Genomic DNA, 53686 nt, shown 5'->3' on the forward strand with positions numbered 1-53686 from the left:
GAGGTCTCCCGCCATGTCGGTCATGTCGCTGCCACGCCGACGGTGGACGAGGACGGCAATGGCGAAGCCCATGGCCATCTCGAGCGTCATCACGGCTAGGACGACGAGCAGGAGCACCTCGCCGGTGGGCTTCGGCGCGAGGAAGAGCCACATCGCCCCGGCGGCAAGGACGAGGGCGTTAAGCATGAGCTCCAGGCCCATCATGACCATGACGACGACCTGCTGGGAGAGCGCGCCGTAGAGCCCGACGCAGAAGAGCGCCGCGGCGACGACGAGCACGAGCTGGAGGGTCATCGCCCCACCCCGCCGGGCGTCGGGTCCTGCACGGGGTGGTCGAGGTCGTCGCCGAAGCGGTCGTAGCGGGTGCGGCCGGAGGCGAGCACGACGCCGGCGACGATGGTGGCGAACATGATCGGGCTCACCGACATCATCACGAGCATCTTGCTGCCCATGAGGGTGTGTCCCAGCGCCGCGATCTCGGCGGGGGGCGCCGAGGCTGAGCCCGGCCACGGGGCAAGGAGGATGCCGACGACGAGCAGGGCGAAGAGCCCGACCGACACCACCAGGGCGGGCCGCTTCCCGTGCACCATGTCCATCGGCATGAGCGCGGGGTTCATCCCCATGAACATGATCATGTAGACAGCCATGATCGCCATCTCCATCACCATCATAAGGATCGTGATGACCCCGAGGTAGGTCAGCCCGAAGGTCAGCAGGGCGACGGCGACCGCGACGAAGGACAGGGCCAGCGCATAGGTCGCCCGCGCCATCGAGTCGACGACGAAGACCAAGGCCCCGGTGACGATCGAGACTGACGCCAGGACGAGGAAGATCACGAGCACGGGCGCACCCCACTCAGGCGGATGGACAGCCAACGGACGGACGTCACGACGCCACGACCAGCGAGACGACGAGCAGCTGCACGAGCGTGGCCGGCAGCAGCACGAGCCAGCCGACCTCCAGGAAGCGGTCGGGCCGCAGCAGGGCGACGCGGTCGCGGACGGCCACGAGCGCCACGACAACAACGAGGGTCTTGAGGCTCATCCAGAGCCAGCCCGGGAGCAGCGGCCCCTGGCTGCCGCCGAGGAACAACGTTGCGGTGAAAGCGGATCCGGCGACGAGCAGCAGGTAGCGGCCCGCGCTCGCGAGCAGCCGATCGGGGCCCGAGAGCTCGGCCAGCACACCACCGGCGAGATCGGGTGCTGCAGCCGGCGACAGCGGCCCCCAGACCGAGGAGCCGACCACGCCGATCAGGGTGACGGCAAAGGCGACCGGCATCCACACGACATACCAAAGCCCCTGTTGCCCGGCGACGACGTCGCTGACGCGCAGGCTCCCGGCGGCGACCGCGGGCGCGGTGAGGGCGAACATCAACGGCAGCTCGTAGGCCAGGGCAGAGGCGAGGAAGCGAAAGGCGCCGACGAGGGCATACGCCGAGTTGGCCCCCCACCCGAGCAGCCAGACCAGGGCCCAGACCATGACGTCGGTGGCGTTGAACCACACGATGCCGACCGGGGAGTCGAGCACAGCGTCCGGCCCGAGCGGGACGACCGAGACCATGAGCAGCGGTACGAGCGCCAGCCCGGCCCCGGCCACCCGCCAGAGCGGGGTGTCGGCGGCGAGCAGGGTGCGGCGCTCCTGGCGCAGCAACCGCGCCGTCTCGCTCACCGGCAGGAGGGCGCCGGCCCGTATCGGAGCGCCGACCGAGCGGGCGGCAAGGACGCCGCGCACGGAGGCCGCCAGCGTGGCGGCGACGACGAGGACGACGAGGGTCCACAGCACGGGGGAGACGGTCATGACGGGTGACCGACCAGGCTCGCCACGGTCAGGCGGACGGCAGCGATCTCGGAGCCCCCGAGAAGGTCGGGCAGGGCGGTCGCGAGAGTGCCGAGTCCCGTTGCGGCAGAGCCGGGCTCGGTACGGGCCTCGATGAGCCACAGGAGGCGGTCGTGTGCGTCCCCGACCCATGCTGAGGGCCATCCGTGGCCGTCGGCCTGCTGGCCACTGACGGTCCCCACGCGGCGCAGCGACCAGCGCAGCGCACCCGAACGACCCACCCGACGCCTCAGGTCGTCGAGGTCGGGTGTCTTGTCGTCGAGGACGTGGTCACGCTCGCTGCGAGCCCGAGCCGCGAGGGTCACCGCTCCGGCGAGGTCCAGCAACCGGGCAGCGGCGTCGAGCCGGTAGGCCGTCCCGTCCGGGGTCGGCGTGGCGTTGGTGTCGTCGGGGATGACGTCGACCGCGACGCTGGAGACGACGTCGCCGGTGAGCGTGCAGGTCACGACGAGCCCGGCCGGCCACGACGACAGGACCGGTCCGAGCGGAACGTGCAGGACGTCCATCTCGAGGCCGTCACGCTCGTCGTCGAAGCCGGAGGCCAGCGCGATCCCGCCCGGCCCGGACATGTCCATCTCCATGGCCCCCATGTCATGCGCTCCGTCCATGTCCCCCATGTCATGCATGTCGGCCATGTCGTCCGGGTGGTGCTGCTCGGGCTCCGGTCGGGGCTCGTCCTCCGCAGACCACCGGCGGTAGGCATCGGCGAGGGCGTCGAGCGTGGTGTCGACCCGGTCGACCTCAAGCAGCCCACCCCGGCTCCTGGGCCCGGGGACCTGGGCCCAGACCCGGCAGACGGCGGTGGTCAGCCGCTCGTCGTCGCTTGCCCCGCACTCGAGCAGGACGTCGGCGTCGGCCGGTGAGGTGGCCAGCACCCAGCCGCGGGTCGTGCAGGCCCGCTCGGCCCGAGCCCGGAGCAGGAAGGCCCCCGGGTGTTCGACGACGAGCACGTGCAGGCGCCGGGAGGCGAGCCGCGCGAGCACCCTGCTCAGGCCCACCGCAGGGCCCCTTCGCGCCAGGCCCAGAGCACGCCGACGAGGAGCACGGCGAGGAACCCGAACATCTCGACGACCGACCCGAGGCCCTCGCTCGCGACCACGACGGCCCAGGGGTACATGAAGAGCATCTCGACGTCGAAGGCGAGGAAGATCAGGGCCGCGACGTACCACCGGGCGTGGAATCGCGAGAGGGCGTGCTCGGGCGGCAGCGCGCCAGACAGGAACGGCAGTTCCGGCGCGGGCGGGGCGTGGTGGGTGAGCCGGTGGCCGCTGTACAGCGCGGCGACGCCAAGCAGACCGGCACCGAGCAGGAGGAGCAGGCTGAGGTAGGCCATGCGGTCAGGACCGCACGAGTCGACCGATGGCGGCGGAGGCCTCGGCGAGCTTCTCCTCGGCCGCCGGTCCGCCCTGGCTGACAGCGTCGATGACGCAGCGCCGCAGGTGGTCGTCGAGCAGGCCGAGCGAGAGGGCCTGCAGGGCCTTGGTCATTGCTCATACCTGAGTGAGGATGTCGATGCAGCCGGTGTCCTCCTCGACCATCCGCTGCAGCCCGCGGGCCTGGCCCTCGATCCGCCGCAGGCGGCGAGGTAGGCGTCCTTGTCGCCGATGTAGCCGTGCGGGTCGTCGTGCTCGCCGCCGACGGCGCGGAGCGTCGAGCCGGCGAGGGTGGGGTCGGTCATCGGTCAGCCCTTCTGGGGTCGGTGTCGGACGTGCCGTCGTATCCGGTGAAGCGTCGCACCCGCAGGTTGTTGCCGACGTTGAAGGGGGACGAGAGGGCCATCGCCCCCCCCGCCAGCATTGGGTTTGAGCAGCCCCGCCGCAGCCAGAGGTAGCCCGGCGGGGCTGTAGCGAACGCCCAGCGCAGGTTACTCCGAATGATGCCGAGCGTGCGCCGTGACAGGCGGATCGCGTCGCCGGCCGAGCGCGGTCTCTCCGCGAGGGTGAGATCGGAGGCCTCGATGGCCACGTCGGACCGGTGCCCATCGCGAGGCGGAGGTCGGCCTGGGCGACGGCGGCGGCGGCGTTGACCCCGTCGCCGACCATCGCGACCACCCGCCTCTGCTCCTGGAAGCGACAGACGACGCCGACCTTGCCCTGGGGCACGACGACAGCGACGACCTCTTCGATGCCGACCTGGCGGCCACGCTGCGGGCGACGGACTCATGGTCACCGGTGAGCAGCACGGGAGTGAGCCCCAGCTCGCGCAGCTCGCGCACGCCCAGGGCGCCGGACCATCACTCCCCGCGCGAACTGCGCGGCAAGCAACTGCTCGGTCCGCTGGTCGGCAGCCGCCTCGGGTTGGTGGGCATCGGCCCGGGGTTTGGTGAGCCGCGAGGCGCCCGACTGCTTCACCCGACCGTTGCGCCCGGACCGGACCACCCCGACGCCAAGGACCACCACGACAGCCCAAAAGAGCGGCTTGACGACCATCGTCTCCACCAACGTCCCGGCACCGCTCTGTCCGCCTCCCCACCACATCATCATGACCGACCCCTCTCCGCCTCGGCCCGAGTGATCATTGGGCTTCGGCTCCAGCATCGGCCTCGGGCCCCTGGGGAGGGTCGACGTCCCGTTGTCCGGCTGGCCGGTGGAAGGCGGACTTCCTCAAAGCCGGCATGCAGGGCCTGCTCGCGGACAGGTCCGAGCCGTCGACGCGCGAGCGGCAGCTCGAGGCCGAGATCGTCGACCTGACCCAGGCGCTGGTTGAGGCGGCCGTGGAGATCCGGGTGTGGAAGAGCGCGCAAGGGCCGGCAGCGCCCAGCTCATAAGGCATCCCGAGACGGACCACCGGCTCACCGCCGGGCCCTCGGGAACGGATCAGGCAGGGTAACAACGCAGGCATTTCAAACCCTCCAAGTCCAGAGGCAAGCAGCCGAGGCGAGCTGTTCAAAATGTCCTGTCAAAATGTCCTGCAAGATCAGGTGCATAACAAGCATGAGGGGCGGTCACGGAGCCGGATGAAATGCGTGAGAGTGGGCGGGTTGTAGCCCCTTAAGGTCAGGCCCTATCTGGGCGAAGTGGGGCGCCGCCCACCGTGAGGGCGAGAAGACGCACCTCGCCGTCCGGCTCGACGGTGCGGTTAACGTGCTCGCCCCGCTGTCCCATGGAGCACATTACTTCCCCCGCGCTTCCCCCATGCGAGCATTCCTACGACCAGAGAGAACAGGTCAATCACCAGTTTCAAGCGGCTGACCTGCGTAAACGTGGGTGGAGCCAAGGGGACTCGAACCCCTAACCCCCTGCTTGCAAAGTCAGTCACGGCGCTCCCCAGATGGCGCTTCCGACCTTCTCGGCCGCCTCCACGCGCATGGTGTCCATGACGTGTTGGTAGCGGGTCAATAGCACCGCTTGACTCCATCCCATGAGGTCCATTACGACGCGACCGTCGACGCCTTGAGCGAGCAGAAGGGTCGCGGCAGTGTGCCGGGCGTCGTGCAATCGGGCGTCTCGGACCCCGGCGGCTGCCAGCAACGCCTTCCATTGGCTGTGGTCGGCTCTCGGGTCGGCGGGGGTGCCGTCCGATTTGGGGAACACGAGGCCCAAGTCGTTCCATGCGGGGCCAGCGGCGAGCCGAGCCTGAGCCTGGGACCTGCGGTGTTCGAGGAGTTGGGGGAGCATTTGCGGTGGGATCGCTAGGAGGCGACGCCCGGCACCGGTCTTCGTGTCGTCGAAGCGCAAGCCGCCGCTGTGGCGACATGGGCATTGGGCGGGCCGGTGGTCCGGCTCTGCTTGACCGCATCCGTGTTCCCATGGCTGTCGTTGCAGTTGGCGGCGGACGGTCAGGGTCCCTTCGTCGAGGTTGACATCGCCCCACTGCAGGCCGAGGGCTTCCCCTTGGCGGAGCCCGAGGGCGAGGGCCACCGACCACCTGGCGGCGTTGCGCTGGCTTGCTGCGGCAGCCAGGACGCGCCGGACGTCGCGGACGGTGAGGGGTTCGATCTCAACGTGAAGCGTTCGCGGGACGGTCGCGTGCTGGCATGGATTGGAGGGTATGAGCCCGCGTCGGACGGCGGTGGAGAAGGCTGCACGGAGGGTCCGGTGAAGGTTGCCCGCCGACGTGGGACTTACCGTCGTGGCGACTCGGTCGAGTAGGTCGTCGATCTGACGGACGGTGACTTCGTGCAACTTGGTGTTCCGCAGTTGCTGGCAGTGGGTACGGGTGAGCGCATCGTAGGTAGTGAAGGTTCGTGGCTTGCGGCTGCGCTTGATGTGGAGAAGCCATTCATCGAGCCAGTCCCCGAGGGTTTGCCGCGCGTTGATCGCAGCGTGCTGCGCGGAGCGGGCGCGTTGTATCTCAAGGCCCGTGACTCGTTCGGTAACGGCGCCCTTGGTGCGACCGCGAACGTGCCGTCGCACCGCCTTGCCCGTCACGTCGCGGCCCATGGTGACAAAGCCATGCCATGTTCCGCCCGCGTCCCGGTAGATAGAGGAACGCCCGTTGGCGGATCGGCTCGGGCTCATGAGGCGACCAGCCGCGCGGCGTAGCTTCGCAAGTCGTTGGGGCGGAAAAGGGTGCGCTTGCCGACCTTGATGTGGTGAAGGTCGGGGTCGCTGCGCAGTAGGCGGAACAGCGTGGCTCGGGAGACCCCGAGCCACTGCGCGGCGGCGGTGACGTCCATGAGACGGTCATCGGCTGGGGTCGCGGTCATCGAGGCTAGGGCCTCGAGGTCGGCCCGGATGGCTGCCTCATGCTCGCCGATGGAGCGCAGTCGCTGGTCGATGCGGTCCGCGATCGAACGGATGTCAGCGGTTGTCATCTCGGTCACATCCACCTAAGGCGGGCGCCGTCGGTCTGGTGCTCACGACGAGGGACGGGAATGAGCCCCAGCGACCGTCTGAGACCGGCTGAGTCGCCAAGACCGGATGAGCGGGTCTGTGACGCGCTGAGGCGCGCAACTGCACCGCAAACTGCACCAACTGTGGTCTCGAACGGGCCATGGGATCTCTCTCTTTCTGGCCGAGAGAGGGTCTGACCTGCGGTGACGTTGTGTGGGCCCCGTGGGACTCGAACCCACAACCTACGGATTAAAAGTCCGCAGCTCTGCCAATTGAGCTAGAGGCCCGGGACGCCTGAAGGTGAGGCAGGGGAACCATGGGGAGCGCTCCCACGTGGTTCGCCGGGTCGCAGGCGTCGCGATAGGCCAGTATGCCGCAGGCCCCGGCGTGGTCAGTCTCACCGAGGTGGCGACCTCCGCTCTCGACCCCAGGCTCGGAGCCCCGTGCCGACCAATACAGCGCCCGGGCCGGGCAGAGCCGGGTCGGATGCCACCCAGCTCGGGGTCGACGTGGGGGGCCAGCATCACCGGATAGCCCCACTCGTCAGGGCTGATCGCCTCCGGCAGGAGGCAGACGCAGACGCCGTGTCCGGTGCAGGCAACCCGGTCGACCGCCATCGCCTGTGGTTGCCGGTCCTCTCGCAGGGGCCGGTCTCTGCGGTTGTCGAGCGCTGACACGGGTCCTCCTCGAGGGACTGGGGGTGGTGCACCGACCTGCGGCATGGGCCTCGACCTCCGGGGCGAATGCGCGAAGGGCACTGCGTGCGTAACCGGCCACTCCGTCGGGGAACCAACAGGCACCGCGCCCGGGCAAGGGCCCCAGTCGGTTCCGGAGACGGGGGAGTGTCGTCGGATCGTGGTCGCTGGTCGCGAGCGCCCGCACGTCGTCGGCGACCGCCGGCACCCCGAACATGCACGGACCGCATTGCCCCGCGGACTCGCCCGCCGCGCGGTCGAGGACGGCACTGACGTGGGCCAGGGGGCAGTGCTCGCCGCCGAGCACGTGGACGACGCCCAGTCCGAGTGACAGCTGGTATGCCGCGAGGCCCGCTCGTGACCACGTCGCCACGTCGGCCGCGGCAGGCGTGAGGCGCCGCACCTCCCGGGCGGGTTGGGGCGACCTGCCTTCCGGCGCCGTCGTCGTGGAGGAGGACGCGACGTTGCTCGTCATCGACGACGCCGTCGTCCCGTGGACACGGCGCGGTTACGAAACGCGCCGACGACGGCCGGCATCCGGGTCGGTCGACCTGCTCACGCCGGGGTCCAGCGTTCTCGCGCTGCTCGGCGGATACCGCCCACAGCTCGACGCCGGCGTCGCCGATTGCTGAGTTGGCTCAGGGTCGGGTCAGGGTCGTCTCAGGGACGTTCCGCACTGTGCAGACCCGGTCCGGGGGCGGATCGTAGGACTCATGACCACAACACCGAAGCCCACACCCGCCCCAGCCCTCGACCGGTTCTTCACCACCGTGCGCCGCAGCCCGGTGACCCGCTCGCGACAGCGCATCCTGGGCGGCGTCTGCGCCGGCCTCGCCGAACGGCTCGGCGTCTCCACCGCGATCGTCCGCGTCGCGACAGTCGTGCTCGCGCTCCTCGGCCCCGCACTGGTGATCTACCTCGCCGCCTGGCTCCTGCTCCCGGACAGTGAAGGCGGCATCCGGCTCGAGCGTGCGGTCCGGGGCGGGGAGGCCTCGTCGATCGTGCTGCTCGTCGTGACCGCCGTCGCAATCCTGCCGGATGCGGGGATGCACGCCCGGTTGGGCTTCCTGCCCCTGGTCCTCGTTGGGGTGCTCGCCTGGGCCATCTGGCGCAGCTCTCACCGGGGCGCGACGTCCGGCCAGTCGGCCCCCGCATCGCCCCAGACTCCCGCGCCGTCGGCCGCTCCGGATCACGGACCCCAGGACTCGCCGCGCTGATGGCGCGAGCACCGGGGTGACCCGGCGTCTTGGTCACCCGGTGTGCTCCGACGGGGTGAAGCCGACCTCAATGAGGTGTCAGCCGTCACGGGTCAGCATCCGGCCCCGGCCGGGCACCGCTGGTACGGCTCGCATCTGGCCGATGAGGGCGCCCTCTGGAGGGTCACCGCTGAGGAGGATGCCCGGATCGGCGAGCTCCCTCATGGCCGTGACGATGGTGTCGTCGAGGCGGCCGGCGCCGCCGCTTCGACGGGCGATGACGACGTGCAGGCCGATGTCGACCGCGCGCGAGCAGGGGCAGCAGCGGCCCGAGCGGATTGCCGGTCGCGGAGGAACTGCGCGAGCCCGGTCGCGAGGGAGTGGGCCGTCTCGGCGTTGGTCGCGTCGTCGGCGCCCCACTCGTCGGAGAACTCGCCGAGGTTGGTGCGGCGGTGGTCCACGGCGAACATCTGCGCCGTCGCGGGGGTGTGCAACCTGGTCACTTCCTGGAGGTAGCTGCGCAGGAGGGTGGACTTGCCCGACCGGCCGTCCCCGAAGATCAGCAGGTGCGGGTCACGATCGACGTCGACGTGGACGTCGAGGCCGACGGGCACCAGGGCCTTCTCGTTGACACCGAGGAGCAGCTGCGTGGACCCGGGAGCCAGCTCGCGGACCCGGTCGAGGGTAATCCGGGTCGGCAGGGGGGCGGGGTCGCCGTCGATCCGGGGGAGGGCGCCGAGGAAGTGGTACGTCGCCGCCATTGACCTCTCGTCCGAGCTGCGCACTCTCCCGGAGTGGGGCGAGGGCACGGCCTCCCGCGGGGAGTACGACGCCCTCAAGAGGCGCGTCGACAGCCTCATTCTCGAAATTTTTCGATGCCGTGGCCCGGATGCCGCCGGTCGTCCAGCAGGCCGCAGCCCAGGCTCAGGCCACCGAGAACCGCAACAGCGGCAGGTGGGCGGGCTGACCCCGGGTGCCACGGCCGTGGCGCCGCGGTCACGGCCGTGGCGCCCGGCGGAGCGTCGGATAGGGTCCATGGGGAGTTGTGTCAACCGTCAGGGGAGCAGGGAGTTGACGACGAACACCCAGTCAGCGGATCTCGTGCGGCTGAGCGTTTTCGCGAGGGAGCTGACAACCGCTCTCGTCCCGCCCTCCCGCCTGCCGCTGGCCGAGATCCCTCCTGAGGTCGCCTACGACGGCTACACCCTCGTCGGGACCGACGGGCGGGCCCTCGACGCCGACTCGAGCCTCCCCGCGCGGGGCGTGCACGACGGTGTCGTCCTCACGCTCGTGACCGGGGCGGACGCACCGGAGCAGAAGGTCTACGACGACATCGTCAAGGCGGTCGCGGACTCCGTCGAGGGCACCGGCGCCGAGTGGACCGAACAGAGCTCCCGGATGACGACGCCGGAGATCTCGGGGCTGTTGTTGCTGCTGGGCGCTGTCACCCTGTTCCTCCAGCTCGACAGCGGCCCCGTCGTGTCGATGGTCGCGGGCGCGGCGTCAGCGCTCCTCCTGCTGGCCGGCGCCGTGTTCGCGCTGGTCAGGTCGAACGACGCGGCGGCGGTGGTCGTGCTCGTCGGCGCCGGCCTGGATGCCGTGGTCGCCGGCCTCAGCACCTCGTCCGGCGCCGTCCTCGGGACGCTGCTGCTCGTGGGCGGGCTGGCCCTCGCCGGCGTCGGCGGGGTGAGCGTGCTCCCCATGCCCGCGCGGAGCTGGGCCTTCCTGCCCCTCCTCGTGGTTGGGGGCGCGGCCGAAGCGGTCGGCGGCCTGCTCCTGGCGACGGCCGTCCAGTCCGGCCAGGGCGGCGGCCGGTGAACCGCCGGCAGCGCTGCGCGTGTGCCCGCTCACGCGGGGGCGTGGCATGAGCGAGCACACCGGGCGCGAGCACCCGCGCCGGCCGGCGATGTTCAGCCCCGCCGCGATGGAGGCGCATGCGGGCTCGTTCGACCCGATGCAACAGATCGAGGCGGCCCACGAGACCGCCGCGGTGCTCGTGCACACGGGTCGTGCCGCCCACGATCCTGACCTGACGGCGCGGCTCGTCGCGCTCGTCGAGGAGCTCGGTCTCTCGACGCTCGCCGACCTCTGGGCGCACCGGCCCGCGCGCAGCCTGCCCGGCGTCCTCTGGCGGCTGTATGCCCTGCGCGAGTGGGTGCGTCACGCGCCGCCCGAGGCGAGTGCCGACTACGCCGCGGGCATCCGCTTCACGGACGTCAACCACGCCGTCGCAGGGGTCGCCGAACCCCCCGGGCCGGAGGAGCTGTCAGCCCTGACCGACGCGATCCTCGCGGGTGTCTTCGAGGGGGACTTCGCGGTCGCGCTGGATCGTGCCGCCGCGTTCTGCCGGGTCGTGGCGGCGGGGCGCGCCGACCGCTCCGACGGTGAGCAGGCCGCGAACCGGGCGGCGCAGCTGCTGCTGACTGCCGACGACCTGGCGGCAGGGGCCGAGCTCTGGAGGGCGGGCCGGCTGGCCTGACCGGTCACGCGGCGGCGTCGCCGTCCTCGGCGGCAGGCAGTCCGAGGGGAAGTGACGCGGATTCGGGTCAAGGGGGATATTCTCTGGGGAGTGCGTCGGGCCGCGGTAGCCCCGGGTCCCAAAATGAGCCGCTTCGAGCGGCCTCGCGCCGTGAGGCGCTCCCGGCCCGACGTCACTCTCTTGCAACCAGGGCTCGAGGCCGGCGCCGTCCGCGTGGACCTCGCCCTGGTGACGCAGCTGGCCCCGGCCGGCGGTGTCTCGCGCGCGGCGGGCCGGCCCGGTCCAGGCACATTCCGGACAGGCCGCGTGGGCGAACGATCCGCGTTCGTGGATCGCGGGGGCGTGGCCCGCGGGCGGCTCCCACGACGCCCTCTGCCCCACGGGGACGGACGGGGCGACCCATGTGACCAAGATGACGCCACGGCCGAGCGGGCGCCCGGCCGGTCCGGGGGCGCGGGGGGCGTCGCTCGCTGTCCTGCGCCGTGGAGCGTCGCGGATCACGGCATTTCGCCTCCGTGGTGGCCGATGGACACCTAGTGTTGAGGTCATGACCCACGACGGTTCCCCGGGGGACCAACTGCGCGACGCAGCCCTCCACGAGGAGATCGAGCTGGTCGGTGACCTCGTCGTCGCCGCCACCTCGGCCGACGGACGGCTGAGCCAGACCGAGATCGACAAACTGCTCCGGGTCACGCCCGACGACACCCCTGAGCGCGGCTGAGAAGCCCGCTTCGCCCGTGGCCGTCGGCTCCTCCGGTCGGTTCCTACCCGAACCGCCCGGAGATGTAGTCCTCGGTCGCCCGCTGGGTGGGGTTGTTGAAGATCGTGGTCGTGTTGCCGACCTCGACGAGCTTGCCGGGCTTGCCGGTGGCGGCGAGGTTGAAGAAGGCGGTCTTGTCCGAGACCCGGGCCGCCTGCTGCATGTTGTGGGTCACGATGACGATCGTGTAGTCGGCCTTCAGCTCGTTGATCAGGTCCTCGATCGCCAGTGTCGAGATCGGGTCGAGGGCTGAGCACGGCTCGTCCATGAGGAGCACCTGCGGCCGCACGGCGATCGCCCGGGCGATGCAGAGGCGTTGCTGCTGGCCGCCGGACAGGCTGGCGCCAGGCTTCTTGAGCCGGTCCTTGACCTCGGTCCAGAGGTTCGCTCCCTGCAGCGACTTCTCCGCAGCCTCGTCGAGCGCCTTGCGGTTCTTGAGCCCGTTGAGCCGCAGCCCGGCGACGACGTTGTCGTAGATCGACATCGTCGGGAAGGGGTTCGGCCGTTGGAAGACCATCCCCACGGTGCGCCGCACCGACACGGGGTCGACCCCCGGGGCATACAGGTCCTTGTCGTCGAGCATGACCGTGCCCTCCACCCGGCCGCCTGGGATGACCTCGTGCATGCGGTTGAGCGTCCGCAGGAGTGTCGACTTGCCGCACCCGGACGGCCCGATGAAGGCCGTCACGGACCGGGGCTCGACGGTGATCGACACGCCCTCGACGGCCTTGAAGTCGCCGTAGTAGACGCTGAGGTCCTTGACGTCGATGCGCTTTGCCATGGTGTCGGTAGGGTCGCTCTCTGGGTCGGTGCGTGGGGTCGTCGTCAGCGCTGGACCGCGCCGAGCCGCGCGATGAGGCGGCCCGCCACGTTGAGCAGGAGCACGAGGAGGATGAGGGTGAGGGCGGTGGCCCACATCCGCTCCACCGCGGGCGCGATGCCAAGTTCGGTGCGGTCCTGGTTGATCATCGTCGGCAGCGTCGGCATGAAGCCCGAGAAGAGGTTGGTCGCGATGTTCTTGGTGTACGGGCCCAGGATGAGCAGCGGTGCGGTCTCACCCATGATCCGGGCCAGGCCGAGCAGCACGCCCGTGACGATGCCCGAGAAGGCGGTCGGGAGGACGATCCTGGTGATGGTGACCCACTTCGGCACCCCGAGGGCGTAGGACGCCTCGCGCAGCTCGTTGGGCACGAGTTTGAGCATCTCCTCGGTGGAGCGCACGACGACGGGGATCATCAGCAGGACCAGCGACAGGCAGACGGCGAAGGCGACGCGGTCGAAGCCGAAGGTGGTGACCCAGACGGCGTAGACGAAGAGGGCCGCCACGATGGAGGGGATCCCCGTGAGGATGTCGACCATGAAGGACACGGCCCGCGCGAACCGACCCCGGCCGTACTCGACGAGGTAGACCGCGGTGAGGATGCCGATCGGGACGGCGATGACGGCGGTGACCCCGGCCTGGATCAGGGTGCCCTGGATGGCGTGAATCGCCCCCCCACCGATGTCGGTGGCGTTGATGTTGCGCTGCGAGTTGGTCCACCAGTCAGCCCGCAGGAGCAGCCCGATGCCCTTGGACACGACGGTGTAGAGGATCCAGGCCAGGGGGATGACCGCCAGTCCGAAGGACGCCCACATGACGACCTGTGCGACGACGTCCTTGATGCGGCGACCGGACGACTGGTGGCCCAGGTCGAGGCCGTCACCGTTGCCGCTCTCGGCCGACCGCACCGGCCTCGCACTCGTTCTGGCCCCGTGGGCGGAGACGGCCGCGTCGGCAGAGTTCGTCGTCATTCGCTGAAGGCCTTCCTGCGCTCGATGACGACGCGCGCGATGGCGTTGACGACGAAGGTGAGCAGGAACAGGACCAGGCCCGCGGCGATGTAGGCGCCGGTCTTCTGCGGCGAGTCGAACTCCGAGGCGTTGTTGGCGATCCGCGAGGCAAAGGTCTCGCCGCCGTTGAACAGTGACCAGGTCCAGGGCGTGCCCTGCGCGAGGGTGGAGACGATGAACGTGACGGCGATCGTCTCCCCAAGGGCCCGCCCCAGGGCGAGCATCGACGCCGAGATGACCCCGGGCTGGCCGAAGGGGAGCACGGTGGTGCGGATCATCTCCCAGCGCGTCGCGCCCAGGGCCAGGGCGGCCTCCTTGTGGGTCGCCGGGGTCTGGTCGAACACCTCACGGGAGATGGCCGTGACGATCGGCAGGATCATGATCGACAGGACGATGCCGATGAAGAAGATCGTCCCCCCGGTCAGCCCCGTCCGGGCGAACAGCGGGAACCAGCCGAGGTGCTCCACCACCCAGCTCTCGAGCGGCGCCACCACGGGACGGAAGACGATCAGGCCCCAGAGTCCGTAGACGATCGAGGGCACCGCTGCCAGGAGATCCACCAGCGACGCCGCCGGCCTGCTCAGCCACCTCGGGGCGTACTGCGTGATGAACAACGCGACTGCCACGCCGACCGGGACGGCGATGGCCATCCCCACGACGGAGGCGGCAACCGTGGTCCACAGGAGCTCGGTGATCCCGAAGCGCGGGGCATCGCCCCCGACCGTCCACTCCTTGGTGGTGAGGAAGTTGGCTTGGTTGTTGAGCAGGGCGGGGACGGCCTGCGAGACGAGGAACAGCCCGACGAGGGTGACGAGGAGCACCACGACGAGACCGGCGCCGCGCGCTGCCCCTCCGAAGAGGCGGTCGCCGAGCCGCCCCGTCGAGGCGGTGTCCCCGAGCAACGGGGCACGACCCCCGGGCCCGGGGAGCCCGTCGGCAGCCGAGACGCCGGTCACTGATGACACGTCACACCTTCCTCATGCATCGTCGTGGTGCCCGGTGTGGCGCGGTGGTCACCCGATGGCAGAGATCGCCGTGTTGACCTTCGCGGCGATGTCAGTCGGGAGGGGGGCGTAACCGATCTCCTGGATGGATTTCTGGGTGCTGTCGGAGGCGAAGCCCTTGAGGAAGGCCTTCACGGACTCGGCCTTCTTCGGGTCGCTGTACTTCGAGCACACGATCTCATAGGTCACGAGGATGATGGGGTACGCACCGGCCGCCTTGGTGGCGTAGTCCAGCTTGAGCGAGAGGTCGTTGCCCGTGCCGACCTGCTTGGCGGTCGACACCGACGTGCCGACCGTCTCGGCCGTGAGCGTGACCGGCCCGGAGCCGGTGTCGATCTGGGCGAGACCGAGCTTGTTCTGCTGGATGTAGGACCACTCGAGGTAGGAGATGGATCCCTCCTGGCCCTTGGTCGCGCTGCCCACGCCAGCGTTCTGGGGCTTGCCCTCGCCGACGGGACCGAGCCACTTCTTGCCCGCGTCCAGGCCCCACGTCCCGGTGGCCGCGGCCTTGAGGTACTTCTGGAAGTTGTCGGTCGTCCCGGACTCGTCCGAGCGGAAGAACACCGTGATGTCCTTGTCGGGAAGGCTCGCCCCGGCATTGAGGGCAGCGATGGCGGGGTCGTTCCACTTCTTGATCTTGCCGGTGAAGATGCTTGCCGTGACGTCGGCGTTGAGGACGAGCTTGTCGACACCGGGGAGGTTGTAGGCAACGCCCACGGGCCCGGTCACCATGGGGATGTTCCAGGCGGGCGAGCCGCACTTCTGTGCGGCGGTCTTGGCCTCGTCGGCGCTGAGCGCGGAGTCGGAGCCGGCGAAGTCGACCTGGCCCGCGAGGAACTGCTTGACGCCGGCGCCGGACCCAGAGGCGTTGTAGTTGATCGTCGCGTCGGCGCAGGAGCCCTGGAAGGACTTGATGGCGGACTCGATGGCGTTCTTCTGGGCCGAGGAGCCCTCACCCTTCAGGGTGCCGGTGAAGCAGGCCCCGGCGGCGGCGGACGTCGAGCCGGAGGTGGCGCCGGAGCCGCTGCCGGCGCTGCCGGTGTTGTTGTCGCTGCCGCAGGCGGACAGGGCGAGGGCGCCGGTCAGGGCAACGGCGCTGAGGGCGCTGGTACGAAGGAGTCGCACGGGGTCTTCTCTCTCGAGACGTCGGGTGGCTGGTCGGGCGGGCAGGGCGTCATGGCCGAGCCCCGTCCCGTGAGCGAACCTAGGTGGCCCGGATGACGGAACATCCATGCTGGGTTAACGGGGGGTGAACGCCGGACGACGGTCTGGGGTGCTGCGGTTGGCTCCGGGGCGGACAGCAGTCCCCCTTCTGGTATGCCGGGCAGCCCACCTCCGTCGCGGCAGCGGGCTCCACGGGTCAGCTGCGGTGACCCTCCACCGCGACGATCCGGGCTGCGTCGCCGGTGCCGGCGACGTGGCAGACGATGACCTCGCCCTTGGCCAGCGATCGGTCAGCGGCGTCGCGGAGCAGAGCATCTGCGGCGGGACCACCGTCGCCGGTGACGTCGACGAGGTCGCGCAGGGCCTCGAGCAGGCTCGGCAGGACGGGACCGTGGGTGCACAGAGCCGTGGAGGCCCCCCGCTCGACGGCCCGGCGCAGGTGGTGGACGGCACGCTCGGGGTCGAGGGTGAACCCCTCCTCGGACAGGCCGTCCTTGAGCCGCAGCGACAGACCCCTCGCGGCGGCATACGGGCGGAGGGTGCCGGAGCAGCGGCACGCGGTGGAGGAGAGCAGGCGCGAGACGCCGAAGGCGGCCAGGAGCGGCACCAGTGCCCCGGCCTGCGCCAGGCCACGACTGTCCAGCGGCCGGAGCTGGTCCTCGTTGGGCCACGACGAGCGCGAGCGGGCCTTGCCGTGCCGGACGAGGACGAGCGGCCAGGTCGTCAGCGCGCCCGCGGTGTCGGCCCGCACGAGGGCCCTCAGCTGCTCGCGGTCGCGGGCATAGTCGAGCTTGTCGTGGGCCGCGGCGACGTCGAGCCAGGTGACCTCGTCGATCTCGTTCTCGAGCTCACCCGTGCCCCCGACCACCTCCGCGCACCAGTAGCGCACCTCCTTGGTGGCCGTGTCCCCCGAACTGTCGACGGTGTAGGTCGTCGGAGGCAGCGGCAACCCGAGGCGGACCTCCAACCCCGTCTCCTCCTGCGTCTCGCGGACGGCGGCGACCGGCCAGTCCTCGCCGGGGTCGAGCTTGCCCTTGGCCCAGGACCAGTCGTCGTACTTCGGCCGGTGGACCATGGCGACCTCGAGGTCGCCACGCCGGCGGCGCCACGGCAGGGTCCCGGCGGCCGGGATCAGCGACATCGCAGGGGCCTAGCGGCGCCGGGCCTTGCGGCGGCGCTTGAGGTGCATGTCGATCAGCGCCGTCTGGATGTCCGTGAGCGTCTCGCCCTCCGGGCCCCGGTGGTGTCGGGTCCAGCGGCCGTCACCACTCAGCTCCCACCGGGAGAACGCGTCCGAGGCCCCGCGTTCGAGGAGGGCCCCGAGGTCGGCGAGGTGGGCCGGGTCGGTGATCCGGATCAGGGCCTCGACGCGCCGGTCGAGGTTGCGGTGCATCATGTCGGCGCTGCCGAGGAAGACCTGCGGGTCGCCGTCGCCGCCGAACCAGAAGATCCGGGAGTGCTCGAGGAAGCGTCCCAGCGTGGACCGGACGGAGATCGTCTCGCTCAGCCCCGGGACCCCCGGACGGAGGGCGCAGATCCCCCGGACCCAGATGTCCACCCGGACGCCGGCCTGCGCCGCGGCATACAGGGCATCGATGATCTGCTCGTCGACGATCGAGTTGACCTTGAAGGCGATGTGCCCGGTGCCGGACTGCTCGTGCCGCTCGGTCTCGGCCTGAATCTGCTCGACGAGCCCGGAGCGCACAGTGCGGGGCGCGACGAGGAGTCGCTTGAACCGGCTGCGGGGCGCGATCCCGGACAGCTGGTTGAAGAGGCGGGTCATGTCCTCGCCGACCTGGGGGTCGCAGGTGAGGATGCCGACGTCTTCGTAGACGCGGGCGGTCTTGGGGTTGTAGTTGCCGGTGCCGATGTGGCAGTAGCGCACCAGCCCCTCGGCCTCCTGCCGCACGACGAGGCAGAGCTTGGCGTGCGTCTTCAGCCCGACGATGCCGTAGACGACATGGACGCCGGCCTGCTCGAGCTGGCGGGCCCAGCTGATGTTGTTGACCTCGTCGAAGCGGGCCTTGATCTCGACGACGGCGAGCACCTGCTTGCCCGCCTCGGCGGCGTCGATGAGGGCGTCGATGATGGGCGAGTCGCCCGAGGTGCGATAGAGCGTCTGCTTGATCGCGAGCACCCGCGGGTCGAGGGCCGCCTGCTCGATGAACGCCTGGACCGAGGTCGAGAACGAGTCGTAGGGGTGGTGCAGCAGGATGTCCTTGGACCGCACCGCGGCGAAGATGTCGCTGGCCTTGGAGCTCTCGGTCGGGGAGAGGTCGGACTGGGTGAGCGGCACGAACGGGTCGTACTTGAGGTCGGACCGCTCGAGGTCGCCGATGAGGAACAGGCCCCGCATGTCCAGCGGCGCCGGGAGCCGGTAGATCTCGCTCGCGGTGATCTGCAGCTCGCGGCTGATCAGGTCGAGGACGTGCTCGTCGATGTCCGCCTCGACCTCGAGGCGCACCGGGGGCCCGAAGCGCCGCCGGGTCAGCTCCTTCTCGAGCGCGGTGAGGAGGTTCTCGGCGTCGTCCTCCTCGACCTCGAGGTCCTCGTTGCGGGTCACCCGGAAGGTGGTGTGCTCGTGCACCTCCATCCCGGTGAAGAGCCGGTCGAGGTGGGCGGCGATGACGTCCTCGAGGGGGACGAACCGCACGGCGTAGTGGCCGTCATGGTGGTCGCCACCCACCTGCAGGAGGCGCGGCAGCGAGGGCGGCACCTTCACCCTGGCGAAATGCTCCTTGCCCGTCTTGGGGTTGATCAGCGTGACCGCGAGGTTGAGCGACAGCCCCGAGATGTAGGGGAAGGGGTGGGCGGGGTCGACGGACAGGGGGGTGAGGACGGGGAAGATCGCGTCCGTGAAGAGCTGGTGCAACGGCTCCCGGTCGGCCTCGCTGAGCTCGTCCCAGCGGGCGATGGTGATGCCCTCGACCTCGAGCGCCGGCCGGACCTCGTCGAGGAAGACCGCGGCCTGGCGCCCCATCAGCTGTTGGGCGACCTCGTCGATCTGCTCGAGGACCTCCCTCGGTTCGAGTCCCGACGCCGAGCGGACAGCCAACCCGGTCGCGATGCGGCGCTTGAGGCCGGCGACCCGGACCATGAAGAACTCGTCGAGGTTGTTGCTGAAGATCGCGAGGAACTTGACCCGCTCGAGCAGCGGCACGTCCTCGTCCATGGCCAGCTGCAGGACGCGCTCGTTGAACTGCAGCCACGAGATCTCGCGCTCCAGGAAGCGGTCGGTGGGGAGCGTCCTGGGGTCCTCGGTGCGCACGAACTGCCCGTTGGCACCGCGTGCGGGGTATCCACGATGCACCGGGATGGCGCTCGCGAGGGACCGCACGTTGGAGTCCGGGGAGAGTGGCTTCTCGGGGTCGGCCTCCGTGACGTGTGCGGTCATGGACCTCATCGTTCCACGCTCGCGTGAACGGTGCGCGAATACATCCGATCGAGTCCCCTCGTGGTGAAGCCGAGCCCTCGGTAGACCCTCAGCGCCGCAGGGTTGTCGCCGTCCACGTAGAGGATGACGTCGGCGAGTCCCTCGCGGCGCAGGTGATGCAGCCCGAGCAGGGTGAGAGGCCGCCCCAGGCCTCGCCCCTGGTATGCCGGGTCGACGCCGACGACATACACCTCGCCGACCCTCGCCGGCCCCATCTCGCCCGCGGGGTGGACCTTCGTCCAGTGGAAGGCTGCGACGGTCCCCGGGTCCTCGCGCAGGACGACGAGGAGGAAGCCCGCCGCGTCGAACCAGGCCTCGGCCATCCGCTGCGCCAGGTCCTCCCGGGTCAGGCTGCCCTGCTCCGGGTGGTGGCTGAAGGCGGCCGCGTTGACCCTCAGCCACTCGTCCTCGTCCCGGCCCGGCTCGAACGCCCTCACGGCGAGGTCGTCGGGCAGGCTCGGGTCGGCCAACGGCGGCCCGCCGCCGAGGAGGCGGCCGAGGACGAAGAGCTCCCGGGTCACCTCGAGGTCGTGAGCGGCCGCGAAGGCCGCGGCGGCCGGGACGTCACCGTGGGCCCAGACCGGGACCTGCCTCCGGACCTGCGCGAGCAGGGCCGTGCCGACGCCCTGTCGGCGGACCGCCGGGTCGACGACGAGCTCGGCCGCTCCGTCACTGAGCTGGGCGTACCCCGTCAGGGTCGACCCGGCATACGCGAGCACGTGGCTCACGCCGGAGCCCGGCCGCAGATCGAGGCGGGACTGCTCGGACAACGGCGCGGCCCCGTCGTGCGCGGTCGCGGCGGCCACGAGAGCGGCGACCTGCGAGCGCTCGCGGTCCGACAGCTCGAAGGTCCCGTCCACGGTCAGCTGGTGCATTGCCCCATTTCACCATCTCGTCACGCGCAGGACCCCGTGGCGGGCGCGCTGAGGACTAGCCTGCCGAGATATCGGAGACCTTCGAACCAGGCTAGGGAGCACCATGTCGTCTCGATCTGTCCGGCGCCTGATCGGCGCCCTCTCGGTGGGGGCCTGCGCCCTCGCCGGTGTCACCGCCACGAGCGGGACCTCCGAGGCCCACCGCGGTGGCCGCACGGTGGACGTCCAGATCCTCTCCTTCAACGACTTCCACGGAAACCTCGAGCCGCCCAGCGGCTCCGGCGGGCGGGTGGTCACCGGCCACCGGCTGGACCCCACGACCGGCAAGGCGGTGGACCTGACCACGGACTCCCTCGTCCCGCCCGGCGTCGGTGGGGCGGAGTTCCTCGCCACCCACCTCAAGGAGGCGCGCCGCGGCCACCCCAACACCCTCACGGTGGCGGCCGGCGACATCATCGGCGCCTCCCCCCTGCTGTCGGCGGCGTTCCACGACGAGCCGACGATCGAGTCGATGAACATGCTCGGCCTCGACGTCTCGGCTGTCGGCAACCACGAGTTCGACGAGGGATACAAGGAGCTGCAGCGCATGCAGTACGGCGGCTGCATCGCCGACGGTGCCGGCGCCAACAACCAGAACTCCTGCCCCGCCCACACCTTCAAGGGCGCGAAGTTCGACTACCTCGCGGCCAACGTGAGGTACGCGACGACCCCGCCGGCGCCTCTCGCGACGGCCTCGAACGGGCAGGGCGACGACGACCACGGCATGGGAGGCAAGGGAGGCCGGGGCGACGACGACAAGGGCCCGACGGCCCCCAGGGCGGGCGACACCATCCTCCCGGCCTACACGATCAAGGAGGTGGGTGATGCCAGGATCGGCTTCATCGGCATGACCCTTCGCGACACTCCCAACATCGTCACCGCCGCTGGCGTCGCCGGCCTGGCGTTCACCGACGAGGTCGCCACGGCCAACGCCCTCGTGCCCGTGCTGCGCAAGAAGGGCGTCAACGCGATCGTCGTCCTCATCCACCAGGGCGGCACCCCGGAGCAGGAGGTCTGGTTCGACGCGAGCGGCAAGCCCTACAAGGTCAACCCGAGCTTCGACTACACCTGCGGCAAGGGCGGCAGCCTGACTGCGACGTCACCGATCATCCCGATCGCCAAGGGCCTCGACCCGGCGATCGACATGATCGTCTCCGGTCACACGCACCAGCCCTACGTGTGCAACATCCCCGACCCGGCCGGGCAGCCCCGACTGGTCACCTCCGCCTCGTCGTTCGGTCGGTTGTTCACCGAGACCACCCTCACCTACGACAAGGAGACCAAGGACATCGTGCGTGCCTCGGTCGCCGGCTCGAACATGCTCGTCACCCGTGACGTCGCCAGGGACCCGAAGCAGACGGCGCTGATCACGCAGTACAAGACGCTCGTCACACCGATCGCGAGCAAGGTCATCGGTCACATCACGGCGGACGTCACCCGGACGCCCAACGCCGCGGGGGAGACCCCGCTCGGAGACCTGATCGCCGACGCCCAGCTGGCCGACCCGAGCACCGTCACGGGGGGCCAGAAGCCGGTGATCGCGTTCATGAACCCCGGCGGCATCCGGGCCGACCTCACGTTCGCCAACTCGCCCTACCAGGAGCCCCCGGGAGACGTCACCTTCGACGAGGCCTTCACCGTGCAGCCGTTCAACAACTACCTGGTGTCGATGACCCTGACCGGCCAGCAGATCTACGACCTGCTGGCCCAGCAGGTGACCGGTCGCAACGCGGCAGCCGCCAAGGTCCTGCAGGTGTCGAAGGGCTTCACCTACACCCTCGGGGCCACGGGAGCGGTGGCGGGCAGCGTCAGGCTGGACGGGGTGGCCCTCGACGCGGCGGCCTCCTACCGGATCGTCACCAACAACTTCCTGGCCGACGGCGGCGACGGCTTCCCGGCCTTCACCTCCGGCGCCGGCAAGTACTTCGGCGGACTCGACATCGACGGCTTCGCGGCATACCTGCCGACCGTCTCGCCGTACACCCCGGCGGTTCCGACGCGCATCACCCGGTAGCCGGGCCACCGGGCAAGTCCCGCGGCAGCCCCCCGCAGCCCCCGGAGCGGGGGGCTGCGGGGCCCGGCCTCAGCCCTCGGTGACGGCCTCGAGCTCGCGGGGGCGCTCGGCGACGAACCGGTAGCCCACGTTGCGGATCGTCCCGATGAGGGACTCGTGGTCGCTGCCGAGCTTGGCCCGCAGGCGGCGCACGTGGACGTCTACGGTGCGAGTGCCGCCGAAGTAGTCGTAGCCCCACACCTCCTGGAGGAGCTGGGCCCGACTGAAGACCCGGCCCGGGTGCTGGGCGAGGAACTTGAGCAGCTCGAACTCCTTGTAGGTCAGGTCGAGGATGCGGCCGCGGACCTTGGCGGAGTAGGAGTTCTCGTCGACGATGAGGTCACCGGCCCGGATCGGACCCGCCTCCTCGACGTCGCCCGAGTCGGACCGGGTCAGGGCCAGCCGGAGCCGGGCGTCGACCTCGGCCGGACCCGCGCTGTCGAGCAGCACGTCGTCGACGCCCCACTCGCTCGTCAGCCCGGCGAGGCCGCCCTCGGTGAGGACGGCCATCAGCGGGCTCGACAGGCCGGTGGCGCGCAGGACGCGGCAGAGCGACTTCGCCTGGGCCAGGTCGGTGCGGGCGTCGACGAGGACGACGTCCCCTGCGGGAGCCTCGACCAGCGCGGTCGGCTCGGCGGGAAGGATGCGCACCTGGTGGCTGAGGAGCCCCAGTGCCGGCAGCACCTCGGCGCTGGGAGCCAGCGCGTTGGTGAGCAGCAGCAGGTGGGCCATGGGGCGAGGATAATCGAGGGGGCGCCCGGCGGTCCGGAATCGTCTGCAGCGTGAGACTTTGGAGCCTCACCCCGGCCGTCAGCCCCAGCCGTCAGCCCCGGCCGTCGCCATTGAAAAGGATCCGCCCCATGTCTCCCGCGCTCGTCACCGCACCGCTCGTCACCGTCCGTTACTGGGCCGGCGCCCGTGCCGCGGCCGGCGTCGGCTCGGACCAGGTCAACGCCGCCTCGGTGGCCGCCGTCGCCGTCGCGGCCGCCGACCTGCACCCCGCCCTGCGCCCGGTTCTCGCCGTCGCGACGTTCCTGCTCGACGGCGTCGCCGCCCGGCCTGACGACCGGGTCACCGAGGGCGCGACGGTCGAGATCCTGCCGCCGTTCGCCGGAGGCTGATGCGAGGATGCCAGTCGTGCCCACCGCCGAGGACCCCCAGCCGGCCTCGGCACCGCCCGAGCAGCCCGAGCAGCGCGCAACCCGCGCCGGCCGTCGGGGCGCGCGTGAGGCGGGGCGTCCGGTCGACCCCGCCAGCCTCGTGGCGACCCACCCGGCCGTCGTCCTCGCCACTGCGGCCCTGGCCCTGCTCGTCAGCGTCTCGGCCACCTCGGGCCAGGCGCAGACCGGTCTGGCACTCGCCTTCCTGGGGATCGTCCTCGGCTGGGGCTGGCCCGTCCTGCTCGGCGCGCCGAGCCCGGTCATCACGTCTGTCATCATCGGCATCGGGGCGGTCGCCGTCGAGGCGGCGGCAGCGCTGACCCGCACCGAGCCCTTCCTGCGCTGGGTGCCGGTGGCCGCGGCCGTGAGTATGCTCGCCGCGTTCCTCCACCAGATCCTGCGCCGAGACGGACGCGCCCGCCTGACCTACGGCGCCGCCACGACCATCTCGGGTCTCGCCCTCGCCACGACCGGCGCACCGCTGGCCGTGCTGCCGGCCTATCGTTCGGGCGGGGACTACGTCCTTGCGGCCGGCGCGGCCCTGGCCCTCGGCGCGCTGGTCGAGCTGCTCGGCCACTGGCCCGGTTGGCGCCGCTGGCTGCTGCTCCCCGTCATCGTGGCAGGCGCCGTGGGCGCCCTCGGGGTCGCGCTGGCCGTCGGACACGTCCCGATGGTCGCCGCAGCGATCCTCGGCGTCCTCGTCGCGGCCGTCTCGCACGCACTGCGTCGGGTCCTGACCCCCCTGCCAGGAGCTGGCGCTCTCCAGGCGCGGATGGCGATGGGGGCCGCCTCGGTGCTCGTGGTGGGGGTCGTCGTCTACATCGTCACCCGCCTGTTCGCCGCGTGACAGGCGCGCGGGAGGCCACTTCGAGCCTCAGTAGGACTCTCGGTTGCCATCGGCGCCGCTGGGTTGCCCTCGGTGGAGCTGGGCGGTCCTCGGCAGCGCCCCGAGTCAGTAGACCAGTGCCTGCACGCCGTCGGCGAGGACCTCCTCGACGAAGGACGCGGCCCCCGAGATGCGTGCACCCGGGAGGAGGTCGGCCTCGGTGAGGTCGCGACGGGCCGCGCACTGGCTGCAGACCGTGACCATGGCCACGGCGAGGAGGGTGTCGCGCAGGTCCGCCAGCGGCGCGGCATACGGCAGCTCGACGGTCTCCGCGTGCCCCGGCGTGGCCAGCCAGGTGGCGTCCCCGGTGAGCCAGAGGCTGACCTCTGCCCCGCCGGCGACGGCCATGGCCGCGACGGTGATGGCCTGGGAGAGCCGCTCGGGGGCCTCGACGCCGCAGGTCACCTTGACGACAAGGCGACGCAGCCCCGGAACGGCGGCTGGGGGCGGGGTCTTCGGCGCGGGGGTGCTCACGGGTCTCAGGCTACGATCTTCGGGTGCCGATCAACCGTCTGGACGTGTCCTGATGTTCGAGCTCGACCTCGACCTGCCGGTGCGCCTGCGCCCGCTCGCGTGGCTGATCGGGCGGTGGGAGGGGGCCGGAGTCGTGGGCTACCCGACCATCGAGTCCGTGCACTTCGGCCAGGAGATCGTCTGCTCGCACGACGGTCGGGGCTTCCTCGAGTGGCAGAGTCACACGTGGCTACTCGAGTCGGAGAACGGCCAGAGGGTGCGCCCGCTCGCGACCGAGCTGGGCTTCTGGCGACCGGCGGAGGACGGCACCGAGGTCGAGCTGCTCCTCACCCACCCGACCGGCGTCGTGGAGATGTACTACGGGACGATGGAGCCGGCCAAGATCCAGATCCAGACCGACAGTGTGGTGCGCAGCCCGAGCGCCAAGGAGTACAACGCCGGCTCGCGGCTCTATGGCCTCGTCGAGTCGCAGCTGATGTGGGTCATGGACATGGCGGCCGTGGGGCAGCCGCTGCAGAGCCATGTCTCGGCCCAGCTCAAACGAGTGACCTGACCCGTCCACAGGTCCTCACCTGAGGAGTTGTGGACGCCCAGGCGCTGCTGACCCGTCCACAGGTCCTCACCCGAGGAGTTGTGGACGGGTCAGGTGGTGCTGAGGCGGGGCTACCCTTGCGTCAATGACTGATCTCGGTTCGGCCCTGCGGGCCCGGGGGATGCGGCTCACGCCCCAACGCCGGCGGATCATCGACGCCCTCGCGCACCTCGCTCACGGCACCCCGGACACCATCGCGGTCGAGGTGGCCGAGGACGGCGGCTCCCCCCTGCCGCTGTCGACGATCTACCGGGGGCTCGAGGCCCTCGAGGAGCTCGGGTTCGTCTCGCACACTCACCTGGACCACCGGGCACCGACCTACCACCTCGCCGACCACGCCACCCACCTCCACCTCGTCTGCCTCGGCTGCGGGTCGATCAGCGAGGCGCCGGTCGGGGTGGCAGACGGGTTCGCCGGGAATCTTCGCCAGGTCGCGGGCTTTGAAGCAGACGTGACCCACATGGCAATCCACGGATGGTGCGACCAGTGCTCGGCGACCCGCCCATGACCACCGCCCTCGCCTCCCCACTGCTCGGCCGTCCGGGAGCCGTCTCCGGGGAGGGCGTCGACGCCCCCGTCGCGGCGCACTACGGCGACCCGATGCGCGAGCAGCGGCTCCTCGTCGAGCGGTTGGCGGCAGTCGACCTGTCGCACCGTCCGGTCCTCACCATCACGGGGGCCGACCGCATCTCGTGGCTGCACTCGCTGACAACGCAGCACCTGAGCGGGCTGGGCCCCCGCACCTCACGCGAGTCGCTCATCCTCAGCCCCAAGGGCCACGTCGAGCACAACCTCCACCTCGTCGACGACGGGTCGACCACCTGGGTCACGACCGAGCCGGGGGCCGGCGGCGCGCTGCTCGCGTGGCTTGACTCAATGCGCTTCATGCTGCGGGTCGAGGTCACCGACGTGAGTGCGCAGTACGCCGTCCTCGGGGAGCCCCACGCGGCGGAGTCGGTCGAGGGTGAGCCCCTGGCCTGGCGCGACCCGTGGCCCGACCTCGTCGGTGACACCACGGCATACGGGCCGGAGACGGACCACCCGGGTGCGCTTCGCCAGTGGCGCGAGCTCATCGTGCCGCGCGCGGATTTCGTTGCGGCAGTGGGGGATCGGCCGCTCGCTGGGATGTGGGCGGCGGAGGCACTCCGGGTGGCGGCCTGGCGGCCGCGTCTTGGGTTCGAGACCGACCACCGCACGATCGTCCACGAGGTCGACTGGCTCCGCACGGCCGTCCACCTGCACAAGGGCTGCTACCGCGGGCAGGAGACCGTCGCGCGGGTGCACAACCTCGGGCGTCCGCCGCGGCGGTTGACCTTCCTTCACCTCGACGGGACGGGGCACGTCCTGCCGGCCCGGGGGAGCGAGATCACCCACGAGGGACGCGCGGTCGGCTTCGTGACGTCTGTCGCCCGGCACTACGAGGACGGACCGATCGGCCTCGCCCTGCTTAAGCGCAACCTCCCCACCGACATCGAGCTGACCGTCGACGGGATGCAGGCGGCGCAGGAGGTCGTCGTCCGCCCCTGACGCCGCCCGGGCCGGGCGCGCTGCCATCATGACCGCATGAACCGCAGCGCAGCGACGACCACCTTGATCACCGTCGCGCCCACGGGGGCCGAGACCAGCAAGGCTGATGTCCCCCAGCTGCCGACAAGCATTGAGGAGCTGGTCGAGACCGCCGTCCGGTGCGAGCAGGCCGGTGCGTCCCTGATCCACCTGCACATCCGGGACAGCGACCACCGGCCGACCCTCGATGCGGGGCTGTTGAGGGCGTGCGTGGAGGCGATCCGCGGGGCGAGCGACCTCATCGTGCAGCTCTCCACGGGGGGTAGCGTCCACGACCCGCTCGAGCAGCGGCTCACCGTCCTCGACGCCGAGCCGGACTCCTGCTCGCTGACCTGCGGCACCACGAACTTCGGCGACGACGTGTTCCTCAACCCCTGGCCGTTCATGGTGGAGCTCTATCGGCAGAGCATCGCCCGCGAGGTCGTTCCCGAGTTCGAGCTGTTCGACCTGGGCCACGTCCACGCCCTGCGCCGACTGCTCGACGAGGAGGGGCTGCCGCACGGTGGCAGGGTCCACGTCGACATCGTGACGGGCGTGCCGGGCGGTATGCCGGGGACGCCGGCTGCGCTGCTGGCTGCGGTGGCGCTGCTGCCCCCGCAGGTGACCAGCTGGTCGGCGACCGGGATCGGGCGGACCCACCTGCCGATCCTCGCCACGGCCCTCGGTGCGGGAGGCCACCTGCGCGTGGGGATGGAGGACAACCTCGTCTTCGCCAGGGGCCGGCCGGTGCAGCACAACGAGGAGCTCGTCGCCCGGGCGGCCGAGATCGCGACGGTGATGCAGCGCCCGCCGATGAGCACCACCGAGGCCCGAGGACTGCTGAACATCTCCCGCCGACCCGTCTCCTGATCTTCACCACCCGCAGCGACGCTCTCGGGCGCCGCGCGTGGTGAGGGGACACGCGCATGGTGAGGGCGCGGCATATTTCCTGAGTCATCGCCCGGCATCGCCCGGCATCGCCCGGCATCGCCCCCACATGTTGCGTCCTGGGCCGCGAATGGTCCACGGGGGAGCCAGGATGCGCGGCGCTGGCCGCAACAGGTGGGGGTCACGCTGGCCGTAACAGGATGCGCGGCGCTGGCCGCAACAGGTGGGAGTGAGGGAGTGTGAGCGCCCTGCCGGGTGTCTCTCCTGAGCCACCGTCGGCATCGCCCCACGTGTTGCGTCCTGAGCCGCGAATGGTCCGCCTGGGAGCCCAGATGTGCGGCGCCGGCCGCAACACGTGGGGGGAGGCGGGGGGAGGAGCGGGGAGGGGGGAGGAGCGGCAGGAGGGAGCGGCACCAAGCCGTGTGACCACCCTCACGCTGTCCCCAGTTTGCATTTTGCTTGCTGCAGCAAGCACACTGGAGGCATGAGCAAGCTGAGTGGTCACGAGCTGGGGGCCTTCCTGCGCGAGCAGCGACACAGCGCCCAGCTCTCGCTCCGCCAGCTCTCGGACCTCGCCGGCATCTCCAACCCCTATCTCTCGCAGATCGAGCGGGGACTGAAGAAGCCGAGCGCCGAGATCCTGCAGGGCCTCGCACGGGGACTTCAGGTCTCGGCCGAGACGCTCTACGTGCACGCCGGCATCCTCGACGCGGCCCCCGCGCCGCCGTCGGGTGGGCCCGGGGTGCGCGAGGCCATCGCCGCGGACGCCACGCTGACCGACCGTCAGCGCGCCGTGCTCGTTGATGTCTACGAGTCGTTCGTCGCAACGTCTGACGACGACGCCCGCCCTACCGCCTCGACCGCCGCCCGGACCACCGCGCGCAATGCAGCGCCGCGTCGCAGGACCCCCACGAAGCAACCGCAGTAGAACCCGAAGGAGAACAGTCATGGCATTCGTTGCAGAGCTCAAGAGGACCGTGTCCGAAGCAACCCCCGTCTACGCCGCCGTCGGCGTCACCGACCTCGCGGTCGAGAAGGTCCGCGACGCCCGTACCCACGCCGTCGCCGCCCGTCGCTCGCTCACCGCCGTGGACCCCAAGGGCCTGCAGCACGAGCTCGGCCTGCAGGCCGAGAGGTCCATCAAGCAGGTCCAGGACGCTCCCGCGGTGCTGCTCAACCGCAGCCTTGAGATCGCCGGCCGTGCGCAGGAGCAGTACGACGCGCTCGCCGTCCGGGGCGAGGAGCTGGTCAAGCGGATCCGCAACCAGCGCGCCACCAAGGAGCTCCTGGCCCAGGTCGACCAGACCGTCTCCGCCAGCAAGGGCGCCGTCACGACCGCCCGCAAGGCCGCCGCCTCGACCCAGCAGTCGGCCAAGGCGACGCTGACGACCGGTCGCAGGGAGGCCACGAGGACGCTCGACACGATCGTCGACACGATCGAGAAGGACGTCGACGCGTCGTCCGCCGCGGTCGTCGAGTCGGCCAAGCGCACCCGCACCGCCGGCCGGAGGACCGCGACGACCGCCCGCAAGGGCGCCGCCGCGACCACCTCGCGCGCCAAGGCCACCAGCACCACCGCCAGGAAGACCACCCCCCGCGCCCGCAAGGCCACCAAGGCCGGGGCCAAGAAGATCGGCGACTGAACACCGTCACTCCGGTGACCTGCTGACCTGACCTGAGGCCAGCGACCCGAGGGACCGGTCCGCACCACGTGGACCGGTCCCTCCGCCGTCTCCGGGCGTCCCTCGGCGCTCTGGCACACTGGCGCGGTGCCCGCCCACACCCCCGTCATCGCCGCCCAGGACCACCTCTCCCCGGTCCTGACCGAAGCGCCGATCGTCGCCTTGGTCATCCGCTCCGGACTCGTCGAGAGCGTCCACCGCGGCACTGTCGTGGCCACGGCTGCCGACGGCACCGTGGCGTGGGCGGTCGGTGACCCGTGCGGTCCGATCTTCGCCCGCTCGTCCAACAAGCCGCTCCAGGCGCTCGCGATGGTCCGCGCCGGTCTCGACCTGCCCGATGACGAGCTGGCGCTGGCGTGCGCGAGCCACTCCGGCGAGGCCTTCCACCTCGAGGCCGCCCGGCGCATCCTCGCGGGCGCCGGGCTGAGCGAGGCCGACCTCCAGAACACCCCTGACCTGCCTGTCGACGAGGTCGAGCGGGAGGCGTGGCTCGTCGCTCGTCGCCCGAAGTCGTCGCTCGCCCAGAACTGCTCCGGGAAGCACGCGGCCATGCTCGCCACCTGTGTTGCCAACGGGTGGGACACCGGGACCTACCGCGAGCCCGAACACCCGCTGCAGCAGGCGATCGCCGGGACCATCGAGGAACTGAGCGGCGAGCGCATCGCCGCTGTCGGGGTCGACGGCTGCGGGGCGCCGGTGCACGGGTTCTCCCTGACCGGGCTCGCCCGCGCCTTCGGGCGGATCGCCGCCGCCGCGGCGGGCACGCCGGAGGCCCGCACCGCCGACGCCATCCGCGCCCACCCCGAACACCTCGGTGGCACCCGCCGCGAGGGGACGACGCTGATCCGCGAGGTGGGCGGCCTGATCGCCAAGGACGGGGCGGAGTCGGTGTATGCCGTGGGCCTGGCGGACGGGCGCGGTGTCGCCGTGAAGATCGCGGACGGCTCCCCGCGGGCCAAGGGGGTCGTCCTCGCGGCAGCCCTGCGGCGTCTCGGGATCGACGCGCCCACCGCGCTCGCCGCGCTCGAGGACGCCCCCGTCACGGGACACGGCGAGCAGGTCGGCGCGATCATCGCGACCGGCCTCGGGGACAGCGGCGGCCTCCGGGACAGCGGCGGCCTCCGGGACAGCGGCGGGCTCAGGGACAGCTGAGTGCGCACCGTCCTCCAACGCGTAACGCAGGCCCGGGTCGAGGTCGACGGACAGGTCGTCGGGGAGATCTCCCGGCCCGGGCTACTGGCCCTCGTCGGGGTGACTCACGACGACGGACCCGAGCAGGTCGAGCGCACGGCCCGCAAGATCGCCGAGCTGCGGATCCTGCGCGACGAGCAGTCCGTCGTCGACGTCGGGGCACCTGTCCTCGTCGTCAGCCAGTTCACGCTCTACGGGGACAGCCGAAAGGGCCGACGTCCGTCCTGGACCGCTGCGGCACCGGGGCCGGTGGCCGCTCCACTCGTCGCGGGAGTCGTCGACGCGCTGCGCGCCCGGGGCCTCGAGGTGGCCACGGGAACTTTTGGGGCCGACATGGCGGTTTCCATGGTGAACGACGGTCCCGTGACCCTCATCATCGACGCCTGACCCCGCGGGACCGACCCCACGTCGGGCACCTCTCACTAGGCTGGTCACCATGCAGATCTTCGGCAGCATCCAGAGCACCCTCGTGCTCGTCCTCGGCGTCCTCGCCCTGGGGTGCGAGGCCTTCGCCGTCGTCGACGTCCTTCGCCACCGGCCGGATGCCTTCGTGGCGGCCGGCAAGCGCACGAAGACCTTCTGGACGGTGGTGCTCCTCGTCGCGCTGGCGATCGGCATCATCCTCGTCCTCAACGTGCTCAACTTCATCGGCATCATCGCGTTCGTCGCGGCAGCCGTCTACCTCACCGATGTCCGTCCGGCACTGCGGCAGGTGTCCGGGCGCGGCAGGGGCCGCGGCCAGAGCAACCAGGGTCCTTACGGCCCGTGGTGACGCGACGAACACGTCGCGACGCGGCGAACCAGTCGTGACGCGGTGAACCAGTCGCGACGCGGCAAACCAGTCGTGACGCGGTGAACCGCGACGGCTAGCCGGCCGGGGCGACGTCGTCCCAGTCGACCGTGACCTCGCCCAGCCGCCACCTGCTCGGGCCGTCGCGCACCGACCAGCCCTGCTCCCGAAGGGCGCCGACCGCCGCGAGGTAGCGCTGGCGCACGCCGTAGGACCCCTGTGGCGCCGCGTGCAGCCAGGCCGTGTCGAAGGCCGCAAGGAAGCCGTGCACCGGCTCGCCCGGCACGTTGCGGTGGATCAGCGCCTTGGGCAGGCGCTCGGCCACGTCCGACGGGCGCTCGAGGTCGGCGAGGCGCAGGGACAGCGTGAGGCTGACCGGCCCCCGCGCATCCACCGCGATCCACGCGCTGCGCCGTCCGAGCTCGTCGCAGGTCCCGTCGACCAGCAGCCCGTCCGGGGCAAGCCGGTCGACGACGCGCTGCCAGGCGTGCGGCACCTCGTCCTCGCCATACTGCCGCAGGACGTTGAAGGCCCGCACCACGAGCGGCTTCGCGCCGTCGGCGAGCGGGACCTCGAAGCCCCCGAGCCGGAACGTCAGCCCGTCGCGCTCGAGGGGCCGGCCCGCGGCGACGCGCGCCGGGTCGATCTCGATGCCGACCACCTCGACGTCGGGCCGCACCCGCCGGAGCCGGTCGTGCAGCTCGACGGCGGTGACCGGGGAGGCGCCGTAGCCGAGGTCGACGACGACGGGACGCGCCCCCGCGCGCCGCAGCCGCCACGCCTGCGGCCCGGCCAGCCAGCGGTCGACCCGACGCAGCCGGTTGGGTCCGGTCGTGCCGCGGGTGATCACCCCCACGGGCCTGGCGCGCGTCACCTACCCACGGTATGCCGTGGAGCCCGGAGCGGCCCCACGGCATACGCTCGCCGGGTTGACGCGATCCCCGGGAATGGCAACCCGGGAGGACGTGTTGCCTGAGGCGGGACCCTGCCCCGGGCCCCACCACCTGTCTGACGGAAGGGGCCGATCGGTGACGAACGCCGACGCCATCCACCGGATCGCGATGCTCAGCGTGCACACGTCGCCATTGGAGCAGCCGGGCACCGGGGATGCCGGGGGGATGAACGTCTACGTCGCCGAGGTGGCTCGTCAGCTGGCCACCCGCGGCCGGGAGGTCGAGATCTTCACCCGGGCAACGACGGGCTCGCTGCCCCCCGTGGTCGAGATGAGCCCGGGGGTGCTGGTGCGTCACATCACCGCCGGCCCGTTCGAGGGTCTGGGCAAGGCCGACCTGCCGGGCCAGCTCTGTGCGTTCTCGGCCGGGGTCATGCGGGTCGAGGCGGCCCGACCCCAGGGGCACTACGACGTCGTCCACTCGCACTACTGGCTCTCGGGGCAGGTCGGCTGGCTCGCAACCGACCGGTGGAGCGTCCCCCTCGTCCACACGATGCACACGATGGCGCGGGTCAAGAACCGCCACCTGGCCGGCGGCGACACCCCCGAGCCGGCCGGCCGCGAGATCGGCGAGGTCCAGGTCGTCGAAGCGGCAGACCGCCTCGTCGCCAACACCGCCGACGAGGCGCGCGAGCTCGTCGAGCTGTATGCCGCGGACCCGGACAAGGTGCGCGTCGTCCCCCCGGGCGTCGACCTCGACGTCTTCCGGCCGGGCGACCGGCGGGAGTCCCGCGCCGCGGTCGGGCTGCCGGCGGACGCGATGGTCCTGCTCTTCGTCGGCCGGATCCAGCCGCTCAAGGCCCCGGACGTCCTGCTCCGCGCGGCCCACGAGCTGCTCGCCCGGCACCCCGACTGGGCGGGCGACCTCGTCGTCGGCGTCCTCGGCGGACCGAGCGGCACCGGGCTCGCACGACCGGCCCAGCTCCAGGAGCTCGCCGCCGAGCTGGGGATCACCGCTCAGGTGCGGTTTTTGCCGCCGGTCGACAGACCCACCCTGGCGCAGTGGTACCGGGCCGCGGACGTCGTCGCGGTGCCCTCCCACAACGAGTCGTTCGGCCTGGTCGCCATCGAGGCCCAGGCGTGCGGCACACCGGTCGTCGCGGCCGACGTCGGCGGCCTGCCGTTCGCCGTGGGCGACGCCGGCCTCCTCGTGCCCACCCACGAGACCGGCGACTGGGCCGATGCCCTCGAGTCGCTGCTCGTCGACCCGCGACGCCGGGCCGAGCTGTCCAGACGTGCGGTGGAGCACGCAGCCGGATTCGGTTGGGGCGCAACGACCGAGCGGCTGCTCGAGGTCTACGCCGAGGCACGTTGGGCGCGGACCGGCTCACCCACCGGCGAGGGCCGCACCGTCCCGGGTGTGCCGACCTCGGTGACGCCGTGACGATGGAGGCCGCCGAGGCGGTCATCGCCGACTACCTCACGGGGGCCGACATCGAGTGGGAGCTCGGCGGGCGGCGCGGTGAGTACGTCATCACCCTGCCGGGCGAGCAGAAGCTCAAGACGGTCGTGTCGCTCGTCGTGCGGGAGAAGGCGACGTCGGTGTCCGCCTTCGTCATCCGCAACCCCGACGAGAACCACGAGGCCTTCTATCGCCACCTGCTGCGCAAGAACCTGCGGATGCCGGGGCTCGCCTATGCCATCGACACCTCTGGCGACGTCTATGTCCGGGGCGAGCTGCCCACTGCCGCAGTCGATGCGGGTCATCTCGACCAGCTGTTCGGGGTCGTCCTGGAGGCGGCTGACTCACCGTTCAACGAGCTGCTGACCATCGGCTTCTTCACGTCGATCCGGAAGGAGTGGGCCTGGCGGATCTCGCGAGGGGAGTCGACCCACAACCTCGACGCCTTCCGCCACCTGCTCGAGGACGGCTCCGACCACCCCCCTGACTAGGCTGACCGCCATGACCCACACCCTCGTCCTGCTCCGCCATGGCGAGAGCGAGTGGAATGCCAAGAACCTCTTCACGGGCTGGGTCGACGTCGACCTCTCCGAGAAGGGTCGGGCCGAGGCGGTCAAGGGGGGCGAGCTGCTCGCCGCCGCCGGACTGCTCCCTGACGTCGTCCACACCTCCCTCCTGCGCCGCGCCATCAGCACCGCGAACCTCGCGCTCGACCGGGCCGAACGCCACTGGATCCCCGTGCGCCGGGACTGGCGGCTCAACGAGCGGCACTACGGCGCGCTCCAGGGCAAGGACAAGAAGCAGACCCTCGAGGAGTTCGGCGAGGAGCAGTTCCTGTTGTGGCGCCGGTCCTACGACATCCCGCCGCCGCCGATCGAGGCCGACGACGAGTTCAGCCAGGCGGCCGATCCACGCTATGCCGACCTCGGTGAGTCGATGCCGGCGACCGAGTGTCTCAAGGATGTCCTCACGCGGCTGATCCCGTACTGGGAGAACGAGATACAGGACGACCTCAGGGACGGCAGGATTGTCCTCGTGGCCGCCCACGGCAACTCGTTACGGGCGCTGGTCAAGCACCTGGACGGGATCAGCGACGACGACATCGCCGCGCTCAACATCCCGACGGGGATGCCGCTGGTCTACGAGCTCGACGACGCCTTCGCCCCGGTGACCCCGGGCGGCCGCTATCTGGACCCGCAGGCCGCGGCCGCCGCAGCCGCCGCGGTGGCGAACCAGGGCCGCTGACCCGCTCTCCCGGCATACCGCAGCGTGGTGCGTCCGGCAAGCAGCGTGGTGCGTCCGGCGACGTTGTGGCCATGGCAACCGCGTTGCCGGACGCAAGGCAGGGGTGTCGCCTACTCGCCGCGGGCCTCTTCCTGCTCCTCGTGGTCGACCTCGCCCTCACTGGCGAACTCTCCGGTGACGAGATAGACGACGCGCCGCGCGACGGAGACGGCATGGTCGGCGAACCGCTCGTAGTAGCGCCCGAGGAGGGTGAGGTCGACGACGGTCTCCGCGGGGAAGTCGGCCTTGTCCGCGAGGAGCGCCGCGAAGAGCTCACGGTGGAGGTCGTCCATCGCGTCGTCGTCCTTCTCGAGGCTGATGGCGGAGTCGGCGTCCTTGGAGGCGATGACCGAGCCGGCCTTGGCCACGATCCGCTCGGCCACCTGGCCCATCTGGAGGATGTGGGAGGTCAGCGAGTCGGGGACGGCCTTCTCGGGATAGCGCAGCCGGGCCACCTTCGCCACGTGCCGGGCCAGGTCGCCCATCCGCTCCAGGTCGGAGCTCATCCGCATGGAGGTCACGACGATCCGCAGGTCGGTGGCGACCGGCTGCTGACGGGCCAGCAGGTCGATGGAGAGAGCGTCGAGGTTGGAACGGATGTCGTCGAGCTGGTGGTCCGCGGCGATGACGCTCTCGGCCAGGTGCACGTCGGCGTCGAGCAGGGCGGTCGTCGCCCGGGCCATCGCCGAGCCGGCGAGGTGGGTCATCTCGACCAGCTGGTCGGTGATCTTGGCGAGCTCCTCATGGAATGCGGCGCGCATCGAGTGTCCTTCGTCTGTCCTCGGGTCTGGCGGCGGGCAGCGTGAGAGTCGCACGTCCCGGTGAACAGATGCCACGGATCAGGTGAACATTGAGGACGTCGTCGGCGCACGGCGCACGGTGTCTGTCCCAGTGTGGCGCACGCGCCCGTAGGCTGAGTGATGTGGACGCAACGACCGCTGCCGTGCTCGGGGGGATCGCCGGGATGGCGCTCACCGGCCTCGCGGCGCTCGCGGTCCTCGCGGTGCGACTGTCCGGACGTCAGCAGCGAAGGGTGCCCGAGACCATGGAGGGGACCTCCTCGCTGCCCGCCGGTGTCGCGGACGTGCTCGCTGTCCTCAGCTCGAGCGGGATCGTCCTCGACTCGGCGGACGCCGTGGTGAACAGCTCGCCCGCGGCGGTCTCGCACGGGTTGGTCCGCGGGGGCGAGATCGTCCACGCCGAGCTGCTCGCCATCGCCCGGCAGGTGCGCCGCGACGGGATCATCCGCGAGGCCGAGCTCGAGCTCTCCCGCGGCCCGATGGGCCGCACGAGCCTGGTCGTCGGGGCCCGGGTCGCGCCGCTCGGCGACTCGCACGTGCTCCTGCTCGTCGACGACCGCAGCCAGGCCCGTCGCGTCGAGGAGATCCGCCGAGACTTCGTGGCCAACGTCTCCCACGAGCTGAAGACCCCGGTCGGCGGCATCGCGCTGCTCGCCGAGGCGGTGCTCGATGCCCACGACGACCCCGCGGCGGTCTCCCGCTTCGCGAAGCGGATGCAGGTCGAGTCGGCCCGGCTGACCCGCCTCGTCCAGGAGATCGTCGACCTGTCCCGGCTCCAGGTCGCCGACACCTTCAAGGACCCCGAGCGCGTCGACCTGGCCGCCGCGGCGCGCGAGGCCGTCGAGCGGTCCCGGCTCGCGGCCGAGGACAAGGACATCGAGCTGGCCCTCGTCACGGCCGACGACTGCATGGTCTGGGGCGAGCCGGAGCTGCTGACCACGGCCATCCGCAACCTCGTCGGCAACGCGATCGCCTACTCCGAGGCGCACACCCGGGTCGCGGTCAAGGTGAGCACCGGCGCTGGCGACCTGGTCATGGTCGCGGTCACCGACCAGGGACAGGGCATCGCGCAGGTCGACCAGCAACGCATCTTCGAACGCTTCTACCGCGTCGACGACGCCCGGTCCCGCTCGACGGGCGGAACCGGACTCGGTCTGGCCATCGTGAAGCACGTCTGCGCCAACCACGGCGGCGAGGTCACGGTCTGGAGCGAGACGGGCCGCGGCTCGACGTTCACCATGCGCCTGCCCGGCGCCCCGCTAGGCCGGCCACGCGCGGTGGCTGCCCGGCATACCGCCGACGTCCACACCATCCCCGACACCATCAGCGCCCCCGGCGCGAGAGCAGAGGTCCCATGAGCCGCATCCTGGTCGTCGAGGACGAGGAGTCCTACTCGGACCCCCTGTCCTACCTGCTCCGCAAGGAGGGCTACGAGGTCGCCATCGCGGAGACCGGCCCGGCGGCGCTCGCGGAGTTCGACAAGAACGGCGCGGACCTCGTGCTGCTCGACCTCATGCTCCCCGGACTGCCGGGGGCCGATGTATGCCGTGCGCTGCGGCAGCGCTCGACCGTGCCGGTGATCATGCTCACGGCCAAGGACAGCGAGATCGACAAGGTCGTCGGCCTCGAGATCGGCGCGGACGACTACGTCACGAAGCCCTATTCGTCCCGCGAGCTGCTGGCCCGCATCAAGGCCGTGCTGCGTCGGCTCGCCGAGCCGGAGGACCTGCTGCCGGTCACCCTGGAGGCCGGTCCGGTGCGGATGGACGTCGAACGCCACACGGTGACGGTCGGTGGCGACGCGACGCCGTTGCCGCTCAAGGAGTTCGAGCTGCTGGAGATGCTGCTGCGCAACGCCGGGCGCGTCCTGACCCGGATGCAGCTCATCGACCGGGTGTGGGGCAGTGACTACGTCGGGGACACCAAGACGCTCGACGTCCACGTCAAGCGGCTGCGCGCCAAGATCGAGCCCGACCCGGGCAGCCCGCGCTTCATCGTCACCGTGCGGGGCCTCGGTTACAAGTTCGAGGCCGCCTGAGGCAGGGCCGCCTGACGCCGTCAGCCAGTGGCCGCGGTCGTGGCCGTCGTCGTGGTCGTCGTGGCCGTCGTCGTGGCGGGGGCGCTCGTGGCGGGGGCCGTCGTGGCCGTGGCGACGGTGGCGGGGGCCGTCGTGGCCGTGGCGACGGTGGTCGGCGTGAGGCTGGCGTAGGGACCCTGCGGCAGCAGGACCGGCACACTGACGAGCGACTGGCCCGCGCCGGTCGAGATGATGATCGCGGTCAGGGCGCCGGGGGCGTCAGGCACCTTGTCGAGCTGGACCGCTTCGAGGCGCTTCTGCTCCCGGCCCTTGAGCTGCACGCTCGTGCCCTTGCCGGTGCCCGCTTCCGAGTCGGCGCGGGTCAGGAAGGAGACGGTCACCGGCTCGCTCCCGGTGTTGATCACGGAGCCGGAGAGCAGCCCGGGGCCGTCCTTCCGGGACGAGACCACGAGGAGGTCCCTGGCCTGGACGGCGCCGTTGGACGCGGCCACACCGTCGGCGGGCTGGTAGGGCACCGTCGTCTGCAACGGGGACTGGGTCGAGCAGGCACCGAGGGCCACGAGGGCCAGGACGCCGGCGGCAGCCAGCAGCGGGCGGGTGCGCAGGGTGGGGATCACGGGCCGGTTCACGACGGGCAGCCTACCTGTCGCGTCCGGGGCGACGTGCCCGGCTCCGCGGCGGTGGGCGCCGGCGCGTGCCGGGTGGCACTGAAGTCTGCGCGCGTTGCATGCCGACGGGCGACCTGTCAAGGGGCCTGTCGACCGGCCGGATCCATCTGGTGAGGCTCTGACCTGCGAAAACAGGGTGTGGGTGAGACGCGGCACTGTCCGCTCCGTGGTATTCTGGAGGTCGCGAAAGGGGAAGACAGCACATGGTTTTCAAGGTCGGCGAAACGGTCGTGTACCCCCACCACGGGGCGGCACTCATCGAAGAAATCAACACCCGCACGGTCAAGGGCGAGGACAAGCTCTACCTCAAGCTCAAGGTGGCCCAGGGCGACCTGACCATCGAGGTCCCAGCCGAGAACTGCGACCTCGTGGGTGTCCGCGACGTCGTGGGTCAGGAAGGGCTCGAGAAGGTCTTCGAGGTGCTGCGGGCACCGCACACGGAGGAGCCCACGAACTGGTCTCGTCGTTACAAGGCCAACCTGGAGAAGCTCGCCTCCGGCGACGTCATCAAGGTGGCCGAGGTCGTGCGCGACCTCTGGCGGCGTGACAAGGACCGTGGACTGTCCGCGGGTGAGAAGCGGATGCTCGCCAAGGCGCGCCAGATCCTCGTCTCGGAGCTCGCGCTCGCGGAGAAGACCAACGAGGACAAGGCTGAGGCCATCCTCGACGAGGTCCTCGCCTCCTGAGCCCGGTGGGTGCCGTCGCGGTCGTGATCGTTGCGGCCGGGTCGGGGACCCGCCTCGGGGCGGCAACCCCGAAGGCGTTCGTCCCTCTCTCGGGTCGGTCCCTGCTCAGCAGAGCGGTCTCGGCTGCGACGGCCTCCCCACAGGTCGTCATGGTCGTGGTCGTCGCGCCGTCGTCCCATCTCAACGAGGCAACGGTCGCGTCGGCGTCGGCGCGCGACGGGGTGGTCGTGCGCGTGGTCCCCGGCGGTTCAGAGCGCAGTGACTCGGTCGCCGCCGGGCTGGCGGCGCTGCCGGACGAGGTCGACGTGGTGCTCGTGCATGACGCCGCCCGGGCGCTGGCTCCCGCGTCCCTCTTCGCCGCCGTGATCGACGCCGTCCGGGCCGGTCACCCTGCGGTCGTCCCCGGACTGCCGGTCGTCGACACGATCAAGCAGGTGAGCGCCGACGGTCTCGTCGTCTCGACCCCCGACCGGGCCTGCCTGCGGGCCATCCAGACCCCCCAGGGCTTCACCCGTGAGACGCTGACCCGAGCGCACGACCTGCCCGCAGGGGAACCGATCACCGATGACGCCGCGCTCGTCGAGCGTCTGGGCCTGCCGGTGCACGTCATCGACGGCGACCAGCTCGCCCGCAAGATCACCACCGGCGAGGACCTCCTCCACGCCGAGACACAGTTGGAGAGGAACCCGGCATGAGCCCTGTCGCCGTCGTCACCGGAGGAGGCTCCGGGATCGGCGCCGCCACCGCGGCCCGACTCGTGGAGGACGGCTTCGACGTCGTCGTCACGGGCCGTCGCCCCGAGCGCCTCGAGGCTGTCGCTGCGGCGCTCGGCGAGCGGTGTCGGACCGTCGTCATGGACGTCACCGACCCTGCCAGCGTTGCCGCGGCCGCCGCGCAGATCGGCGACTGTGACGTCCTCGTCAACAACGCCGGCGGGGCCGTCGGCACCGAGCGCGTCGAGGCCGGCCACGTGGAGGACTGGCGCTCGATGTATGAGTCCAACGTCCTCGGCACCCTGCAGGTCACGCAGGCCCTGTTGCCCGCGCTGCGACGCTCGCCGGGGGCAACCATCGTCAACCTCACGTCGATCGCGGGGATGGTCACCTACGAGGGTGGCGCCGGCTACACCGCCGCCAAGCACGCCGAGCGCGCGCTCACGGAGACGCTGCGTCTCGAGCTCAACGGCGAGCAGGTCCGGGTCATCGAGGTCGCCCCGGGCATGGTCCGCACCGAGGGCTTCTCGTTGACCCGCTTCCACGGCGACCAGTCCAAAGCCGATGCGGTCTACGAGGGTGTCGACCGGCCCCTGGTGGCCGAGGACGTCGCCGAGTGCATCGCCTTCTGCGTCCGACTGCCCCAGCACGTCAACATCGACCGGCTCGTCGTCAAGCCGGTCGCCCAGGCGACGCCGCACAAGGTGCACCGCGGCCCGATCGCCTGGGCCGGTCAGGCCGACTGACGTGGCTGCGGGCCTGGTCGTCCTCGGTGGGCTTCCCGCCACCGGCAGGACGACGATCGCGCCGGCCCTGGCGCATCGGGTCGGCGCAGCGCACCTCCGCGTCGACATCATCGAGCAGGCGATCGTCGCCACCGGTCACCCGGTCGGTGTTGCCGGATATGCGGTCGACTACACCGTTGCGTCCGACCAGCTCTGCCTCGGACTCTGCGTCGTCGCCGACACGGTGATTCACCGCAACGCGCGGCGACCAGGTCCGGCGACATCGACGGCGTCGTCCACCTCACGTGGCAGGACATCACCGCCAGAGCGTATGCCGGGTGGTCCCCCGGGCTCCGCCTCGACACCGCCCGCCTCGCTCCCGATGAGGCCGTGGCTGCCATCATCGACGCAGCGCACTGGCTGACCGAAGGAGCCCGACATGAGTGAGCACCCGTCCCTGATGCCGCGCGTCGGCATCGGCGTCGACGTGCACTCCTTCGCCGGCGACGGGACGGACCGCGCCCTCTGGGTCGCCGGTCTGCACTGGCCCGACCAGCGGGGTCTCGAGGGACACTCGGACGCCGACGTCGCGGCCCACGCCGCGTGCGACGCCCTCTTCTCGGCGGCTGGCATCGGCGACCTCGGAGCCCACTTCGGCACCGACCGGCCCGAGCTGGCTGGTGCGTCGGGGGCGACACTGCTGGCAGAGGCTGCCAGGCTGGTCCGCGAGGCGGGCTTCGAGGTCGGCAACATCTCGGTGCAGGTCGTGGGCAACGGCCCCAAGATCGGCAGCCGCCGGGTCGAGGCCCAGCAGGTCCTGTCGACCGCGGCGGGCGCCCCCGTGTCGGTGAGCGGCACGACGACCGACGGGCTGGGCCTCACCGGTCGCGGCGAGGGCGTGGCAGCGATCGCCACCGCCCTGGTGCACTCCGCCACCTGAGGCCTCGCGAAGAGACGACGTCGCGGTTCGCTTCTGGGTCGCAGCAGGCTGCTGGATCATCAGGTCGCTGCCCTCGATGTACCAGACCAACCACGGCGAATGGCACGCAACGATGTCCATACATGCTCGGACGACGGTGTCAGAGGACTCCGGCCGCGTCCCCGAGCGGCCCGATTGCCCAGAGTTCGTCAGGTGGGGTGGCGGGTCATCGCGGCGAAGTTCGTCGCCAGTGGCCGCCAGTCCTCGCGGAGGCGGTCGGTGGCGTCCCCGACCTCGCGCAGCCGTCGGTCGACGTCGAGACCCCGGGCCTGCATCGCGGGGCGGTCCTCCTCGGCCCAGGGCGCGATGACGTCCACGCCCGCCTCAGGGTGCCACTGCACGCCCCACACTGACGGCGCGAGGCGGGCGGCCTGGAGCTCTCCGCTCCCGGCCCGCGCGAGCACCGTCGACCCCGGCGGCAACCCGGTGACCACGTCGTTGTTCCACTGCACCGCATGCGACCCGCAGCCGGCCATCAGCGGATCCGCAGCCGCGCCTCGCTCCCAGCCGACGTCGAGCAGGCCGGCCTGCTGCCCGCCCGGGTTGACGGCGACCACACCCCCCAGCGCGACGGCCGCGAGCTGGTGGCCGAGGCAGATCCCCAGCACCGGTATGCCGTGTGAGGCCCCCGCGCGCACGAGCGCCTTGGTCGGTGCGAGCCACGGGACCACGTCGTCGTCGTTCGCGCCCATCGGCCCGCCGAGGACGAGGAGACCACCGTGGGCGGTGAGGTCGAGCGGGAGCGGCTGCCCGGCATACGGGTGACGCACGTCCAGCCTTGAGCCGGCGTCGGTGAGCCACGTGCCGAACCACGCGGGCGGGCAGTCGCTCGCGTGCTGGACGACGAGGATCGGCGCGGTGACCATGCGGGGATGTTATCCACCGAGACCGCGCGACGGCGCGGGGCGGGGATGTGGTCTGCTTCTCCCCGGACCCATCAACGCACGAGGAGTCGTCATGTCCCAGACCGTCAAGGGCGTCATCGCACGGACCAAGGGGGCCGAGGTCGAGCTCGTCGACGTCGTCGTCCCGGACCCCGGGCCGGGGGAGGCCGTCGTGAAGATCCAGGCGTGTGGGGTGTGCCACACCGACCTGCACTACCGCGAGGGCGGGATCAACGACGAGTTCCCGTTCCTGCTCGGACACGAGGCCGCCGGCGTCGTCGAGGCCGTCGGTGAGGGCGTCACCGACGTCGCGCCCGGTGACTTCGTCATCCTCAACTGGCGTGCCGTCTGCGGGCAATGCCGCGCCTGCGCCAAGGGCAAGCCGTGGTACTGCTTCAACACCGCCAACGCGACACAGAAGATGACGCTCACCGACGGGACGGAGCTCAGCGCGGCCCTGGGCATCGGCGCCTTCATCGAGAAGACCCTCGTCGCGTCCGGTCAGTGCACCAAGGTCGACAAGGACGCCGACGCGGCCGCCGTCGGACTGCTCGGCTGTGGCGTCATGGCCGGCTTCGGGGCGGCCGTCAACACCGGCAACGTCGGTCGCGGTGACAGCGTCGCCGTCATCGGCTGTGGCGGCGTCGGATCGGCCGCGATCGCCGGGGCGCTGGTCGCCGGAGCGACGACGATCATCGGCGTGGACGTGGACGACCGCAAGCTGGAGTGGGCCACCAAGTTCGGCGCCACCCACACCGTGAACTCCAGGAACGTCGACGCGGTGGAGAAGATCCGCGAGCTGACCGGCGGCTTCGGTGCCGACGTCGTCATCGAGGCGGTCGGCCGCCCCGAGACCTACGAGCAGGCCTTCTACGCCAGGGACCTCGCGGGCACCGTCGTCCTCGTCGGTGTGCCGACGCCGGAGCAGAAGGTCACCCTACCGATGATCGAGATCTTCGGTCGCGGTGGTGCACTCAAGGCGAGCTGGTACGGCGACTGCCTTCCGTCGCGCGACTTCCCGATGCTCGTCGACCTCTACCGCCAGGGCCGCTTCGACCTCGGCGGGTTTGTCACCGAGACGATCGGCCTCGGTGACATCGAGCGGGCCTTCGACAAGATGCACGCGGGCGACGTGCTGCGCTCGGTCGTGCAGCTGTGAGCGGCGCAGCGCAGGTGGGGACCGTGTCGCCGGGAGGGGTCCGGGTCGAGCACGTCGTGACGTCAGGGACGTTCAGCCTCGACGGCGGCACGTGGGACGTCGACAACAACGTCTGGGTCGTCGGCGACGACCGCGAGTGCGTCGTCATCGACGCCCCGCACGACGCCGCTCCGATCCTCGAGGCCGTCGGTGACCGGCGCCTCACTGCGATCCTGTGCACCCACGCGCACGACGACCACGTCACCGCGGTGGGTGACGTGGTCGAGGCGACAGGTGCCACGGCATACCTGCACCCGGCGGACCGGATGCTGTGGGACCGGGTGCACTCCTTCGCCCCCGGCGCCGAGCTGGCCGACGGTGACGTGATCAGCGTGGGCGACGTCGAGCTGCACGTGCTCCACACCCCCGGCCACGCGCCGGGCGGCTGCTCCTTCCACGCCCCATCGCTGGGTGTGGTCTTCACCGGCGACACCCTCTTCCAGGGCGGGCCGGGCGCGACGGGCCGCTCGTTCAGCGACTTCGGGCTCATCGTCGACTCGATCCGCGAGCGCCTGCTGACGTTGCCCGAGGAGACCCTCGTGCACACCGGGCATGGCGACTCGACGACCATCGGCGCCGAGAAGCCACACCTGCAGGAGTGGGTCGACCGCGGACACTGACGATGCAGGTGGAGGCACGCACCGGGTTGGTCCCGGTCTCGTCCTGAGCTGGTGATCGGCTAGCCCGCCGGCGATGGCACGGCCCGTGGCCGCAGGCGCAGCAGACCAGCAGCGACGGACGACAGGACCAGGACTGCGGCGGCGATCGTCGACAGGTGCAGGTCGAGGGGCGACCCGACATACATCGTGATCCCCACTGCCGCAAGCGTCCCCGCAAGGACGACGAGGGCCGGCAGCCAGACTCGTCTCAGGGCAACCAGCACGAGGACGCTCGGCGCCACGAAGAGCAGCATGCTCGCTGTCCCGAAGTCGTTCACCGCGGCCGCGGCCGGACCCGTGCCGGGGACCAGGGCGGTCTGAGCCGGAAAGAACATCGCGGTGCAGTGGAAGACGAGACCGACAGCGCCGAGGACGAGCAGTGCCAAGTCGAGGCCGGGCATCGTGTGGGCGCGCCGACTCGGCAGTTCGGTGGTCAGTCTCAGGGCGAGGGCGACAGCAGGTATCGCCAGCAGGCCGAGGAGGAACGTCGTCGACACCAGCCAAGGCTACGCGTCCGCTACGTCACAGGTTCATGCCTCGCCGCGGACGGTTCTGTCGCCAGCGTCGATGGAGCGCCGCGTCCACCCGAGTCAGCGCGCGGACGCCCGTCGTGTTCGGCTCCAGGGCTGGGGTGCCGGTGGCGCTGGTCGTCCTCCTCGGCCTGTGAGGGAGTCGGGCCGTGCAGCGGCGCCATGACCGGCAACCGTGGCCTGGGTGAGTGACTTGACGCGTTGGGTGACGGCGCACGGCGCCGGTCACGCCCAGTGGTACATCGACCGGTGCCGCCGGATGGCCGCCCAGGGCGTCGACCTCGACGGGGAGGCCTGGTTGCTCGATGTGATGCTCGCGCGCCGGTCGCCGGTGTTGGATGCCGGCTGCGGGCCGGGACGAGTTGGCGCCGGACCTGCCGCCCGTGGGCATGTGGTGGTCGGTGTCGACGCCGATCCGGCCTTGATCGAGGCAGCCCACGCCGATCATCCCGGCCCGACCTGGCGCGTTGCCGACCGGCCACGCTTGATCTGGCCGCGCAGGGGGAGCCGGAACCGTTCGACGCCGAAGTGTGCACAGGCAACGTGATGCCCTTCCTCGCCCCAGGCACGGAAGGCCAGGTGCTGTTCCGGATCGCGGCGCACCTGCGCGACGATGGTCTGCTTGTCGTGTGGGGTTCGGCCTGCATCGCGGATACTCCATCGCTGACTTCGACGCCCAGACCGTGGCCGCAGGTCTGGAGCTGCAGCATCGCTATGCCACCTGGGACCTGCGCCCCTGGCAGGACGATGCACCGTTCGCCGTGTTTGTGGTCCGCCGTCGACCCAACCCAACCCCTGGCCCGGACCTGTCCAACGCGGCGAGGCGCTCAAGGGTGGCAATCGGCTGGTCGGGCACCGTCGCCCCTAGCGGCCCCGACGCCGAGGTTGAGGGGGAGCCAGCGAGGGAACCAAGGACCGGTGTCCTCAACGAGGGCAACCGTGAGGGTCACCGTCTCCGAGGACCCTGCCACCCGACGACCGCGAATCGTGGTGATCTACAGGGACGACGTGACCCAGACTTGGATCGGCGACGTCGTGAGCGGGCCGAACCGCCAGCATCCCGTCGTTTGTCCCGCGCGGGTGAACAGCGCCGGGGCATCGGCAGCGACCGCGCCCCAGGGACTCCACTTCGCCAGTGCCGCGCTCGCGCTGATCTTGCTCACGGCCGGGCCCATCGAGCACGTCCCGCACGAGCGACCCGAACCCGCAGCTCGACCGACCGGTCCTTGTGCCACGAAGAGGTGCTGAGCGTCCCAACCTTTTCTCAAGTTGTCGGGCGCACTGTGGTCGAGGACGCATCAGGAAGCGAGTGGAGGTTGTTGTGAGTGGGTTGACCATGGTGGGCATCTCCCATCGCGGCGCGTCATTGAGCCTCCTCGAACGGGTAGCGGTTCGACGGGAGGACCGCCCTGACCTGCGGGCGGCGCTGCGAACCATCGGCTGTGGTGAGGCAGTGCTGTTGTCCACGTGCAGCCGGGTCGAGATCTATCTCGGCCACGCGTCTCCCGGCGAGAGCGAGCTGGTAACGATGCTCCTCGAGGTGCTCGCAGAGCACTCCGGGGCGACCCACCACGAGCTCGGGGCCGTGGTCGAGGTCCGCACCGGTCAGGCCGCGGTCGGGCACCTCTTCGATGTCACGGCGGGGTTGCAGTCCCGGTTGCTCGGCGAGGTTGAGATTCTCGCGCAAACCCGATCGGCCTTTCGCGAGTCTCAAGCGTCAGGGATGACCGGTCCGGTGCTGGGTCGTCTGTTCCCCGCGGCGTTGCGTTCCGGTCGGCGGGTGCATGCCGCGACATCGTTGGGCGGGTACGCGCGCTCGCTTGGGCACCAGGCCGTAGACGTCGGCCTGGCCTCCCTGGGTGGACGGCCCGACCCGGTTGTTCTTGTCGTCGGGTCGGGGCAGATGGCCCGCGCGGCGGTCGACCACCTTGCCGGACTCGGAGTGCGGCCGACGGTCGCGGCGCGGGACGAGGTGTATGCTGCTCGGCTGGCCGGCCCAGGAGCCGTATGCCCGTTGCCAGCGCTCGCTCGGGGGATCGCTGAGGCGGACCTGTTGATCTGCGCCACTTCGGCTTCACAACACGTCGTGACCGTGGCCCACGTGAGCCGCGCCATGGCCGGCCGGACAAACCCCCTGACCGTCGTGGACCTGTCCGTGCCGCGCAACGTCGACGCGGCGGTGGCGGCCGTCCCGGGGGTGACGCTGATCGACGTCGAGGGCCTGGCTGACGACGGAACCGCCGCCCCGGCCATGGCGGCGGCGCTGTCGACCGCAGCGGCGATGGCCAGCGCCGCGGCCGAGGCGTTCGGCGAGGGAGTGGCTGCACGTGACGCAGGACCGGTGATCGCCGCGCTGCGTCTCCGGGTCGAACACGTCTGCCTCGCCGAGCTGGTGAAGTCGGTCGGCTGGGGTGCTGTCGACCCCGAGGCTCTCACGCGTTCGGCGCACGCCATCGCCGGCAAGTTGCTGCACCGCCCGACAATCGCTGCTCGTCAGGCCGCGTCAGCAGGCGATGTCGACGGGCTGAGGCAGCTCTGTGACATGTTCGGGGTCCCGCCTGCCGACGTCGGTCTGGCCGAGTCAGGCGGCCAGGCGCAGCACATGGCGGGGTAGCCGCGACGAAGCACGTCAGGCGGGCACGGGGCGGGCTTCTTCCCGCGCGGAGGGTCCTTGGTTCTGGCGTTTTTCATCGCCGCAAGGGGATCCGCTGGGGACGCTGGGACGGACCTTCGCAGCTCGGGTCCGACACCAGCTGGCGACACCCGCAGCAGGTTTCCCCTTGCAGAAGGCTGTCCGGCCACGTCTGCCGGCCGCTCTCGGACGTCAGCCGGGACGCGCCGTTCCGCTTCCTTTGTCGCGTTTCTTGGCGCGGCGTTGCCGGTCTTGATGAGGTGGCAGGAGGGGGCAGTTCTGGCAGCGGGGGGTGGAGTGGCAGCACGTGGTGCGGTTGCGGTGGGCCATCAGATCCTCGTGGCCGGTGCGTCCTGTCGGTTGGTTCTCGGCCCCGCATCGCCACGCCCGAGCTGCCCAGCGCCGGCCTGGTGCCAGGCTCCGGCGCGCAGGAGGCGCAGGCCGTTCAGGCCAACGATGATGGTGGAGCCTTCGTGGCCGGCGACGCCGAGGGGGAGGGGCAGGATCGCGATGAGGTCCCAGATGACGAGCAGGGTGATGACCGTTGCGGCGATCGCGAGGTTGGCCTTCACGACCCGGTGGGCGCGCCCGGACAGGTCGATGATCTTGGGCAGGATCGCCAGCTCGTCGCGGACGATGACGGCGTCGGAGGTCTCCAGCGCGAGGTCTGACCCGTGCCGGCCCATGGCGACGCCGAGGTCGGCGGCGGCCATAGCGGGGGCGTCGTTGACGCCGTCACCGACCAGGAGGATCTGGTGTCCGGCCGCCTGAAGCGTCTTGACCTGGGCGACCTTGTCGGCGGGCAGCAAGCCGGCGCGGACGTCGGTGATTCCGACCTCCTGCGCGAGGCGGGCGGCGGCGCCCGGGTTGTCGCCGGTGAGCAGCACCGGCCTGGCTCCGGTCAGCGCGCTCAGCGCAGCAACGGTGGCGCGCGCGTCAGGCCGGCGACGGTCGGCCAGGCCGAGGACCCCGACGGGGGCCTCGTCGAGGAGCACGACGGCAGCGGTGCGTCCGGCGGCTTCGAGCTGCGCGACCGCCGCCCGTGCCTGGCCGAGGAGGTGGTGGCCCGGGCCTGTGGCGGGGACGGCGGGGTCGGTGAGCAGGGCGGGTGAGCCGACCCGCACGACGCGGCCGTCGACGATGGCGGTGACCCCTCGACCAGGTGTCGAGGAGAAGTCCTCGGCCTGGGGCAGGTCCAGGCCGCGGTCGTGGGCGGCGGCCACGACCGCGCGGGCCAGCGGGTGCTCACTGGGTCGTTCGGCGGCGCCCGCGAGGCGCAGCAGCGTGTCCGCGTCGAGCTGGGCTGCGGGCAGCGGGCTCACCTCGCTGACCCGAGGGGTGCCCTCGGTCAGGGTGCCGGTCTTGTCGAACGCGACGATGCTGACGTCGCGGAACTTCTCCATGACCACTGCGGATTTGACCAGCAGGCCGTGCCGGCCGGCGTTGGCGATCGCGGACAGCAGCGGCGGCATGGTGGCCAGGACCACCGCGCACGGCGACGCGACGATCATGAAGGTCATCGCCCGAAGCAGCGTCGGCCGCAGCTCCTGACCGAGGCCGAGGGGGATGAAGAACAGCGCCAGCGTCGCGGCGACGACACCGACGGAGTAGCGCTGCTCGACCTTCTCGATGAACAGCTGCGCCCGGGCCTTGGTGGCCGAGGCGTCCTCGACCATGGCAACGATCCGCGCCACCACGGAGTCGGCCGCGGCCCGCTCGACGCGGACCCGCAGCGCCCCGGTGCCGTTCAGGGTGCCGGCGAACACCTCGTCCCCGGCCTCCTTGAGCACCGGGAGCGGCTCACCGGTGATGGAGGCCTGGTCGACCTCGCTGGCCCCCTCCAGGACCTGCCCGTCGGCGCCGACCCGCTCCCCGGGCCGGACCAGGACCACGTCCCCGACCACCAGATCGGCGGTGGCCACTACGTCCTCGGTGTCGTCGTCGAGCAGGCGGCTGGCCTGCTCGGGCGCCAGGTCCAGCAGGGCCCGCACCGAGTCGGCGGTGCGGCGGGTGACGAATGCCTCCAGCGCGCCGGAGGTGGCGAAGATGACGATCAGCAAGGCCCCGTCGAAGACCTGCCCGATCGACGCGGCGACCAGGGCCGCGACGATCATCAGCAGGTCGACGTCCAGGGTCTTCTCCCGTAGTGCCTCCAGCCCGGCCAGGGCTGGCTCCCACCCACCGGTGATGTAGCACGCCAGGTACAGGCCCCACCACACCGGCGGCGGGGCGCCGGCGAGCTGGACCGCCCCGCCCACCGCGAACAGCACAGCGGCGGCGCCCGCCCAGGCCACTTCCGCCATCGACAGCACGCCCCACCAGCGCGACCGCGCGCCGCGCCCGGCAGCGGCGGTCCGGACGGCGTCGCGCGGGCGCGTGGACAGGGTGGAGCTCACGAGTCGCTCCAGGTCACCGACGAGATCAGCATCCGGACACCATACTCACATGAAGAGATGTTCACCCAATCCGCGGTATGCTGCGGCTATGGCTCATGGGGTGGCGGCACGCACGCGCGCGGCGCGCCTGGACTTGGCCGCGGCCAAGTCGGTGGCCGAGACGATGCAGGCCTTGGCCACGCCCAGCCGGCTGCTCATCCTCGGCCGGCTGCGGGAGGGCCCGGCCACGGTCAACGAGCTCGCCGCCGCCGTGGACATGGAACAGTCAGCGGTCTCTCACCAGCTGCGGATGCTGCGCCACCTCGGCCTCGTCGACGGACAACGTCACGGCCGCAGCGTCACCTACGCCCTCTACGACGACCACGTCGCCGAGCTGCTCGACCAAGCCGTCTACCATGCCGAGCACCTCCGGCTCGGCGCCCCAAACCACAGCACCGACTGACGGACCCGCCGCGTCAAGCTGGCTGTTACCAGACCTTCCGGAAATGACGAGCCGGAAACCACCGTGCAAGGCGGAGGTGAGCAGCATGCCTGAGGACGGTCACTCGATCCTGTCGACGATGGTCGCGAGGGCGAGATCGGCGAGCAATGGCAGGGGCGGCTTTCACTGATCGGGTCGTGCAGGCAGGCCATCGTCTGCCGGACGTCCATCGGGTCGAGCTGGTCGCGTCCGCGGTCGGCGGAGCGCGCCATGGGCGCCGACGGAAGCGACGATCCGCCGCGCCAGGAGGACCCCCAGCGCGCCGCAGAGGGCGCCGATCACGATCCCGCCAACGATGTCCGGGACGTGGTGGACGTGCGCGGCCACCCGGGCCAACCCCAGCGCCAGCGCGAGAGCCAGCAGGGCAGCGCCCCACATCCGTCGGGCCGACAGGACCACGACGGCGATCGCGGTGGCCGTCGTCGTGTGGTCGGACGGGAACCCGTTTTCCGCAGCATGGGGGATCAGGGGCGGGCGGCCGTCGACGACGAAGGGTCGCGGGTCGGCCCAGACCGCACCGGCGACCTTGACCGCAACGAGGACGGCAACGGCGGCGATGACCGCGGCGACCGCGAGCTGCAGCTTGCCCTCGCGTGGGGTGAGGAGCCAGGCGACGACGGCGCCCAGCGCCACGGCATACAGGGCATAGTTGGCAACGGCAACGACGAGGGTGTCCACCGGCAAAGTCTGTCCGAGACGGCTGGGCGTTCGCTGGATGTCCGCTGCAGGTGGCACGGGCGCCACGCCCGCGCCGTTAAACTCGGCCCGTGACCCTGCGCCTCTACGACACCGCCGCGCGCGAGCTGCGCGACTTCGTCCCCCTCCGCGAGGGCAGGGCGGGCATGTACATCTGTGGGCTCACGACGCAGGGTGCCCCGCACATCGGGCACGTCCGTTTCGCTGTGGCGTTCGACGTGCTGCGGCGCTGGCTCGAGGTCGGGCACGGCTACGACGTGACGCTGGTGCGCAACGTCACCGACATCGACGACAAGATCCTGCGCAAGTCGGCCGAGCAGGGCATCGAGTGGTTCGCGCTGTCCTACCGCAACGAGCGCCAGACAGCGCAGGCCCTCGACCTGCTCGGGGTCAAGCCGGCGACCTACGAGCCGCGGGCCACCGGCCACATCCCCGAGATGGTCGAGCTGATGGACACCCTCATCGAGCGGGGCCATGCGTATGCCGCGCCCGACGCCAGCGGCGACGTCTACTTCGATGTCCTGTCCTGGAAGGACTACGGCTCGCTGAGCCACCAGTCGCCCGACGACATGACCGCGGCCGAGGACGCCGACCCGCGGGGCAAGAAGGACGCACGCGACTTCGCGCTGTGGAAGGGCCAGAAGGCGGACGAGCCCGCGAGCGCCTCCTGGCAGACCTCCTACGGACCGGGTCGGCCGGGGTGGCACCTCGAGTGCTCCGCGATGGCTCGCAAGTATCTCGGTGACACCTTCGACATCCACGGCGGCGGCATCGACCTGCGCTTTCCGCACCACGAGAACGAGCAGGCCCAGTCGCGCGCTGCCGGGCTCGGGTTCGCGCGGTACTGGCTCCACAACGCGTGGGTCACCGTCAAGGGCCAGAAGATGGGCAAGTCCCTGGGCAACGCCCTCGAGGTGCAGCGGGTCACCCAGGTCGCCAGCCCGCTGGCGGTCCGCTACTACCTCACCTCGGCCCACTACCGCTCGATGATCGAATACCACGAGGGATCCCTGCTCGAGGCGGCGTCGACGGTCGACCGGATCACGGGGTTCCTCGAGCGCGTTGACCGGCTGCGTCCGCTGGACGGCATCGAGGGTGAGCTGCTTGCGGACTTCCGCGAGGCGATGGACGACGACGTCAACGTCTCCGGGGCATTGGCCGTCGTGCACGACACGGTGCGCGCGGGCAACATCGCCCTCGACGACGGGGACGACGAGGCGGCCGTGACTGCGGCTTCATCGGTCGTCGCGATGACCGAGGTGCTCGGCATCAACCCCCTCTCGCCGACGTGGCAGCGCGAGAGCTCGGGCGCGGCGAGCGAGGCCCACGAGGCGCTGGACGTGCTGATCGCCGCCCAGCTCGGGGCCCGGCAGGCAGCGCGCGCGGCCCGCGACTTCGCGGCTGCGGACGCGATCCGCGACCAGCTCACCTCGGCCGGCATCGCCGTCGAGGACACCCCGTCCGGCGCCCGTTGGTCGCTGGCTCGACGCACCGACGCCTGAGAGGCACTTCCATGGCAGGCAACTCCCAGCGCCGAGGCGCCATCCGCAAGAGCGGAAAGGCGGCCTCCGTCGGCTCCGGCGGCCAGCGCCGACGCGGCCTCGAGGGCAAGGGTCCGACCCCCAAGGCGAGCGAGCGCGACTACCACCCCGCGGCCAAGCGGGCCGCCGGGTCGGGCAAACGAGCCAGCGCCCCGGCCGGCCGCGGTGGCCCCGCGCGCAGTGCCCCCGCGCGCAGTGGTGGCGGTCCCCGCAAGGCCAAGGCGTCGTCCGAGGTGGTGGCCGGCCGCAACTCGGTGGTCGAGGCACTGCGCGCGGACGTGCCGGTGACAACGATGTACGTCGCCGGGCGGATCGACTCCGACGACCGCGTGCGCGAGGCGCTCAAGACCGCCACCGAGCGGGGCATCCCGATCCTCGAGACGCCCCGCGGGGAGCTCGACCGACTCACCGACGGGGCCGTCCACCAGGGACTGGCCCTGCAGGTTCCGGCCTACGAATACATCCACCACGGCGACCTGTTCAACCCGCAGGCGCCCGGCATCCCGCTCGTCGTCGCCCTCGACGGGATCACCGACCCGCGCAACCTCGGTGCGATCGTCCGGTCGGTGGCCGCGTTCGGCGGGCACGGAATCGTTGTGCCCGAGCGCCGTTCGGCCGGGATGACGGCCAGCGCGTGGAAGTCCTCGGCCGGCGCCGCCGCACGGGTGCCGGTCGCGAAGGTCTCCAACCTCACCCGCGCCCTCGAGGAGTTCAAGAAGGCCGGCTTCTTCATCCTCGGCCTCGACATGGACGGTGACGTCCAGCTGCCCGGTCTCGAGCTCGCGACCGAGCCGATCGTCATCGTTGTGGGCTCCGAGGGCAAGGGCCTGTCGCGCCTGGTCAGCGAGACCTGCGACCAGATCGTCTCCATCCCCATGGCGTCGACCGTCGAGTCGCTCAACGCCGGGATCGCCGCGGGCGTCACGCTCTACGAGGTCGCCCGCCAGCGCGCCATCCAGCGCTGATCCGGTCAGCGGTCGCTGGGGGGGAACATCGCGACGACGGGCATCTCGACCGTGTCGACGCCGAGGACTGCCTGCTCGTCCGGTTTGGCGGGCAGGACGTTGTCCACGTA

General features: G+C 71.1%; 63 protein-coding genes, 1 tRNA gene and 2 pseudogenes (1 of these 66 cut by a window edge). 36 read left to right on the forward strand and 30 right to left on the reverse strand.

Annotation, left to right across the window (positions count from 1 at the left end; translation table 11 throughout):
- The 7 genes and pseudogenes from ACLL9L_RS09840 to ACLL9L_RS09870 all read right to left on the reverse strand — a co-directional run.
- Positions 1-294 (reverse strand): NADH-quinone oxidoreductase subunit NuoK (locus tag ACLL9L_RS09840; RefSeq protein WP_411284473.1); only part of this gene is annotated, 294 nt, incomplete at its 3' end.
- Positions 291-842: an NADH-quinone oxidoreductase subunit J gene (locus tag ACLL9L_RS09845; RefSeq protein ID WP_411284474.1), complete on the reverse strand. Its 552-nt coding sequence runs from the start codon at positions 840-842 to the stop codon at positions 291-293. The genes ACLL9L_RS09840 and ACLL9L_RS09845, both read right to left, overlap by 4 nt.
- A gap of 43 nt (positions 843-885) precedes the next feature.
- A complete protein-coding gene (locus ACLL9L_RS09850; protein WP_411284475.1) occupies positions 886-1797 on the reverse strand; it encodes a complex I subunit 1 family protein in 912 nt (303 codons plus the stop codon).
- Entirely contained in the window at positions 1794-2834 is a 1041-nt protein-coding gene (locus ACLL9L_RS09855) for a hypothetical protein (protein WP_411284476.1), read from the reverse strand. Before ACLL9L_RS09855 ends, ACLL9L_RS09850 begins: the two co-directional genes overlap by 4 nt.
- A complete protein-coding gene (locus ACLL9L_RS09860; RefSeq protein WP_411284477.1) occupies positions 2825-3169 on the reverse strand; it encodes an NADH-quinone oxidoreductase subunit A in 345 nt (114 codons plus the stop codon). Before ACLL9L_RS09860 ends, ACLL9L_RS09855 begins: the two co-directional genes overlap by 10 nt.
- Positions 3170-3173: 4 nt before the next feature.
- Positions 3174-3514: pseudogene (locus tag ACLL9L_RS09865) on the reverse strand (metal-sensitive transcriptional regulator).
- A pseudogene (locus ACLL9L_RS09870) lies at positions 3511-4048 on the reverse strand (HAD-IC family P-type ATPase); the annotation flags it as partial. The pseudogenes ACLL9L_RS09870 and ACLL9L_RS09865, both read right to left, overlap by 4 nt.
- Positions 4049-4450: 402 nt before the next feature.
- Here ACLL9L_RS09870 and ACLL9L_RS09875 point away from each other — a divergent pair.
- Positions 4451-4603: a hypothetical protein gene (locus tag ACLL9L_RS09875; protein WP_411284478.1), complete on the forward strand. Its 153-nt coding sequence runs from the start codon at positions 4451-4453 to the stop codon at positions 4601-4603.
- Positions 4604-5090: 487 nt separating this feature from the next.
- Here ACLL9L_RS09875 and ACLL9L_RS09880 read toward each other — a convergent pair whose 3' ends face one another.
- From ACLL9L_RS09880 to ACLL9L_RS09895, 4 genes are all read right to left on the reverse strand, one after another.
- On the reverse strand, positions 5091-6218 hold the full coding sequence (locus ACLL9L_RS09880) for a tyrosine-type recombinase/integrase (RefSeq protein ID WP_411284479.1): 1128 nt from the start codon (positions 6216-6218) through the stop codon (positions 5091-5093).
- Positions 6219-6292: 74 nt separating this feature from the next.
- Positions 6293-6592, reverse strand: coding sequence for a helix-turn-helix domain-containing protein (locus ACLL9L_RS09885; RefSeq protein WP_411284480.1), 300 nt, complete (start codon positions 6590-6592; stop codon positions 6293-6295).
- 233 nt (positions 6593-6825) lie between these two features.
- Positions 6826-6898 (reverse strand) — tRNA-Lys (locus tag ACLL9L_RS09890).
- A 256-nt stretch (positions 6899-7154) separates the two neighbouring features.
- The gene (locus ACLL9L_RS09895) at positions 7155-7523 is read right to left on the reverse strand and encodes a hypothetical protein (protein ID WP_411284530.1); all 369 of its coding nucleotides are present in this window, start codon (positions 7521-7523) and stop codon (positions 7155-7157) included.
- Between ACLL9L_RS09895 and ACLL9L_RS09900 the strand changes: the two genes are divergently transcribed.
- The 3 genes from ACLL9L_RS09900 to ACLL9L_RS09910 all read left to right on the forward strand — a co-directional run bounded on the left by ACLL9L_RS09900 (position 7467) and on the right by ACLL9L_RS09910 (position 8523).
- Complete coding sequence (locus ACLL9L_RS09900) at positions 7467-7637, forward strand: hypothetical protein (protein WP_411284535.1); 171 nt, start codon at positions 7467-7469, stop codon at positions 7635-7637. The two genes, ACLL9L_RS09895 and ACLL9L_RS09900, sit on opposite strands and share 57 nt — an antisense overlap.
- Before the next feature lie 58 nt (positions 7638-7695).
- Positions 7696-7938, forward strand: a complete 243-nt coding sequence (locus ACLL9L_RS09905; RefSeq protein ID WP_411284536.1) for a hypothetical protein — start codon at positions 7696-7698, stop codon at positions 7936-7938.
- An 81-nt stretch (positions 7939-8019) separates the two neighbouring features.
- Entirely contained in the window at positions 8020-8523 is a 504-nt protein-coding gene (locus ACLL9L_RS09910) for a PspC domain-containing protein (protein WP_411284481.1), read from the forward strand.
- A gap of 78 nt (positions 8524-8601) precedes the next feature.
- Here the strand turns inward: ACLL9L_RS09910 and ACLL9L_RS09915 are convergent, their stop codons facing one another.
- Positions 8602-8727: a hypothetical protein gene (locus ACLL9L_RS09915; RefSeq protein WP_411284482.1), complete on the reverse strand. Its 126-nt coding sequence runs from the start codon at positions 8725-8727 to the stop codon at positions 8602-8604.
- Positions 8724-9263: an FtsK/SpoIIIE domain-containing protein gene (locus ACLL9L_RS09920; RefSeq protein WP_411284483.1), complete on the reverse strand. Its 540-nt coding sequence runs from the start codon at positions 9261-9263 to the stop codon at positions 8724-8726. Before ACLL9L_RS09920 ends, ACLL9L_RS09915 begins: the two co-directional genes overlap by 4 nt.
- Positions 9264-9573: 310 nt before the next feature.
- Between ACLL9L_RS09920 and ACLL9L_RS09925 the strand changes: the two genes are divergently transcribed.
- The 3 genes from ACLL9L_RS09925 (at position 9574) to ACLL9L_RS09935 (ending at position 11702) form a co-directional block, all read left to right on the forward strand.
- Positions 9574-10320, forward strand: a complete 747-nt coding sequence (locus tag ACLL9L_RS09925; RefSeq protein WP_411284484.1) for a hypothetical protein — start codon at positions 9574-9576, stop codon at positions 10318-10320.
- A gap of 46 nt (positions 10321-10366) precedes the next feature.
- Complete coding sequence (locus tag ACLL9L_RS09930) at positions 10367-10981, forward strand: hypothetical protein (protein WP_411284485.1); 615 nt, start codon at positions 10367-10369, stop codon at positions 10979-10981.
- Between the two features lie 547 nt (positions 10982-11528).
- The gene (locus ACLL9L_RS09935; protein WP_411284486.1) at positions 11529-11702 is read left to right on the forward strand and encodes a hypothetical protein; all 174 of its coding nucleotides are present in this window, start codon (positions 11529-11531) and stop codon (positions 11700-11702) included.
- A gap of 43 nt (positions 11703-11745) precedes the next feature.
- Here the strand turns inward: ACLL9L_RS09935 and pstB are convergent, their stop codons facing one another.
- The 7 genes from pstB to mshD form a co-directional block, all read right to left on the reverse strand.
- The gene (pstB, locus tag ACLL9L_RS09940; protein ID WP_411284487.1) at positions 11746-12522 is read right to left on the reverse strand and encodes a phosphate ABC transporter ATP-binding protein PstB; all 777 of its coding nucleotides are present in this window, start codon (positions 12520-12522) and stop codon (positions 11746-11748) included.
- Between the two features lie 44 nt (positions 12523-12566).
- Positions 12567-13532: a phosphate ABC transporter permease PstA gene (gene pstA / locus ACLL9L_RS09945; RefSeq protein WP_411284488.1), complete on the reverse strand. Its 966-nt coding sequence runs from the start codon at positions 13530-13532 to the stop codon at positions 12567-12569.
- Positions 13529-14536 (reverse strand): phosphate ABC transporter permease subunit PstC, encoded by a 1008-nt coding sequence (pstC, locus tag ACLL9L_RS09950; RefSeq protein ID WP_411284489.1) that lies wholly within the window; start codon positions 14534-14536, stop codon positions 13529-13531. The genes pstA and pstC overlap by 4 nt, the downstream gene beginning before the upstream one ends.
- A gap of 48 nt (positions 14537-14584) precedes the next feature.
- Positions 14585-15700 (reverse strand): phosphate ABC transporter substrate-binding protein PstS, encoded by a 1116-nt coding sequence (pstS, locus tag ACLL9L_RS09955; RefSeq protein ID WP_411284490.1) that lies wholly within the window; start codon positions 15698-15700, stop codon positions 14585-14587.
- A 235-nt stretch (positions 15701-15935) separates the two neighbouring features.
- A complete protein-coding gene (locus ACLL9L_RS09960) occupies positions 15936-16880 on the reverse strand; it encodes an NUDIX hydrolase (RefSeq protein ID WP_411284491.1) in 945 nt (314 codons plus the stop codon).
- Positions 16881-16889: 9 nt separating this feature from the next.
- On the reverse strand, positions 16890-19133 hold the full coding sequence (locus ACLL9L_RS09965) for an RNA degradosome polyphosphate kinase (protein WP_411284492.1): 2244 nt from the start codon (positions 19131-19133) through the stop codon (positions 16890-16892).
- A gap of 5 nt (positions 19134-19138) precedes the next feature.
- Positions 19139-20047 (reverse strand): mycothiol synthase, encoded by a 909-nt coding sequence (gene mshD, locus ACLL9L_RS09970; RefSeq protein ID WP_411284493.1) that lies wholly within the window; start codon positions 20045-20047, stop codon positions 19139-19141.
- Between the two features lie 103 nt (positions 20048-20150).
- On the opposite strand from mshD, the gene ACLL9L_RS09975 reads away from it, so the two are divergent.
- Positions 20151-22100, forward strand: a complete 1950-nt coding sequence (locus ACLL9L_RS09975) for a bifunctional metallophosphatase/5'-nucleotidase (protein WP_411284494.1) — start codon at positions 20151-20153, stop codon at positions 22098-22100.
- Between the two features lie 69 nt (positions 22101-22169).
- Here ACLL9L_RS09975 and ACLL9L_RS09980 read toward each other — a convergent pair whose 3' ends face one another.
- Positions 22170-22871: a DNA-binding response regulator gene (locus ACLL9L_RS09980; protein WP_411284495.1), complete on the reverse strand. Its 702-nt coding sequence runs from the start codon at positions 22869-22871 to the stop codon at positions 22170-22172.
- 128 nt (positions 22872-22999) lie between these two features.
- On the opposite strand from ACLL9L_RS09980, the gene ACLL9L_RS09985 reads away from it, so the two are divergent.
- Entirely contained in the window at positions 23000-23260 is a 261-nt protein-coding gene (locus tag ACLL9L_RS09985; protein WP_411284496.1) for a MoaD/ThiS family protein, read from the forward strand.
- A gap of 16 nt (positions 23261-23276) precedes the next feature.
- Complete coding sequence (locus ACLL9L_RS09990; RefSeq protein WP_411284497.1) at positions 23277-24146, forward strand: hypothetical protein; 870 nt, start codon at positions 23277-23279, stop codon at positions 24144-24146.
- Positions 24147-24251: 105 nt separating this feature from the next.
- Here ACLL9L_RS09990 and ACLL9L_RS09995 read toward each other — a convergent pair whose 3' ends face one another.
- Positions 24252-24659, reverse strand: a complete 408-nt coding sequence (locus ACLL9L_RS09995) for a DsrE family protein (RefSeq protein WP_411284498.1) — start codon at positions 24657-24659, stop codon at positions 24252-24254.
- A 49-nt stretch (positions 24660-24708) separates the two neighbouring features.
- Between ACLL9L_RS09995 and ACLL9L_RS10000 the strand changes: the two genes are divergently transcribed.
- The 9 genes from ACLL9L_RS10000 (at position 24709) to ACLL9L_RS10040 (ending at position 31329) form a co-directional block, all read left to right on the forward strand.
- On the forward strand, positions 24709-25212 hold the full coding sequence (locus tag ACLL9L_RS10000) for an FABP family protein (RefSeq protein WP_411284531.1): 504 nt from the start codon (positions 24709-24711) through the stop codon (positions 25210-25212).
- A 124-nt stretch (positions 25213-25336) separates the two neighbouring features.
- Positions 25337-25759 carry a Fur family transcriptional regulator gene (locus tag ACLL9L_RS10005; protein WP_411284499.1) on the forward strand — a complete coding sequence of 141 codons (423 nt, stop codon included), beginning with the start codon at positions 25337-25339 and terminating at the stop codon, positions 25757-25759.
- Positions 25756-26778: a YgfZ/GcvT domain-containing protein gene (locus ACLL9L_RS10010; RefSeq protein WP_411284500.1), complete on the forward strand. Its 1023-nt coding sequence runs from the start codon at positions 25756-25758 to the stop codon at positions 26776-26778. The genes ACLL9L_RS10005 and ACLL9L_RS10010 overlap by 4 nt, the downstream gene beginning before the upstream one ends.
- Positions 26779-26814: 36 nt before the next feature.
- A complete protein-coding gene (locus tag ACLL9L_RS10015) occupies positions 26815-27666 on the forward strand; it encodes a 3-keto-5-aminohexanoate cleavage protein (RefSeq protein ID WP_411284501.1) in 852 nt (283 codons plus the stop codon).
- Positions 27667-28168: 502 nt separating this feature from the next.
- Positions 28169-28612 (forward strand): helix-turn-helix domain-containing protein, encoded by a 444-nt coding sequence (locus ACLL9L_RS10020; RefSeq protein ID WP_411284502.1) that lies wholly within the window; start codon positions 28169-28171, stop codon positions 28610-28612.
- A gap of 19 nt (positions 28613-28631) precedes the next feature.
- A complete protein-coding gene (locus tag ACLL9L_RS10025) occupies positions 28632-29327 on the forward strand; it encodes a hypothetical protein (RefSeq protein WP_411284503.1) in 696 nt (231 codons plus the stop codon).
- Between the two features lie 126 nt (positions 29328-29453).
- Positions 29454-30518, forward strand: a complete 1065-nt coding sequence (locus ACLL9L_RS10030) for an asparaginase (protein WP_411284504.1) — start codon at positions 29454-29456, stop codon at positions 30516-30518.
- The gene (dtd, locus tag ACLL9L_RS10035) at positions 30519-30944 is read left to right on the forward strand and encodes a D-aminoacyl-tRNA deacylase (RefSeq protein WP_411284505.1); all 426 of its coding nucleotides are present in this window, start codon (positions 30519-30521) and stop codon (positions 30942-30944) included.
- Between the two features lie 49 nt (positions 30945-30993).
- A complete protein-coding gene (locus ACLL9L_RS10040) occupies positions 30994-31329 on the forward strand; it encodes a DUF2516 family protein (protein WP_411284506.1) in 336 nt (111 codons plus the stop codon).
- Positions 31330-31423: 94 nt separating this feature from the next.
- Here the strand turns inward: ACLL9L_RS10040 and ACLL9L_RS10045 are convergent, their stop codons facing one another.
- Positions 31424-32221, reverse strand: coding sequence for a class I SAM-dependent methyltransferase (locus ACLL9L_RS10045; RefSeq protein ID WP_411284507.1), 798 nt, complete (start codon positions 32219-32221; stop codon positions 31424-31426).
- A 187-nt stretch (positions 32222-32408) separates the two neighbouring features.
- Here ACLL9L_RS10045 and mshA point away from each other — a divergent pair, with 187 nt between their 5' ends.
- The 3 genes from mshA to ACLL9L_RS10060 are packed head-to-tail and all read left to right on the forward strand — an operon-like array spanning position 32409 to position 34946.
- On the forward strand, positions 32409-33683 hold the full coding sequence (gene mshA, locus ACLL9L_RS10050; protein WP_411284532.1) for a D-inositol-3-phosphate glycosyltransferase: 1275 nt from the start codon (positions 32409-32411) through the stop codon (positions 33681-33683).
- A 2-nt stretch (positions 33684-33685) separates the two neighbouring features.
- Positions 33686-34192 carry a YbjN domain-containing protein gene (locus tag ACLL9L_RS10055; RefSeq protein WP_411284533.1) on the forward strand — a complete coding sequence of 169 codons (507 nt, stop codon included), beginning with the start codon at positions 33686-33688 and terminating at the stop codon, positions 34190-34192.
- A 10-nt stretch (positions 34193-34202) separates the two neighbouring features.
- Entirely contained in the window at positions 34203-34946 is a 744-nt protein-coding gene (locus ACLL9L_RS10060) for a phosphoglyceromutase (protein ID WP_411284508.1), read from the forward strand.
- A gap of 110 nt (positions 34947-35056) precedes the next feature.
- On the opposite strand, the gene phoU is transcribed toward ACLL9L_RS10060, so the two are convergent.
- Entirely contained in the window at positions 35057-35746 is a 690-nt protein-coding gene (gene phoU, locus ACLL9L_RS10065) for a phosphate signaling complex protein PhoU (protein WP_411284509.1), read from the reverse strand.
- 161 nt (positions 35747-35907) lie between these two features.
- Here phoU and ACLL9L_RS10070 point away from each other — a divergent pair, with 161 nt between their 5' ends.
- Both ACLL9L_RS10070 and ACLL9L_RS10075 read left to right on the forward strand, forming a co-directional pair.
- Entirely contained in the window at positions 35908-37143 is a 1236-nt protein-coding gene (locus tag ACLL9L_RS10070) for a sensor histidine kinase (RefSeq protein WP_411284510.1), read from the forward strand.
- Positions 37140-37823, forward strand: a complete 684-nt coding sequence (locus tag ACLL9L_RS10075; RefSeq protein WP_411284511.1) for a response regulator — start codon at positions 37140-37142, stop codon at positions 37821-37823. Before ACLL9L_RS10070 ends, ACLL9L_RS10075 begins: the two co-directional genes overlap by 4 nt.
- A 20-nt stretch (positions 37824-37843) precedes the next feature.
- Here ACLL9L_RS10075 and ACLL9L_RS10080 read toward each other — a convergent pair whose 3' ends face one another.
- The gene (locus tag ACLL9L_RS10080; RefSeq protein ID WP_411284512.1) at positions 37844-38452 is read right to left on the reverse strand and encodes a hypothetical protein; all 609 of its coding nucleotides are present in this window, start codon (positions 38450-38452) and stop codon (positions 37844-37846) included.
- 242 nt (positions 38453-38694) lie between these two features.
- Between ACLL9L_RS10080 and ACLL9L_RS10085 the strand changes: the two genes are divergently transcribed.
- Genes ACLL9L_RS10085 through ispF form a run of 5 tightly spaced genes read left to right on the forward strand, consistent with a single transcriptional unit; the run spans position 38695 to position 41555 of the window.
- Positions 38695-39177, forward strand: coding sequence for a CarD family transcriptional regulator (locus tag ACLL9L_RS10085; RefSeq protein ID WP_411284513.1), 483 nt, complete (start codon positions 38695-38697; stop codon positions 39175-39177).
- Between the two features lie 5 nt (positions 39178-39182).
- Positions 39183-39872, forward strand: coding sequence for a 2-C-methyl-D-erythritol 4-phosphate cytidylyltransferase (gene ispD, locus ACLL9L_RS10090; protein ID WP_411284514.1), 690 nt, complete (start codon positions 39183-39185; stop codon positions 39870-39872).
- Positions 39869-40636, forward strand: a complete 768-nt coding sequence (locus tag ACLL9L_RS10095) for an SDR family oxidoreductase (protein ID WP_411284515.1) — start codon at positions 39869-39871, stop codon at positions 40634-40636. Before ispD ends, ACLL9L_RS10095 begins: the two co-directional genes overlap by 4 nt.
- Position 40637: 1 nt before the next feature.
- Entirely contained in the window at positions 40638-41039 is a 402-nt protein-coding gene (locus tag ACLL9L_RS10100; RefSeq protein ID WP_411284516.1) for an AAA family ATPase, read from the forward strand.
- 15 nt (positions 41040-41054) lie between these two features.
- Positions 41055-41555 (forward strand): 2-C-methyl-D-erythritol 2,4-cyclodiphosphate synthase, encoded by a 501-nt coding sequence (gene ispF, locus ACLL9L_RS10105; protein ID WP_411284517.1) that lies wholly within the window; start codon positions 41055-41057, stop codon positions 41553-41555.
- 188 nt (positions 41556-41743) lie between these two features.
- Here the strand turns inward: ispF and ACLL9L_RS10110 are convergent, their stop codons facing one another.
- Positions 41744-42460 carry a type 1 glutamine amidotransferase gene (locus ACLL9L_RS10110; protein WP_411284518.1) on the reverse strand — a complete coding sequence of 239 codons (717 nt, stop codon included), beginning with the start codon at positions 42458-42460 and terminating at the stop codon, positions 41744-41746.
- A gap of 91 nt (positions 42461-42551) precedes the next feature.
- On the opposite strand from ACLL9L_RS10110, the gene ACLL9L_RS10115 reads away from it, so the two are divergent.
- Positions 42552-43637 (forward strand): S-(hydroxymethyl)mycothiol dehydrogenase, encoded by a 1086-nt coding sequence (locus ACLL9L_RS10115; RefSeq protein WP_411284519.1) that lies wholly within the window; start codon positions 42552-42554, stop codon positions 43635-43637.
- Between the two features lie 23 nt (positions 43638-43660).
- Positions 43661-44296: an MBL fold metallo-hydrolase gene (locus tag ACLL9L_RS10120; protein ID WP_411284520.1), complete on the forward strand. Its 636-nt coding sequence runs from the start codon at positions 43661-43663 to the stop codon at positions 44294-44296.
- 59 nt (positions 44297-44355) lie between these two features.
- Here the strand turns inward: ACLL9L_RS10120 and ACLL9L_RS10125 are convergent, their stop codons facing one another.
- Positions 44356-44832, reverse strand: a complete 477-nt coding sequence (locus tag ACLL9L_RS10125; RefSeq protein ID WP_411284521.1) for a hypothetical protein — start codon at positions 44830-44832, stop codon at positions 44356-44358.
- Between the two features lie 226 nt (positions 44833-45058).
- Here ACLL9L_RS10125 and ACLL9L_RS10130 point away from each other — a divergent pair, with 226 nt between their 5' ends.
- Positions 45059-45412, forward strand: coding sequence for a class I SAM-dependent methyltransferase (locus tag ACLL9L_RS10130; RefSeq protein ID WP_411284522.1), 354 nt, complete (start codon positions 45059-45061; stop codon positions 45410-45412).
- Positions 45413-46201: 789 nt separating this feature from the next.
- Positions 46202-47479 (forward strand): glutamyl-tRNA reductase, encoded by a 1278-nt coding sequence (gene hemA / locus ACLL9L_RS10135; RefSeq protein ID WP_411284534.1) that lies wholly within the window; start codon positions 46202-46204, stop codon positions 47477-47479.
- A 347-nt stretch (positions 47480-47826) separates the two neighbouring features.
- Here hemA and ACLL9L_RS10140 read toward each other — a convergent pair whose 3' ends face one another.
- Complete coding sequence (locus tag ACLL9L_RS10140) at positions 47827-49893, reverse strand: heavy metal translocating P-type ATPase (protein WP_411284523.1); 2067 nt, start codon at positions 49891-49893, stop codon at positions 47827-47829.
- An 88-nt stretch (positions 49894-49981) separates the two neighbouring features.
- Between ACLL9L_RS10140 and ACLL9L_RS10145 the strand changes: the two genes are divergently transcribed.
- Positions 49982-50335 (forward strand): ArsR/SmtB family transcription factor, encoded by a 354-nt coding sequence (locus ACLL9L_RS10145; protein WP_411284524.1) that lies wholly within the window; start codon positions 49982-49984, stop codon positions 50333-50335.
- A 162-nt stretch (positions 50336-50497) separates the two neighbouring features.
- On the opposite strand, the gene ACLL9L_RS10150 is transcribed toward ACLL9L_RS10145, so the two are convergent.
- Entirely contained in the window at positions 50498-51052 is a 555-nt protein-coding gene (locus ACLL9L_RS10150) for a phosphatase PAP2 family protein (protein WP_411284525.1), read from the reverse strand.
- Between the two features lie 89 nt (positions 51053-51141).
- Between ACLL9L_RS10150 and cysS the strand changes: the two genes are divergently transcribed.
- Entirely contained in the window at positions 51142-52572 is a 1431-nt protein-coding gene (cysS, locus tag ACLL9L_RS10155; RefSeq protein ID WP_411284526.1) for a cysteine--tRNA ligase, read from the forward strand.
- A gap of 11 nt (positions 52573-52583) precedes the next feature.
- Positions 52584-53576, forward strand: coding sequence for a 23S rRNA (guanosine(2251)-2'-O)-methyltransferase RlmB (gene rlmB / locus ACLL9L_RS10160; protein WP_411284527.1), 993 nt, complete (start codon positions 52584-52586; stop codon positions 53574-53576).
- 5 nt (positions 53577-53581) lie between these two features.
- On the opposite strand, the gene ACLL9L_RS10165 is transcribed toward rlmB, so the two are convergent.
- Positions 53582-53686: the 3' portion of a DUF4032 domain-containing protein gene (locus ACLL9L_RS10165; RefSeq protein ID WP_411284528.1), read on the reverse strand. It continues 1152 nt past the right edge of the window; 105 of the gene's 1257 nt are visible here — the last part of the coding sequence; its start codon lies off the right edge, out of view; the stop codon is at positions 53582-53584.

This window comes from Lapillicoccus sp. (assembly GCF_046595215.1).
In the GTDB taxonomy this organism is placed as follows: Bacteria; Actinomycetota; Actinomycetes; order Actinomycetales; family Dermatophilaceae; genus Lapillicoccus.

Bases quoted from the DNA above. Each gene is read 5' to 3' on its own strand.
- mshD (WP_411284493.1), bottom strand. From the start codon at position 20,047: ATGCACCAGCTGACCGTGGACGGGACCTTCGAGCTGTCGGACCGCGAG.
- ACLL9L_RS09880 (WP_411284479.1), bottom strand. From the start codon at position 6,218: ATGGGCCGCGACGTGACGGGCAAGGCGGTGCGACGGCACGTTCGCGGT.
- ACLL9L_RS09960 (WP_411284491.1), bottom strand. From the start codon at position 16,880: ATGTCGCTGATCCCGGCCGCCGGGACCCTGCCGTGGCGCCGCCGGCGT.
- ACLL9L_RS10025 (WP_411284503.1), top strand. From the start codon at position 28,632: ATGGCATTCGTTGCAGAGCTCAAGAGGACCGTGTCCGAAGCAACCCCC.
- ACLL9L_RS09895 (WP_411284530.1), bottom strand. From the start codon at position 7,523: ATGTTCGGGGTGCCGGCGGTCGCCGACGACGTGCGGGCGCTCGCGACC.
- rlmB (WP_411284527.1), top strand. From the start codon at position 52,584: ATGGCAGGCAACTCCCAGCGCCGAGGCGCCATCCGCAAGAGCGGAAAG.
- ACLL9L_RS09935 (WP_411284486.1), top strand. From the start codon at position 11,529: ATGACCCACGACGGTTCCCCGGGGGACCAACTGCGCGACGCAGCCCTC.
- ACLL9L_RS09980 (WP_411284495.1), bottom strand. From the start codon at position 22,871: ATGGCCCACCTGCTGCTGCTCACCAACGCGCTGGCTCCCAGCGCCGAG.
- ACLL9L_RS09985 (WP_411284496.1), top strand. From the start codon at position 23,000: ATGTCTCCCGCGCTCGTCACCGCACCGCTCGTCACCGTCCGTTACTGG.
- ACLL9L_RS09885 (WP_411284480.1), bottom strand. From the start codon at position 6,592: ATGACAACCGCTGACATCCGTTCGATCGCGGACCGCATCGACCAGCGA.
- ACLL9L_RS09915 (WP_411284482.1), bottom strand. From the start codon at position 8,727: ATGAGGGAGCTCGCCGATCCGGGCATCCTCCTCAGCGGTGACCCTCCA.
- phoU (WP_411284509.1), bottom strand. From the start codon at position 35,746: ATGCGCGCCGCATTCCATGAGGAGCTCGCCAAGATCACCGACCAGCTG.
- mshA (WP_411284532.1), top strand. From the start codon at position 32,409: ATGCTCAGCGTGCACACGTCGCCATTGGAGCAGCCGGGCACCGGGGAT.
- ACLL9L_RS10010 (WP_411284500.1), top strand. From the start codon at position 25,756: ATGACCACCGCCCTCGCCTCCCCACTGCTCGGCCGTCCGGGAGCCGTC.
- ACLL9L_RS10020 (WP_411284502.1), top strand. From the start codon at position 28,169: ATGAGCAAGCTGAGTGGTCACGAGCTGGGGGCCTTCCTGCGCGAGCAG.
- ispF (WP_411284517.1), top strand. From the start codon at position 41,055: ATGAGTGAGCACCCGTCCCTGATGCCGCGCGTCGGCATCGGCGTCGAC.
- pstB (WP_411284487.1), bottom strand. From the start codon at position 12,522: ATGGCAAAGCGCATCGACGTCAAGGACCTCAGCGTCTACTACGGCGAC.
- pstA (WP_411284488.1), bottom strand. From the start codon at position 13,532: ATGACGACGAACTCTGCCGACGCGGCCGTCTCCGCCCACGGGGCCAGA.
- ACLL9L_RS10110 (WP_411284518.1), bottom strand. From the start codon at position 42,460: ATGGTCACCGCGCCGATCCTCGTCGTCCAGCACGCGAGCGACTGCCCG.
- ACLL9L_RS09920 (WP_411284483.1), bottom strand. From the start codon at position 9,263: ATGGCGGCGACGTACCACTTCCTCGGCGCCCTCCCCCGGATCGACGGC.
- ACLL9L_RS09930 (WP_411284485.1), top strand. From the start codon at position 10,367: ATGAGCGAGCACACCGGGCGCGAGCACCCGCGCCGGCCGGCGATGTTC.
- ACLL9L_RS10005 (WP_411284499.1), top strand. From the start codon at position 25,337: ATGACTGATCTCGGTTCGGCCCTGCGGGCCCGGGGGATGCGGCTCACG.
- ACLL9L_RS10115 (WP_411284519.1), top strand. From the start codon at position 42,552: ATGTCCCAGACCGTCAAGGGCGTCATCGCACGGACCAAGGGGGCCGAG.
- ACLL9L_RS10095 (WP_411284515.1), top strand. From the start codon at position 39,869: ATGAGCCCTGTCGCCGTCGTCACCGGAGGAGGCTCCGGGATCGGCGCC.
- ACLL9L_RS09910 (WP_411284481.1), top strand. From the start codon at position 8,020: ATGACCACAACACCGAAGCCCACACCCGCCCCAGCCCTCGACCGGTTC.
- ACLL9L_RS10055 (WP_411284533.1), top strand. From the start codon at position 33,686: ATGGAGGCCGCCGAGGCGGTCATCGCCGACTACCTCACGGGGGCCGAC.
- ACLL9L_RS10075 (WP_411284511.1), top strand. From the start codon at position 37,140: ATGAGCCGCATCCTGGTCGTCGAGGACGAGGAGTCCTACTCGGACCCC.
- ACLL9L_RS09965 (WP_411284492.1), bottom strand. From the start codon at position 19,133: ATGACCGCACACGTCACGGAGGCCGACCCCGAGAAGCCACTCTCCCCG.
- ACLL9L_RS10040 (WP_411284506.1), top strand. From the start codon at position 30,994: ATGCAGATCTTCGGCAGCATCCAGAGCACCCTCGTGCTCGTCCTCGGC.
- hemA (WP_411284534.1), top strand. From the start codon at position 46,202: ATGGTGGGCATCTCCCATCGCGGCGCGTCATTGAGCCTCCTCGAACGG.
- ACLL9L_RS09975 (WP_411284494.1), top strand. From the start codon at position 20,151: ATGTCGTCTCGATCTGTCCGGCGCCTGATCGGCGCCCTCTCGGTGGGG.
- ACLL9L_RS10015 (WP_411284501.1), top strand. From the start codon at position 26,815: ATGAACCGCAGCGCAGCGACGACCACCTTGATCACCGTCGCGCCCACG.
- ACLL9L_RS09875 (WP_411284478.1), top strand. From the start codon at position 4,451: ATGCAGGGCCTGCTCGCGGACAGGTCCGAGCCGTCGACGCGCGAGCGG.
- ACLL9L_RS10085 (WP_411284513.1), top strand. From the start codon at position 38,695: ATGGTTTTCAAGGTCGGCGAAACGGTCGTGTACCCCCACCACGGGGCG.
- ACLL9L_RS09850 (WP_411284475.1), bottom strand. From the start codon at position 1,797: ATGACCGTCTCCCCCGTGCTGTGGACCCTCGTCGTCCTCGTCGTCGCC.
- ACLL9L_RS09860 (WP_411284477.1), bottom strand. From the start codon at position 3,169: ATGGCCTACCTCAGCCTGCTCCTCCTGCTCGGTGCCGGTCTGCTTGGC.
- ACLL9L_RS10145 (WP_411284524.1), top strand. From the start codon at position 49,982: ATGGCTCATGGGGTGGCGGCACGCACGCGCGCGGCGCGCCTGGACTTG.
- ACLL9L_RS10060 (WP_411284508.1), top strand. From the start codon at position 34,203: ATGACCCACACCCTCGTCCTGCTCCGCCATGGCGAGAGCGAGTGGAAT.